Below are 57,671 nucleotides of genomic sequence, written 5' to 3'. Positions count from 1 at the left end.
TACGGGGTTCACCTTGCCGGGCATGATAGACGATCCGGGTGCCATGGGGGGCAAGTTAATCTCGTTCAGACCGCATCGTGGGCCTGATGCCATGAGGCGAAGGTCGTTGCAAATCTTGGATAGTTTGGCGGCCAGACGTTTCAGTGCGCCAGAATAGCCCACATAATCGCTTGTGTCTGGTGTGGCGGCAATCATGTCGTCGGCCTTCTTAAATTCGTCGCCAGTGTATTGGCAGAGAAGCTTTGTCACCAAGTCGGCATAGCCCGGAACGGCGTTCAGTCCTGTGCCGATGGCAGTGGCGCCCATGTTGATGGTGAGCAACAGCTTGGCGTTGTACTCGATATGGGCTATCTCATCTTGCAACGTGTTGGCGAATGCCGTAAACTCTTGGCCGGATGTCATGGGCACGGCGTCTTGCAGTTGGGTGCGCCCCATCTTCACGTCTTCCTTGAACTCCTCGCCTTTAGCACGGAAAGCGTCCGCGAGTTGTTTCAAGCTCTTCAGCAAGTCTTTGTTCATGCGATACACGGCGTAGCGCAATGCTGTGGGGTATGCGTCGTTGGTCGATTGTCCGCAGTTCACATGGTCGTTGGGATAGCAGTGTGGATAGTCGCCCTTCTCGTAGCCCATGAGTTCCAATGCCCTGTTGGCTATCACCTCATTGGCGTTCATGTTCACCGATGTACCGGCTCCTCCTTGCATCATATCCACTGGGAAGTTTTCCCAAAGTTTGCCGCCTATCACTTCGTCGGCAGCCTTGCAAATGCCTTCCGCGATATTTTTATCCAACGCGCCAAGCTCCGCGTTGGCGGCGGCTGCGGCTTTCTTGACGTAGGCTATCGAGATGACGAACTCTGGATAGTCGCACATCTTGGAGTTGGATATTTTATAATTGTTGATGGCGCGTTGTGTCTGCACGCCGTAATAGGCCTCGGCGGGTACTTGCAATTCGCCCAAGAGGTCAGACTCTACACGGAATTTTGCGTTTTTTTCCATAATAGCTTGATTTAAGTTTGAGATGTTGTGATGTTAAAAAGAGGTGAGGAGACGAGCGTGAGACCTACTGGTATTCAATGCCGTCTCCTTGTTAGGGTATGGGACTTAGAAAGCCTTTATTCTGTACATGAAGCCTAATTCGATGCGATTAGTGCTGTAATTGGCCAACTGGCTCTTTTCGTTGAACTTGTAGTTGCGGCCGATGTATGCCAAGAATATGCGGAAATCTTGTGCCTGCACGGGGTAATACTCCACGCTTGCGAAGTATCCCATTGACTTGCGGTAGTTTTTCAGCTCTTCTATCTTGTTAACGCTGGCGGTCTCATACATGCCTTTGAGCATCAGGTTCCACTGTGGTGCGAACTGCCAGTTAGCTTTGGTGATGAACGAGTTGTAGTGCACGTTGCCATAGCGCAAATTGCCGGCAGGGAGGAATTTTGCCAAGTCGTTGGTGGCAATGCCCAAGCGGTCTACGTCGTCAAAGGCTCCCATGTAGTCGAAATACCATTGGAATTTCGGCAAATTGAGTTTTTGTCCCAATACCACCATTTGGCTATGCTCGCCTTTGGCCTGTGTCTGAGAGCCCCAAGACCAGCGGGTTTGCAACTTGTTGTCAAAGAAGCTACCGTTCCACAAAATGATATAGGTAAGTGGATGATAGCTTGCCTCCACGGCGTTCAAGGTTCGGGTGTCTTTCAACACTTTGAGGTTGGGTCCGTAATCGTCGCTGAGCTTATTGTTATAAGCGTCAGTAATGTTGACGTTGATTTCTTGTGATGGGATTGGTTTGAACGCGAAATTTACGCCGGCCATGAAGTTGTCCATGTTGTCCACCATGTCAGAGTACTGATATATGTACATAGGGTTTTCGTCAAACTCAAATCCACCCCAGTTTTGACACATCTTACCACCCGTTACTCCAAACTTGTCGTTGAATTGGTAAGCCACGGACAAGATGTCGGTAGCTTTGGCGAAGTTGTCCTCGCTCTGTGCCTTGGTGCATCTGTTCAGGCGGTGGCGAAAGCGGTAGGAGAGCTTGTCGGTGATATTACCCTTGATCTCCAAGCGGGCTTGCTTGTTCTTGAACGAGGTGCCCCAGTTCTGGCCATCGTCGTTGGCTTGGAAACTCGATGCATAATTGAAGTACACGTTGAAGGCATCGCTCTTTTTTTCCAACTTGAAAACGCGGTTGGCTAACGACTCGTAGTTGCCGTCATTGCCACCCATGCCTGTGTTGTTGCCTTGTGCGCTTGCTCCCAATGTCATGGAGATCATGGCGCAAACCATCATAATTTTTTTCATACGAATGGATATTATGTTCTTAAATAAGATTTTAGAGAGGAGCCTCGCTATCCGCGCCTACTGCGTGTGGGCTGCCGATAGCGTGTGTGGCAGTTTGTCTTCACATTGTCGGCAGAAGCGTCAGCTCCTCAGTTTATGCAGCCTGTACAGGCTTTCGATTAATATTCCTGATAGTATTTTTGAATTTGTTGCCAGTCGTGTGTCTTGGTCAAAGCCAGCATCAGCAGCACGCGGGCCTTTTGTGGATTGAGGTTGAGCGATGCCACGAAGTGGTATTTGTTGTCGTCAACTTCAGCGTTAAGGTTTGTTGGACCTGTGGGCACGCGGCTTGAGCGCACGATCTGTATACCGCTGTTTTGTGCTTTGATGGCCTCGTCGAACACGTCTTTGTAGAAGTTGCCATCACCTACGCCTGCCAGCACGATACCATCGTATTTGGCGTCAGCAAAAGCCTTGATAGGAAGGGCTGAGCAATTGGAGTAACCATAGATGATACCCACCTGTGGCAGCTTGTCAAGATTGTCTACGCTAAATTCAGAGGCTGTGCCGCGCTTGCATGAAGGGGTCTGCAAATAGTATGCTTTACCATTGAACACGTTACCAATTTGGCCATAGATGCCGCCTTTGAAGGTAGCGCAGTCGGTGGTATGCGTCTTGATAACCGATTTGGCGTCAAACAGCTGATCGTTCATGCAAACCATCACGCCCTTGTCGCGAGATTCCGGTGTCACGATGGTGGCTACCGCGTTATAGAGGTTAGCAGGTCCATCTGCGGATATTGCAGTGGCCGAACGCATGGCCCCCACCAAAACCACGGGCTTATCGCTATGCACGGTAAGGCTCAAGAAGTAGGCCGTCTCTTCCATTGTGTCGGTGCCATGAGTCACGAGCACACCGTCATAGCCCTCCTCGTTGAGCAGCTGGTTGATACGTTTGGCAAGCTTCAACCACACTTGGTCGTTCATGTCTTGGCTGCCAATGTTGCAGATTTGCTCACCCGATACGTCTGCCAAGTCTTGAATTTGAGGTACGGCTGCAATCAGCGTTTGCACGCCAAGCTGGCCGGCGCTGTAAGCGGAGGATGTAGAACTGTTGGCCACACCCGCAATGGTGCCACCCGTTGCCAAGATGCGAACCTTGGGTTTGGCGTACATGCTCACGGTGACAAACAGAGCGACAATCATCAAGATGTTAATGCGTAAGTGTCTCATAATAATTTTTTTTAAATGGTTAATATTATTAATGTGTTTTAATAAAATAGCTGTGTGATAAGAAATGCCAATCCAATAGACACGAAAGTGGTGATAAATCCGGATAGTTGGAAACTGTGGTTCACCACAAATCGCCCTATCCTCGTGGTGCCCGTGCGGTCAAAATTGATGGCCGCTACCTCGGTGGGGTAGTTGGGTAGGAAGAAATACCCGTTGCAGGCCGGGAACATGGCCAGCAGGAATAGCGGGTTGATGCCTAACAGCACGCCGAGCGGATAGATGGTGCGCACGGTGGCTGCCTGCGAGAAGAGCATGATGCTCATGATGAAGAGAATGACCGCAAAGAGGAATGGGGCCGACTGCACCACGTCTGATAGGTGAGCCACGAAGAAATCTTTGTTGCTATTAAAGAATGTGTCGCCCATCCACGCTATACCGAAAATGCTCACCATTGCGTTCATGCCGGCGGCGAAGACGGTGCCTTTGGCAGCTGTTTTCACGCTGCCTTTGCCGATAATCAGGATGAGGGCTGCCGCCGACATCATCACGATCTCTATCATCTCTGATGTAGATATCATCGTCATCTCGCCATCTACCATGTAGTGAGGCCTAAGCTCGGGGAACAAACCGAACACCACCACCATGGCCACGCCTGCCAAGAATGCCCACACAGAGTGTTTGGCCTTTGGGTCGGGATGCTCCTCAAGCTGGTGCATGCGCTTGCGGTCCTCCTCTGGGTTTATTTCGCCCGATGCCACTTTAGCTTGGTATATGGGATCGTCTTCGAGTTCTTTGCCCACTCGGTTTTGCACGAATGCCGCCACTAAGATGGCGATGAGCGAGGCGGGTATGCACACCATCATCACGTCGGCCAGGTCTATGCCTTTGGTACCAAGTATGTCGGTGCTGATGATGGCTGCCGTAGCCGCGCTCACCGGACTGCCGGTGATGCCCAGCGATGCTGCTATCACGCTGACGCTCAGTGGGCGCTCGGGCCTTATCTTGTTGGCTTGGGCTATCTCGGAGATGATGGGGAGGAGCGAGTAGCTGGTGTGCGCCGTGCCAGCGAGCAGGCAAAACACCCAGCACGACAATGGGCCGAGGTAGGTGATCTGGCCTGGATGTTTGCGCAGGAACTTGGCCGTAAGCCCCACTAAATAATCAAGGCCTCCAGTGGCTTGTAGCGAGGCCGCAGCTACGATGACCGAAACAATGATCATCATCACGTCAATGGGTGCCTTGCCCGGTGCCAATCCGAAGACAAACACCAGCAGGAAGGTGCCCACCATGCCATAGATACCCATACCGATGCCACCCACTCGAGCACCGATGAAGATGAATCCGAATACGATGAGCAATTGTATGATAATCAGAGTGGTAGCCATAATGTTTTCTTATTGTTTTGTTTTATGTGTCGAAAGGTACTGATTATTCTTGTATGCTTATGATTTTACTATGTTAATAAATACAAACATTAATATTAATTAAGATTTATTTTTGAGACTATATTTTTGTCTGATACATTTTGTCAGGATGACTTTTGTAAAGATAAACAGGGCGTTAGTGAATTGTTTTGAGCAAAAAAAGATGCGATATATGTCTGTAAATCTCAATAAATATAACAGAATGTCAGAAAGTTGTAATTTATTATTTTTTGACTGGTTGCTTATTTGGAATATTTTGTTAACATTGGTTATTATAATATGATAAATATTTTAATAGTTTCTGTCTGGCTGCTTACGGTTTATAATCAACATGTGAAAGGCATGCTTTTTATGGTATGATAGCAAAAAATGTCGCCGTGTACAAAATGGTGGAATATACGAATTGCGTTTAATCATGTTTTTATTTCTTGGCTGATTCCATAAGCAAGTGTTATGCCGCTCCATATTGTATTATTCTTCATTAGTGCCTTTCTATGTAAAACTGTCTAATAAAACCAAAAGCTATTGTCAAAATCCTGTATGTGCAAATATAATTTATTTCGGTATTTTTAATATGCTTTCAGAAGTGCATTGTTTATAGACTTGTCTATATTTATTTCACCTTTCTCTGTTTTCTTGCCATAACCAATATTGTATGTTAATTTTAGATTTATACATCTTCCATTACTTTCGCTGTAACTCCAGTTATCTTGTTTGTAGCAGCCATAATTCATTGATGTATGTGATACATTGTAACGTTTGAAAGGATTTCGTATCATCCCTTCAACAGAAAGAGCCTTATGCTTCCAACTTACAGAGAGTTCGTACACGGACTTTCTATGTGTAAAACAAGGTTCACTCACAAACAGAGCGGTATATGGTGTCTTATAAGTAGCTTTAAGTAGTAGATTACCAATAAGGTAAGTGGCAGACAAATGAGCTCTCAGGGTGTTCTTTGAAATATCATAGTGCTTGCCTTTAAGAGTGTTGTATTCCTCTATAGCCGTAAGGTTCAGGCGCAACTTATCGTTAAAAACATTATATGAGTAGGATGCCGTAAGCATATTTCCATAAAGGGTGCCCTCATTAACTTTCATGTCGGATACAGTCTGCTCATCTGCGCTATACACATGGCAAATATTATCGAAGTATATGAAGTTGTTATAAGATACAGATATTTTCGTTTTCCCGAATTGTCCGTTATAAGATAAGGTGTTATCAAGCACACGCAGTGTGCCAAGGTCAGGATTTCCTTTTACCACTTCAAAGAAAGATTTCCTTATTGCCATTGTGTTTTTGTTTGAGGGATCAAAGAGAGTGTGAGTGTAGAGCCCATTCAACGATAGTGCGTGATGACCATTTATGATGTAATTTCCTCCATAAAAGGCAATAGGATGGCAATAGTCATAATGCTTCGTATTCAGATTTACTGCGGTATTGGAAATTCCGGCAGATAGGTAGAAGTAATATTTTTCTGAATTTTTGCTAACTTGAAACATTCCCGTAGTGGCATCTGTTATAAGCGTTTGGTTGCCATCCAAGTTCCCATTGTAGGTGTCCTTGTAACTGTTATGGTCGTGAGAGGCGACTGCTGTCAGAGTATAGTTGTTTCTTAATGTTTTGAAATATTGAACTCTTCCCGTTATGGCATGGTTGTTTTCATGACTTTTTGTAGAAACAACAGGATGTTCAGTCTCGTCATATAAACTCGAATATCTATTATGTCCATAAGAGAAAGAACCTGTAAAATCAATCGTCTGCTCTTTTGGAAGCCACAGTGTATAGTTTGCATAAACAGAGGGAGAGATATTTCTGCTCTGGGTAGTAACACTCTTCAGCGTAGAGCCCATGAACACTCCACTATATGCAACATCGCTAATTGAGACAGATTGCGGTACCGCTTGGCGGACAAAAGAAGCATATATATTGAGACGATGGTTGCTGCCGATAGATGTAAGTTTGAGCTTTCCTCCTTGATGGTTGTTCTTGCGGGATGACGATATTGGGGTATTGCTTCTTTCAAGCATATTACCATCAGAGAAAACATATTTGTCCACACCCTCGCTATAGCTATGGTCATGGTTCCAGTCAAACGAAGTTGTAAGCGAAAGGGTCAAGCCTTTATGAGTGTAGTCTATATAGCCAAGATAATTGCCTTGTTTGTAAGCAAATCCTTCCTCTGCTGAGAAATATACATTTCCCCCATATTTGTATTGTATTGTAATAAAATTTAGAACACCTGCCTTCCCGGCATATTTTCCTCCCGGTGTACGAATATACTCAATGGATTGCACGTTCTTTGCCCTGAGCATAGCCACTTCTTCATTCGACACTTCCATTCCATTAACGCATATCACGACACTTCCGCCATTTTTTGTGGTAATGTTATATGTGTGGGTATCAATTTCTAATTCGGGAGAGTTCATCACGTCCAGCAATTCAAATCCATTGGTAGCGTGCTTCCTTTCCAATGCTGTCGGACGCAAAATGGTTTTTCTTGGAGTCTCTATCTGATTGGCACCATCAACGATTACTTTTGGCAAGCTTTTCGCCTGCAACGTATCCTGACTCTGAGCTGAGGAACCAAAACTATAAATAAAGATAATTATTGCTGAAAATAAGTATTTCATATATACCATTGCTATTCCATCTCTGAGGTTAATATTTAATTGTATTTGGCATACTAAAGATGCCATGTACTTTTACTTCAAATTAAAGTACCAAACTTATGCCTTAAAGACACAGATAAACTCTAATGATAGAAGGCTTAGGGACTTTCGTGGATCTACAGGCTTAATTGGTTCTTCTGGTTTGGGTTTGGGATGTAAAATGGGGCATTGGCAGTTGCGCACGGCTGTACCGTCACAATCACTGTCGCTATCTGTTGAGCCACATGGGGTCGCTACAGAAATGGCATGCCCATTCCCGCCCATGACAAACAGATAGATTATAACCTAATCTTTTCTCCGCTTGAGATTTTGTTATAGTCAATTCCTTAAATATCAAAGGCGCGTCGTTTACGCACTCTTTATTTAGGCATTGACAATCTTTTAACGAGATCGAAATTAATTTGACTACTAATAAATATGACGCGCAAAAACATCTCTCATACATAGCAGAAAGTGTACAAGAAAGAGCGTTGTTGCCTAGGAGCAACTTGGTCATAAAAGTGTTATTTTCATCATTAAACATACCCGGCATTATATACGATTAATAATTACTTATATGTGGCGAATATAAATAAATTTTCTTGGTTTTGTAAATATTTACTTCTAAAAATTTCACACGGGACGATTTTTAACATTTCGATATGCCAAAATATTGCAGATTTCATCTTTTTTCTGATTTTTCTCACTTCATGTGCCGAGACATTCCTTGGAATTCTTGGATTGTTGGGAATAAATTACTTTCTTTATCCTTTCAATTAAAGTGTTCTTTGAGGCATTGCAGAATAAAGAAGGGGAAAGAAACTCGCTCGTTTCCAAATCGTAACCCTTTTCTTCTTTATTTGTTGTCATTTCATTGATTATCTGGAAGATACAAAATTTTTAAATTTTTTGTGGGGTTAGATCTGTTTTTGTTTTTTATGATGCAACGGAAAAAAAAGAGTGTTGAAATAGTGTGACAAAAGCGTGCTGAAAACAAGCGTATTTGTGAACGGGCAACGCTTTGTTTGCAAATATGCGCTTTTTGGCTGATGTATATAAATCGTTATCAATAAGGAAGATATGCGATTTGTGGATTTCTCGTGGCTCAATGGGTGGGTTGGGCAGCTGCCATTAGGCCTTATTGGGGACGCGATTAATGTTTAATGACGAGACGTGTACGGCCTAAACAGAGGGCGTTTAGTTACAAAATGTGGTTTGAATAAGTATCATTCATCTCTTGCGCTTATAGAAAATGCGTTCCTGTGCGCGTGTTTTTGCCTGAAAACGCAAAATAGATTTTCTAAAACGATGAGTTTTGACATCTCTTTTTTTGTGATTTATTTTTTACTGATTTGTTTTTGTCTCTATGCTGATTGAGCTATGTGGCGCATGGCATATATTTGCGATGGTGTATGGTCGCTGTTGGTAACAGGCCGCTGGATTTGGGTGGGTTTGTGCGTTGTGGTCGTGACGCGCAGTGTCGCGACGCGCGCCTTATTTGCGCGTAATCAAAAAGGCGGGCTCGCTGTTGATGTCGAACCCGCCTTTATACTAAAATATTTATAAGAAGTTTCAAAAAATAGCTTCGGCGAATTTTGCCTTTATTTTCAAGACAAAAATATAAGGGAAGTGATTTTTAGACTCTGTCTTATTTAATCTTATGAAAAGATTTCCCTGTCATGGCGCGCTTGACGTCGGGTCTTCGCATGCCGATGACGCCGCGTGGGCGGCCAGCCCATTAGTCTAATTGGGCCAATTTGTTGTCGCTGCCGAGCACGTCGGTAATCTTGCTCTTGTAGAGGTCGATCATGTAGCTGCGTGCCACCTTGCCGTATTGGCGAGGATCGAAATACTCTGGGTGCTCCGCCAATGTCTTGCGAACGCCGGCGGTGTAGGCCAAGCGAGAGTCTGAGTCGATGTTGATCTTGCACACGGCGCTCTTGGAAGCCCTGCGAAGCTGGTCCTCGGGGATGCCGACGGCGTTGGGCAGGTTGCCACCAAACTTGTTGATGATGTCAACATACTCTTGTGGTACGGAAGATGAGCCGTGGAGCACGATGGGGAATCCGGGGAGCTTCTTCTCGATCTCGGCCAGCACGTCGAACGCCAATGGTGGGGGAACCAGACGGCCTGTCTTCGGGTCGCGGGTGCACTGCTCTGGCGTGAACTTGTAGGCGCCGTGGCTGGTGCCAATGGAAATGGCGAGCGAGTCGCAACCGGTGCGCTGCGAGAAGTCTATCACCTCTTCAGGCTTGGTGTAGTGAGACTCTTCGGCCACCACGTCGTCCTCAACGCCTGCGAGCACGCCCAACTCTGCCTCGACGGTCACATCGTATTGGTGCGCGTAGTCCACCACTTTCTTGGCCAAAGCGATGTTCTCCTCGTAAGGAAGCGAGGATCCGTCTATCATTACCGATGAGAAACCCATGTCCACGCAGTCTTTGCACAGCTCGAAGGTGTCTCCGTGGTCCAAGTGGAGCACTATCTCTGGATGGGCGCAGCCCAATTCCTTGGCATATTCCACGGCACCCTCAGCCATGTAGCGCAGCAAGGTAGCGTTGGCATAGTTGCGCGCGCCCTTGGACACTTGGAGGATTACCGGCGATTTCAGCTCTGAGGAGGCTGTGATGATAGCCTGAAGCTGCTCGAGGTTGTTAAAGTTGAATGCCGGGATGGCGTAACCGCCACTTACGGCACGCTTAAACATGTCTCTCGTGTTGACGAGACCTAAATCTTTATAACTAACTGCCATTTTATAATAATTTAAAAATGAATGTTTGTGAATAACTATCTATTTGCAAAAATAACATTTTATTTCCTTACTTCAAAGCCGTTTGGCGTTTTTTAATGTTACACGAGGGTTAAAAAAGTTAATAATTGATTAGCATCAAAGCACGCTAAATGGTTTTGCCACATGCGTTTGACAAAATGGCGCGCGGTGGCCTGTTTTATCATGGTGACACGACGCGCGATACCTCATGCAGATGGCTGGAAGGTTTCTGCCGTGCCGCCAATATTTGTGTGGAGTGGGTCGATAGGGTGAGAATAACTGTTAAACCCTGTCAAATTATGCCAAGGGTGACGCAAAAAAATAGTATCTTTGTCAAGCGAGACGAAGTTTTGGTTTCGTTTTTAATTTTTTAATCGTGACCGCGCCGTGTCGCGGCAAGAAAGAAAGGAAACGCAAAATGACAACGAGAACATTTGCCGTGAGTGGTATGAAATGCGCCCACTGCGCGCAAGCCGTGGAGAATGTCGTCAAGGCCGTTGTGGGCGTGGAGGACACCCATGTGGATTTGGCGGCTGGAAGTGTGGCTGTGACGTATGACGAGACGACCGTGTCGCCGTCGGCCCTGAAAAGTGCGGTCGATGCTTTGGGCGGCTACGCCATGACCATTTGAAACCGATTTTTGTATAAAAATTATTTTTTATGAATGGCACCACGCATGTAACGGTGGTGTCAAGGACATGATATGACTATGAAACAGATTATACCCGTCATTGGCATGGCCTGCTCGGCCTGCTCGGCCAACGTGGAGCGCAAGCTGAACTCGCTCAAAGGCGTGAGCCATGCCACCGTGAGCCTGCCCGGGCGAAGTGCCGCGGTGGAATATGACCCTGCCCAAATATCGCTTGAGACCATGAAAGCCGAGATAGCCTCCATAGGCTATGACCTTGTGATAGAGCAAGACCGATCGGTCGAGGAGATAGAGCGGCGCGCCTTCGTGCTGCTCAGGCGCAAGGCCGTGGTGGCTTGGGTGGCTTCTGTCTTGGTGATGAGTGTGTCGATGGGATGGCTCTACGTGGGCACCCGAGACACGGCCAATCAGGTGAGTTTGCTGCTCTGCTTGGTGGTTATGGGCTATTGCGGCAGGACGTTTTACGTGTCGGCGGCGCGCTCTTTGGTTCATGGTGCGGTGGGCATGGACACGTTGGTGGCGCTGTCAACGGGCGTGAGCTTCGCCTTCAGCGTGTTCAATACGTTTTGGGGCGACCGCGTTTGGGGTGCCATGGGCATGGATTGGCATACCTATTATGACGCGTGCGTGATGATAATCACCTTTGTGCTGACGGGGCGCGTCATCGAGGAGCGAGCCAAGGATAGCATGGCAAGCAGCGTGAGGCATCTGATGGGCATGGCGCCTCGGACGGCCCGCCTTTGCCATAGTCCGGAGCCCATGGCCGAAGACACATGCGAGGTGCCCGTGTCCACCCTTGGCGAGGGCGATATTGTGGAGGTACGCGCGGGTGAGAAGGTCCCCGTGGACGGCGAGGTGACATGGGCCACCTCTTTTATGACACCAGACGCGGCCTACGTGGACGAGAGTATGGTGACGGGAGAGCCCACGCCGGCGGAGAAGAAGGTTGGCGCATCGGTGCTGGCGGGTACCATTCCTGCGCAGGGTAGGCTGCGCTTGCGCGCCGTGAAAGTGGGCGAGGGCACCGCGCTGGCGGGCATCGTGCGCGTGGTGAGAGCGGCGCAAGCCTCTAAGGCCCCTGTGCAACGCGTGGTGGACAAGGCTGCGATGGTGTTCGTGCCAACGGTGGCGGCGATGGCCCTTTTGACCTTGGTGGCATGGTGGGCGATTGGTGGCGCGGCGGCCATTCCGCAAGCCATCATGAGCGCCGTGGCCGTGCTTGTGGTGGCGTGCCCCTGTGCTATGGGGCTGGCCACGCCCACCGCGCTGATGGTGGGCATGGGCAAGGCCGCCGAGCGACATATCCTCATCAAGGACGCGGCTGCCTTGGAGGCTATGCGTAAGATAGACGCCGTGGTGATAGACAAGACGGGCACGCTGACCATCGCCAACCCGAACGTGGACTTCACACGAGTCGACACGCTGGCATTGGACGATAGGGAGACGCTCAAACCTCATGCGCGCGAGGCCGTCGAGACGTTGGGCGCGCAAGGGATAGACGTTTACATGATGAGCGGCGATAAGGAGGAAGCCGTGCGGCATTGGGCCAGCAAGGCCGGGATAGCGCACTGGCAAGGCAGGTGCATGCCCGATGATAAAGAGCGTTTGGTGCGACGCTTGCGCCATGAGGGCCATCGTGTGGCGATGGTGGGCGACGGCGTTAACGACACGCGAGCCTTGGCCCTGGCCGACGTGGGCATCGCTATGGGCAAGGGTACGGACGTGGCGATAGACGTGGCGCAAGTGACAATTATGACGGATGACCTTCGTGCCATTCCTTCCGCGGTGAGATTGAGCGCCAAGACCGTCGGGATGATATGGCAAAACCTTTTTTGGGCTTTTGTCTACAACGTGGTGAGTATACCGCTCGCGGCTGGCGCGCTCTATCTCTTCGGTGTTCATTTTCAGCTCACGCCTATGTGGGCAGCCGGATTGATGGCCTTGTCGAGCGTGAGCGTGGCGCTCAACAGCATGCGGCTTAAGTATGTGGCATAGGCGGTATGGAGACGCCTTGGCAGACGAAAAAACGGGGAACGCCACCTGCGCGCGCCCTATGGCTATGAAGAATGGGAATGGATAGCGTACGCGTGGCTCGTTGGTGGTCAGGGCAGAACTATTAGTCTGTTTGGAATGGGAGCCGTGACGGCGCAACGAACGAGAAAGAGGGTGTGGGCAAGCATGTTGGCTTGGCAGGTCGATTACTTCGTTTCCTCGTAATCGACATATTCGCCTTCGTCCTTGCCGAAAATCTTTTGCTGGGCTTTTTCAGGGTCTCGATGGTCTATGATGACATCGCCGGATGGGGTCTTGGCTGTGCGACGATGATGGCGGCCGCCATCATTGCGAGCGCGATCAGACGGAGATGCCCCGGTGGCTTGCCCACGGAGCGCGTCGAGTACCTTTTTCAACCCAGACCTATAGTATAGGCCACGCAGTACCATTACGGCCATCAAGACAAGGATGACGAGAAATAAGAGTATGAATAAGAGTAGTTGCAGGATCATTGTGGCGTACTTTACAATGTGTCGCGCCGTGCGCCGCGCGCCTTGTCTCGCATGCTCATGCCTATTGACAGCGCGACATACCACGCTACGATGATGGCGAATGCCGACATTTTGAAAATGAGAATGAGGGGCACGCAAGACACTACGAAGATGTACTTGACCTCATTGCCTTTCCATCCCCAGTGCTTGAATTTGAGCGCGAACATGGGTATCTCGGCCACGAGCAGCCAGCAACTCACGAAAATCATCAAGACAACCGCCACAGACATGATGGCGGACGACTCAAGGTAGGTGTGCGCTCCCACGACGAGCGAGCTCCAGAACAGGGCGTTGGCAGGCGTTGGCAGGCCAATAAAACCAAGGCTTTGTCGCTCGTCAAGGTTGAACTTGGCCAACCGCAGGGCCGAGAAGGCAGCCATGACAAAGGCCACGAACGGCAAGTAGTCTTGCATGGCGGGTGTGACAAAGCCGGGATAGTCCATCGCCGAGAGCTGCGAGAACACGATGGCCGATGGCGCGAGACCAAACGTGACAATGTCGGCGAGAGAGTCAAGCTCCTTGCCTATGGGCGACGACACGCCCAAGAGGCGCGCCGACATGCCATCAAAAAAATCAAAAACGGCTCCCATCACTATCCACGCGAAAGCGAGCTTGGGCTCTAAGTACAAGGCACAGGTGATGGCTATGCAACCAGAGAGGAGGTTGCAACAGGTAATGGTGTTGGGGATATGCTTCTTGATGCTCATGGGATGTGTGTTGGCTGTGTTAGGAAACGAGTAGCGCGGCGCCGACCGTGCCCATCTCTCAATGCTCCCGCCTGTGTCTTGGCGGGATTGTCGCGAGGGTTGCCAATGTGGCCTATGGCCTCGTCGGCGCTATTTCAAGCGCGCTATGATGGTTTGGTCGCCCACGGTTTTTTGCCCCATCTTGACAAGTATCTCCGTGCCCAACGGCAAGAATACGTCCACGCGCGAGCCGAGTTTGATGAAGCCCAAGTGCTCGTCGATGTAACAATCCTCGCCCTCCTTGGCGTAAGTGACGATGCGACGGGCCATGGCGCCGGCTATTTGGCGGCAGAGCACCTCCGTTCCGTCCTCCGTTTCGATCATGGTGTCGGCCCGTTCGTTCTCCTCGCTCGCCTTGGGCAGCCACGCTTTGTGGTAGTTGCCGTCTTGATGCCGCACGAACTTGACCCTCCCGTCTACCGGAAACCAGTTGGCATGCACGTTGAACAAACTCATGAAGATACTCACCATGATACGCTTGTCGTGAAAATACTCACGCTCTTCCACCTCTTCGATGACCACAATCTTGCCGTCGGCAGGCGCCACCACGATTTTGTTGGTGTTGTCAACTTTGAGGTATCTGATGGGGCATTGGTAAAAATTGAGGATGATAGCGTAAGCTATGCCAAAGATTGTGACAAACGACCAAAACGGCCATTTGGAGTCAAACCCAAACCAAAAGCACGTGGCGACAATGATTATAAAAATCAAACCAAGGAATAGGGTGTTGGTTCCCTCACGGTGAATGCGTATTTTTTTTATTTTTTTTATTCTCTTGCCCATATTAAGAAAAGGGTGTGGTAGAATTGTTGCAAAGGTAATTGTTTTTTATTTAAACGACAACCTTTTTTGTATTATTCTTTTGGTCATATCGCTATTAAGCCGTAACTTTACACCTATAAATTTTATTCGGACATGGAAGATTTTGTGCATCTGCACGTACATACGCATTACTCTGTGCTTGACGGCCAGTCTAAGGTGAGGTATCTTGTGGACAAGGCTATCAAGGACGGCATGAAAGGCATGGCCATCACGGATCACGGGGTGATGTATGGCATCAAGGAGCTTTTTGATTATTGTTCCGTCGTGAACAAAAAACGGGTCAAGGAGGGGCTTGAACCTTTCAAGCCCATTCTCGGATGCGAGATGTATGTGGCCCACCACAACAAGGAAGACAAGGTCAAGGAGAATGGCGACGCGTCCGGATACCACCTTATTGTATTGGCCAAGAATTACCAAGGATACAAGAATTTGATCAAGATAGTGAGCAGGTCTTGGGTGGACGGCTACTATTACAAGCCGCGCACAGACCGCGCCGACCTCGAGAAATACCATGAGGGGCTTATCGTTTGCTCGGCGTGCATTGCCGGTGAGGTGCCCGCCAAAGTGCTCGACGGTGACTTGGAGGGTGCCCGGGAGGCTTGCCAGTGGTATCACAGGGTGTTTGGCGACGACTACTATCTGGAGTTGCAGCGGCACGAGGTGAAAGACCCCGCCATCCGCGCCAACCGCGAGGTGTTCCCTTTGCAGCAGAAAGCTAACAAGGCGCTCATGGAGTTTGCCAAGGAATACGGCATCAAGGTGGTGTGCACCAACGACTGCCACTTTGAGGACCAAGACACCGCCGAGGCCCATGACCACCTGCTATGCCTGTCGACAAGCAAAGACTTGGACGACCCTTTCCGCCTGATGTACACCAAGCAAGAGTGGTTCAAGACAAGAAAGGAGATGAACGACGTCTTCGCCGACGTTCCCGAGGCCCTGAGCAACACGCTTGAGGTGCTCGGCAAGGTTGAGATGTACAGTATAGACAACGGCCCGATCATGCCCTATTTCCCCATTCCAGAGTCGTTTGGCACGGAGCGGTCGTGGCGCGAGAAATACACAGAGGCTGACTTGTACAGGGAGTTCACGACAGACGAGAACGGCCAAAATCCCCTGCCCGAGGACGAGGCGCGCAAGGTCATCGACCGTTTGGGTGGCTACGACAAGATTTACCGTATCAAGCTCGAGGCCGACTATTTGGCCAAGCTGGCCTATGATGGGGCGAGGAAAAACTATGGCGACCCACTGCCGGACAACGTCAAGGAGCATATCAATTTTGAGCTCCACGTGATGAAGACGATGGGTTTCCCGGGCTATTTCCTCATCGTGCAAGACTTCATCGCCGCCGCCCGTAACGAGCTTGGCGTGTGGGTGGGCCCCGGGCGCGGCTCCGCGGCAGGCTCCGTGGTGGCCTACTGCTTGGGCATCACGAGGATAGACCCGTTGAAATACGACCTGCTGTTTGAGCGCTTCCTAAACCCGGACCGCGTGAATTTGCCCGATATTGACACCGACTTTGACGACGATGGGCGCGGCAAGGTGCTCAGGTGGGTGATGGACAAGTATGGCGAGGAAAACTGCGCCCATATCATCACCTATGGCAGTATGGCCACCAAGAACTCTATTGCCGATGTGGCCCGCGTGGAACGGCTGCCCCTTGAGCGTGCCAACATGCTGAAAAAAGCCATACCAGACCGTCTTCCTGACAACAAGAAGATGAACTTGACAAATGCCATCGAGTATACACCCGAATTGCGAGAAGCCGAGGTGTCGACCGACCCGCGCGAGCGTAACACCATCAAATACGCCAAGCAGCTGGAGGGAACGGTGCGCGGAACGGGCATCCACGCGTGCGGATTTATCATCTGCCGGGACCCCATCAGCGAATGGGTGCCGGTGTCAACGGCCGACGACCCTGACTTCCCCGAGTTGAAATGCGCCGTCACCCAATACGATGGCCACGTCATAGAGTCGACCGGGCTCATCAAGATGGACTTCCTTGGGCTGAAGACTCTGTCAGAGTTGAAAGAGGCTTGCAAGGTCGTGGAGCGCACAAGGGGCGTGAAAGTCGACATAGACAACATTCCCATCGACGACGAGATGACCTACCAACTCTACCAGAAGGGGCGCACCATCGGCACGTTCCAGTTCGAGTCGCCGGGCATGCAGAAGTACCTTAGGGAGCTTCATCCCACCGTGTTTGAGGACCTCATTGCCATGAATGCGCTCTACAGGCCTGGGCCAATGGATTACATCCCCGATTTCATCAAGCGCAAAAACGACCCCACGCTCGTCACTTACGACATACCGTGCATGGAGAAATACCTCAAGGACACATACGGCATCACTGTGTATCAGGAGCAAGTGATGTTGCTGTCGCGACAGTTGGCCAATTTCACGCGAGGTGAGAGCGACGCCCTGCGCAAGGCTATGGGCAAGAAGAAAAAGGACATTGTGGACCGCATGAAGCCCAAATTCATCAAGCAGGGGTCGGCTAACGGCCACGACCCAAAGGTGCTTGAGAAGATATGGGGCGACTGGGAGAAATTTGCCTCCTACGCATTCAACAAGTCGCACGCCACGTGCTACTCGTGGGTGGCGTACCAGACGGCCTACCTTAAGGCCCATTACCCCGCCGAGTACATGGCCGCGCTGATGACGCGTCGGTTCTCTGACATAGGCGAGATAACCAAGCTCATGGAGGAGTGCAAGGTCATGGGCATTCCCACGCTCGGCCCAGATGTCAATGAGAGCTTCGTGGAGTTTGGCGTGAACGGCAAGGGCGAGATCAGGTTTGGGCTGTCTGCCATCAAGGGCATGGGCTCCGCGGCTGCCGAGGCCATCGTGAGGGAGCGACAAGACAATGGCGCGTACAAGGATGTTTACGACTTCGTGGAGCGTGTCAACCTGCGCGACGTTAATCGCAAGGCTCTCGAGAGCATGGCCCTCAGCGGCGGATTAGATTGTTTCGGACTGATGCGCGAGCAGTATCTTGGTGTCAACGCGCGGGGCGAGTCGTTTCTTGACAGCCTTGTCAGGTTCGGCCAACAGTACCAGCAAGAAAAGGCGGCGGCGGCAAACACGCTGTTTGGCGATTTTGCCTCTGATATCACCATCGTCACCCCGCCGGCTCCCAAGGCTGTGTCATGGAGCGCCATTGAGAAGCTTGGCAAGGAGAAACAGTTGGTGGGCATTTACCTATCGGCGCACCCGCTGGACGATTACACCCTCGTTCTTGAGAGCCTTTGCAACACCACCTGCGCCGAGGCTGGCAATCGAGAGAAATTCCCTGAGTTGGCCATGCGTAGTGAGATCACGTTTGGTGGCATTGTCACCAAGGTGACGCAGCGTTTCAACAAGCGCGGGGAGCCATTCGGCATCGTCACTATGGAGGATTTCGAGGGGCCGGGCGAGATAGCCCTCTTCGGCGAGGACTGGGGCAGATGGGGGGCGTGGCTCACCGAGGGCAGTGCCGTTTTCGTCACCGCCAAATGCGTCAAGCGTTTTGCCACAAGCCAATATTTCTCCATGGTGATACAAAAGATAGAGTATTTGCAGACGGTCAAGGACAATCGCTTGGAGCGTTTCACCATCCATCTCAAGAGCGCCCGCATAGACGATGACGTGGTGAACGACGTGCTGTCGATGGTGACGGACGCACCCGGCAAGACCGAGCTGTATTTCAACGTCAACGACGAGGAGACCAATACCAACGTGCTTTTGCGCGCCAAGGCCGGGCGCATAGAGGTGAGAAAGAGTTTGGTACGATACGTGAGCGAGCGCGAGGGCATGAGTTACACGGTTAATTAATTCAAAATTTATATTTTTTCAATTCACAATTCGGTGCGCGCGACGGCTGTAATAGGCGTACGTTCAGGATGGCCCTGACAAAAACTCGCTCGCCATTGCCCCTGCGGTTTTTCGGCGCTTGCGCCCATCCGTCTGCCTTTAGGGGCTTTTAATAGATATTAGGCAATTCGTAATCGTAAATTCGTAACAAAATTTTCATAACATGCAGATTAAAATTAAGTCATTGGAACAGATCCGCGAGGCGGCTCATGAGTTTGTCCAACACATCGGAGACAGCACGGTCTTCGCCTTTTACGGCAAGATGGGGGCTGGCAAGACCACGTTTATCAAGGCCGTATGCGAGGAGCTTGGCGTGGACGAAGTGATCACCTCGCCCACCTTCGCCATTGTCAACGAGTATCGGTCGGCCACGACAGACGAGCTCATTTATCACTTCGACTTTTATCGTATCAAGAAGCTCGAGGAGGTTTACGACATGGGGTACGAGGATTATTTCTACAGTGGCGCGCTCTGTTTCTTGGAGTGGCCCGAGCTTATCGAGGAGATCCTGCCCGGCAATGCCGTCAAGGTGACTATCACCGAGCTTGAGGATGGCAGCAGGGTGGTGGAATGTTAATATTTTCGGCCTATTATTTGTGAGGCTGGATGTATTTGCATATCTTTGCAGAAGTTACAATCATTAATAACGAAAGGTAAAACTATGGAAGTGGAAATCACGTCAGAGAATTTTGAGAATTATAAGAATGGAGACCTGCCATTGGTAATGGATTTGTGGGCCACGTGGTGCGGTCCATGCCGCATGGTAAGCCCAATCATGTCAGAGCTGGCCAAGGACTACGACGGCAAGGTGGTCATTGGCAAGTGCAACGTGGAGGACAATGATGACATAGCCATGCAGTTTGGCGTGCGAAACATTCCCACGGTGCTCTTTTTCAAGGGTGGCCAGCTGGTCGACAAGTTTGTCGGCGCGGCCGCCAAGGAGAAATACGCGGAGAAAATAGACGCCCTGCTGTAAGTGGGGAGCCCGATCATTACATGCTTGGGGTGTCACGCTTTTGGTTTGTGCGTGGCGCCCCAATTGTTTTGAGGCGCGCGGCGCCATTCGTCACCCCTTGCGCCGCGCATGTTCTTGTGGGCGGCTTCGTGTCGTTGGGAGAGGGGCGCAATGTCTAAAAGCGTCGGTGTTGGCTGCGCGGAGTGTAAAAAATGTTCATGTGTTTTCGCCATCTGTCGCGGTCTCTTTTTAGAGCGCGAAAACAAGATTTTTAGGCGTTCGCCTCCTTGTTTTGGCCCGACGCCGTTTCCGGGATTGTCCGATTGGGGCTTAATGGCACGGCGGTTCGCGCTTGATCGCGCGGAGAATGGTGACCAAACGCTCCGCCTTTAGGGTCTCTTCACGGTGCGAAGAATGCCTAAAGGCGGAGTGTTTGATTGATAAATTGGCTTGGGAATGTTGTTTTTCAACATAAAGACGTGACACATAGGTGGTTACAAAAGTGGCCCATTTTGGGTGTATTTGCGAGCCAGCCTTTGCCTGTTTGCGAATACGCCCAAAATGAGCCACATGTTGTCACGAAATTTCAACGTGTTTTTAGTTGTAGAAGTTCCAGCTCACGCCAAGGCGCAACACCCTTTCGTTGAGCGGGTAGTGTGGCGTGAGAAAATATCTTTTGTTGCCCGAGCCGGCGTTCAGGTGGCTCATCATCACGAAGAACCGGGTGTGCTTGAGGTGGAAGTTGGCGTAAACGTTCACGATGGGATAGTTTCCGGTAGCCACCTTCTCGGCGTTGGCCTGCGCGGCATACTGCCCTATGCCCGGCACGTACTCGGGCGCGTTGTATGAGGTGAAGTAGCGCGCGTCGGCCCCGAGATCGCAACTCAGCACGCGCGCCACCCTGAACCGCAGGTACAGGTTGGTGTAAGCGTTGAGCAGTGGCAGTGGCAAGGCGGTGTCGTCGCTCGATTTTTGGAGGGTCAGCGATGTCTCCCAGTTGAGTGGGCCGAGCGTAAACTCTTGTGTCAGCCCGGCTGTCAGCAGGCTGACAGGTTTCGCGCTCTGCCTCACGCTCACGTTGTTGAAGAGGCGGGCGTTGTTTTTCGTGGTGTAGCCTATGGCGAAATAAGTGTAGTTCCTTATCAGGTCGTAGGCCACCCTCAAGCGTGTCCTTGTCTTTTGGTAGCCCAACAGCCCTTGCGCCCGTATGTGGTCGTAGTGGGCGAGGCCCTCGTTGTCCCACCAGAAGTGCCTGCTTTGGTAGTGCCTGTAATAGAAAGAGGGCCGCTCGTGATGGTAAAAGCCAGACGCGGCCAGCGTCACGGTGTCTTTGAACAACGGGAAGTTGAGGTCCACTCCGCCATCCACCTTCACGCTTCCGATGTCGGCCCCCACCACGCCAAACTCTCCCACGGCGTTGTAGTGCAATGTCTTGCCTTGCGCCTTGACGATCTGGCCGCCCACGTACACGGAGTGCTCGTTCCATGAGCGCGTGGCGTCGGCGTCGGGCAGCGTGAAATGCCTGAGCTCGTGGGCGGCGAAAATTTTCAGTCCGGCCTTGGCCCATTTGTTGAAACCCTCGAGCATGGAGATGGCCAAGGTGTTGCGCAGGCTCCAGTGCTTGGTCTGGTCGTATATGGAGTCGCCGGCGCAAGTCTCGTTCACGGCGAAGTTGTCAAGGTAAAAATCCTTGGGCGTCTGGTATGCTTGGTATATGCGTCGGTAGTGGTGAAAATCCACGGTGTGTATGAAACTCGTCACGGGCACGTATTCGTTTTTCATCCACGTGGTGTCCTCGGCTCGCTTGTTCCCGGCGGCTATGAGGCTGTCGGCGACTGCCTTGCTGCCCACGGCCACTCGCCCCGCTCTGGCTGTCGGGTCGGCTGGCTGCCCGTTGGCCGGCCTCTTGCCGTCTTCCGCCACGGTCGCGTTGGCCGGCCGGCCGGCGAAAGTGGGGCTTTTGCCTGTCCGGTTCTCGTCTACGTCGCGTCCCTCTCGCTTGGCGTCTTTGATGGCTTTTTCCTTGGCGGCCTTTTCCTCCGCTTCTTTTTTGGAGGCCATGGCGAATTTCTTGGCCTCTATCTCGGCTTGGGTCATGGGCACCTTGCGGTTGTAGCCCAAGTTGTACCGGTGCGAGAGAAATACGTGCCGGTTGTCGTTGCGGTTCCAGTTTTGGCTCAGGGCCGTCGGTATCTCTGACGATTGGTAGTTCTCGTTGAATATCTCCGGGTGCGTGATGTAATCGTCATTGGTGATGCCGCCGTTCTCGGTCACTTTCTGATGGTTGGTGCTGGCCAGCAGGTGCGCCTCGTACCGGTCGCCGATGTACGAGCCGTATAGTGAGAAATTGAGGTGTGAGGTGGCTTGCTCGTTGTAGTATCCGCGTGCGTACAGGTAGTCGGCCTTGAAGCCCGCGCCCAGTTTCTTGCCTGCGTTCACGGCGAACGATGCGGTGAGATGGTCCTCGCCGTTGGTGCGGTTGCCGCAATTGTTGTAGCTCAGGTTGGTGAATGGGGAGAGCGTGTTGGTGAAACGGAAGTTTTCCACCGGCGTGACGATATAGTCGTAAGGCTGCGCGAAGATGAACTGCCCGCGCTCTTTCCGGTCCGTGAACACGCGCGCCATCCTTGGCGCCCCAAGGTTTCCGGTGGTGTTGTACTCGCCCCTGAGCCCCGTGGAGAATATGGAGTTCATGTACATGTAGGGCACGGTATCTGGCACGACGGTGTGGCGGTCGCCAAATCGTGGGTCCACGGTCCATGTGTACAGGCCTTTGGGTATCTCCTTGTCGGCGTTGGTGGAGTCGGTGGCGTTGCCGTTGTCGCCTTGTTGTCTCAACGTTCCGTCTTCGCGCGTCTCGTTGTGCCTGCCTTGTTGTCGCGGCGTCTGCGCCATGGTGGGCATGAGTGAGAGCGAGAGTATGAAAATAGAAAAGAGCGTTTTCATTTAGTGCAATAATCGCATGGCCGTTTCTACAATCTTGAAAACCATCGCTACCAATATGACGATGGTTCCAATGGCGTGATCGCCAAAGAAGTATATCAACACGCCGATCACGGCTCCGGCCATAAATATGGCGTTGAGCCAGTTGCGCAGCTTGAGGGTCGGGTCTTCTGGCGCGGGCCTTTTGTGGTGTCGCGGTTCCTGCATGTTTGGGTTTTCGTTGTCCATGGGTGATGGTGTGAGATGTGGGATGAATGTTATGGGGTTAATATTTCACGTTGAGCGCCTTGCGCGCGAGACCGAATATGTAATCCTCGCGTCCTATGGTCTCGCGCCTGGATTTGCCCGGGCGTTTGGTGGGCTTGTCGCCTTTTCGCGCAAGGGCCTGTCGGTCCCGTTGCCCATTGCTCGGCCGTCATGCCTGGCGCGTCTTCCTCGAGCTTGGACACCAACCTGCCGTCCACCTCGGGCGCGGCCCCGGCGAGGTATTTTTTGGGGGTCGCCCATCTTCGCCTTTTTCCCGGAGCCGTTGTCTCTCTCGCTTCCCGGGTTTTCTTGCGGCGGCTCCTCTTTTGGCGGCTCCCATGTGTTTAGAGCCATGGCCATGAGCGGAAGGCATGCCGGAAACGCCGTGAAAATCTTCTCCATGGTGGAGCGACTGCGTGTGTATAGGTGGCAAAATTACTAAAATATGTTGTATCGTGGGCTGCGCGCGCGCATTTTAACTTTTGTTACTAAGCGCGGGGCGGTGTTTTTTTTCGTGTCGCGCCACAATATGTCGTCACTTGCCGGTGTTATCATAATGAGGGACGGGCGGCCCTTCTCCATGGCTTGCCCCCTCCCGCGACAACAAAGACCATGACAATGATATTGGAAGTGAAAGGCAAACGCCCCTCTTGGGGGCGAGCGTGCTATATCGCCGGCAACGCCACGTTGGCAGGCGACATAGTGATGGGCGATGATTGCTCGGTGTGGTTCTCGGCCGTGCTGCGTGCCGATGTGGACGCCATACGCATAGGCGACAGGGTGAACATACAAGATGGCGCGTGTATCCACGAGTCGGGCGGCGCGCCCACGATACTTGAGGACGACGTGTCAGTGGGCCATTTGGCCAACGTGCACGGCTGCGTGGTGCGCCGCGGCGCGCTTGTGGGCATGGGCGCCACGGTGCTCGACCATGCCGAGGTGGGCGAGGGCGCCATCGTTGCGGCCAACGCGCTGGTGACGCAGGGCACCAAAATAGGTCCCGGCGAGATTTGGGCCGGCTGCCCGGCGAGGTTCGTCAAGAAAGCTAAGCCCGGGCAAGCCGAGGAGTACGCGCGCCACTACGTGGAGGCCAAGGCATGGTATCTCGCCAACGAATGAGCCTCGCGCGTGGCCTCGCGCGCCCGGGAGGCCGCCGGGCGACGGCCGCCAGGCAAACCTGTCATGATGGGGCGCGACATATAATATAAGTTAAATGACGGCGCGCCGCATGCCGTTCCGCGAGGTTTCGGCCTTTGTGGCATTATCTTTGTATGCTAAAGGTTAGTATAAACCCTAAAAATGATTAAGACATGACACACGGACACGAAGTCCTCCACATGATGGAGGGCCACAGTTACGCCACGCGCGAGGAGCTTATAGAGGCCATAGAGGAGAAGTTTGGATCAGACGAGCAATTTTGTACATGCTCCGCCGCTGGCATGAGCGCGGCCCAATTAGTAGAATTTCTTGAGGCGCGCGGCAAGTTCAAACCTGCCGATGGCGCTACGTTCACGGTGGACTCGTCGAAGATTTGCAAGCATTGACACACAAATTTTTAACCCTAAAACACGTGGAGGAATAACGATGATTAAAATTTATGGTATGAATACGTGTCCCGACTGTGTGGCGCTCGAAGCCCAAGTTAAGGACAACCCTCGCTACGAGGTGCACGAGATCGGCTCGCATGTGCGCGAGCTCAAGGCGTTTTTGCGCATGCGCGACACCGAGCCCGCGTTTGACGCGGTGAAGCGCAAGGGCACGGTGGGCATACCCTGCTTTGTCTTGGAGGACGGCACCGTGACGCTGTCGGCCAAGGCTGCCGGACTCACGCCGGCGCCTCGCGGCGAGACTCCGTCGTGCAACATTGATGGGTCTGGCTGCTAACCGCGCGCCCATGCGCCCATTTTTATCATTAAAGCCCTAACTTTCCGCCCACGATGCCATGTCAACGCAGGAGCGAAGTTAGGGTTTTTGTGTCGTTTTTCTCATCTTGTTTCATCCGGCCAAGGGCATGGCAGGCCAGTGCTTTTGAAGAATGGGCGTTGAGCCTGCGTGTCGCGCAGGTATTTTCCCAACATGGAGGAGAGCCGGCGCACCATCCGTGGATGTGTCGCCGCCATGTCGTTACGCTCGCCAATGTCTTGCTTGATGTCGTAAAGTTCCTTGCGGCCAGTCTTGTAGTTGTACACCATTTTCCACTCATTGTAGCGTATGGCGCAATTCAGGCTGATGCCCGGGCCCTCGTTTCCCCAAACGTTGGGATAGTTCCACACCAAGATCCTGTCTTTCGACGGATTGCCCGTGTTTGTCAAAAGGGGCACAAAACTGCGCCCGTCCACCACTTGTGGCACTTTGTACGCGTGTATGTGCGCCATTTCCAATATGGTGGGAAAGAAGTCCTCGATAATCAGGTAGTTGTCGCACCTGCTCCCGGGCTTCACCTTTCCTGGCCATTTCACAATCATAGGCTCCCTGATGCCGCCCTCGTACATAGAACCTTTGCCACTGGCCAACGGCGCGTTTTGGGTGAAGAGCGGCTCGTCTCGCCAAGCCTTTCCGGTGGCGTAACCGCCGTTGTCGCTCATGAAGAGAATGATGGTGTTGTCGGCCTCGCCGTTTTTCTCCAGCCAGTCCATGATGTCTCCCAAACTTTTGTCCATGCCCTCGATGAGCGACGCGTACGCCGCCTCCTTGTCTGACATGCCCTTGCGCGCGTACTTGGCGAAGTAGCGGTTGTCTCGCTCTATGGGTATGTGCACCGCGTAGTGCGCCATGTTCAGGTAGAATGGCTGTCCGTAGCGTTTCGCCTTGTCCAAAGCCTTCAAGGCCTCTTGGGTGAGAGCCTCCGTCAGGAAAGTGCCCGTGCCCCAGTATTGGTTCAGGCCGGGAATGGCAAAGGGCGACGTGGGTGTGCCGTCTGCCTTGTGCCCATAGTTTCGCTCGCTCAGATAGGTGGCTTGCCTGCCACCCGCGTGCCCGGCGATGTTCACGTCGAAGCCCCATGCGTTGGGGTTCTCGCCCGGCGTGTCGATGGCCCCCCAGTGGGCCTTGCCGCAGTGTATGGTGTGGTATCCGTTCGCTCGCAACAGTTGTACGTAAGACGTTGCCACGAAAGATTGTGGTATGCCCTGCACGGGGCTGATGCCGTTCACGTTCCAATTGGGCGTGGCCACCTCCGCGTCTTCGCAGTCGGTGGATTTCCCTCGCTCCAAGGTCCAGTTGGTGACACGGTGCCGCGCGGCGTTGGCGCCGGTCATCAGGCTGCACCTCGACGGCGAGCTGATGGGCGTGGCGTATGCCTGGGAGAACACCATGCCTTGCCGGGCGAGACGCTCCATGTTGGGAGTCTCGTACAGACGGTTGAGCCGTGTGGGTTGCGTCCAAAAGGGTACGGAGGTGTCTTGCCACCCCATGTCGTCCACCATGAACAGTATGATGTTTGGCTTTTTGTCTTGATGGTTGCTGTTCTCGTTCGTGTTGCTTGCGCGCTCGGCTCCGGCCGGCATGGGGAGCGCGGAGAGCAGGCATAATGAATAAAGGCTGCTGTGTTTCATCGTTTGATTGTTTTAGAGAAATATTTGTTGCAAAGATAAGCATTTGCAACTATACTATAATCCAAAATGTGCCATTATTTCCGCTTCGCGTGGGTTGTCGAGGCTTTTTCTATGTTATTGGATGCCCTAACAAGGATAAAATGGTTATCTTTGTAATTCATTTTGGAAATTGTGACATGGATAACAAAAGCATATTCCAACGCCCCGTGTGGGTGTCCCTGTTCGCGCTTACGGCGGCCGTGGCATGGGGCTGGGCATACCCCCTTATCAAGTTGGGTTTTGCCGAGTTTGGCATCTCTGCCTGCATGACGGGCGGCAAGATGGTGTTTGCCGGCGTCAGGTTTTTCTTGGCTGGGCTGCTTGTCTTGTCACTGGCGCGCGCCAAGGGCCTGAACTTTCGTGTCAGGCGAGGCGTCGACTGGTGGTTCATATTGCTGTTCTCGTTGGTCAACACCACGCTGCACTACGCTTTTTTCTATTTCGGGTTGTCGCGCGGCGAGGGCTCGCGCTCAGCCATTCTCAACTCGCTCAGTGTCTTCGCCGTGGTGGTCATGGCCTGCTTGTTTTTTAAGAGCGACAGGATGACCATGCGCAAGATAGTGGGCTGCGCGGTTGGCATGGCCGGCATCGTGTCGCTCAGCCTTGGCGGAGCCGACAGCGGCCGGTTCACGTGGGCCGGCGATGGCATGATCATCCTCAACGCGCTCTGTGGGGCTTCGGCCTCGTTGCTCATCCGCGGGCTGGGCCACCGGGTCGACGTGTTTGTCGGCACGGGCCTCTCGCTCACCATCGGCGGCGCGCTCCTTGTCGTGCCAGGCGCGCTCATGGGTGGCCGTTTGGCGTGCGTCACGTGGATGGGGTGCCTCTATTTGTTCTTGCTCATAACCATCAGCGTGGTGGGCTTCACCTTGTACAACAAGTTGCTCACGTGCAACCCCGTGGGCAAGGTGGCCATTTTCAACTCGCTCATACCCGTGGTGGGCGCCGTCACCTCGTGCCTGTGCCTTGGCGAGGCGTTTCATCCCAAATATGCCTTGGCCGGTTTCCTCGCGGCGTCGGGCATCTATATCATCAATCGCGGCAAGTGACGCGCGCCGCCGTCATGTTCAGAAATTCACCGCGAACGCCGTTCCCCACACCATCATGTGAATGTACTTGGCGCTCATCCTGCTGTGCGGTGGCAGCAACAAGTAGTCCGCGAAGAGCCTGATGCCATAGTGTGCGTTCTCGCGTAGCGTGAGCCATGCCCCCGTGTCATAGCACGCGCCGTCCTTGGTTGGTAACACATGACCGCCGATGGTCAGTTCAGGGTATCTCACATAGCCACCTAACAGTTTGCCGCCCAAGCGCACGCGGCTTGACAATGGGTACGAGAAATATCCGCCACCCATGAGTGTCAACGCGTGGAAAGTGTTGTCTTCCAAGTTGTTGTTCTCGTTGATGATGAAAGAGTTTGACACGGCCAGTCTTCCGCCAGCGCCGATATAAGGTGAGAAGTAATAGGCTCCCTCCACGCCTGCCGAGCAGCCTGACGTGGTGGTGAAAGCGTGCCGCTTGTCTATGTCATACTTGCTCAATGGCACGTTTAGCCCGAGGCAAACGCTGAAAAACGATGGGCGGTCAAATCGTCGTGGCGCCCTCGCGAGGCGTGTGTCGTTGTCTTGGCTCCTCCCCAGCAGCAGGTCGGCCAAGGCGTACCCCGCCTCGGTGGACAGTATGCCTACGCCGGCTCCCACCATCACGTCGCTCAGCCAGTGCCTGTTGTTGGCCATGCGCATCAGCCCGGTGGCCGTGGCCACGCCGTAAGCCCCCACGCCCACCCATGGGCTGACGTGGCCGTACTCCTTGTCGAGCATGGCGGCCGCCATGAACGCCGTGGCCGTGTGGCCGGACGGAAACGAGTTGTTGGTCGAGCCGTCGGGGCGCGGCGAGCGCACGGTGTACTTCAGCGCGTTCACCACGCCGCCCATCACCGCCCACGACATGGCGTGCGCGGTGAGCATGCGCCCCCACGAGTCGCGACTTTTCACGCCCATCGCTTTCATGCCGTACATGGCCACCGCCGGCGCGTATTGCAACAGGTTGTCGGCGCCGTGCTTGAAATGGGGCGCGTAGTCATCGCGCAGCTTCCTGAAGTGAGTGTCTTGCCTACGCATCAGCAATCCCTCCACCACCAATGGCGCGCTCAGCATGGTCGCGTTGGCCCATGACGGCAGTTGGCGCACGATGGCGCCGGCACGCCCGAGGGACTTTGCCACAGCCGTGTCCGCGCTTGGGCAGGTGGGCCGCGCCACGCTGTCGGCGGCCACGTGGATGGTGTCTTGCGCGCGAGCCGCGTCCACGCGACACCAACCTGACAGCGTGGCAGCGCACAGCGCGATGTTAACCAATTTGTGTCTTGTCCTGAAAATCATACTTGCTCGTTACTTTGTTTTAGTGTCGCCAATATGCCGCCCACCGCGACGCATGACATACGCACATGGTCAAATGTCTTTTTTTAGCTCGCTCGCCCATGCGCTCGCTCGCGTTGGCCCGCGAAAAAGACGCGGCTGTTGTTAGAGTCGCGCGAATCTTGTTTGTATATAACGGCGGAGGTGGCGTCATTATTTTGCCATGCCATAAAATGACGCGGCGCGAAAATAGCGGAGCGTCGTCCTGAGACGTCTCCAACGATAACTCGCGTCATGTCTTGCGGTCTTAGAAATCTATTCCGCAAGAAAGAGCGTAAGACAACCGCGCGCGCGTTCCCTTTATTTTATACACGCCCCCTTGTAAGTTCCAAAAATATTTTACGTTGCCCATGATGCCATTGCCCAGTATTCTCATGTCGGCAAAGGGAAACGAGCGTGTCTGCCGCGTGGCGTTACAATATACCATCTTCGCGATTGGCGTATCCTCATCCCCGGTTCCGGCCAACACCTTGCCGACATTGAGGCGGGCGCCGGCGGTTGTCTCCAAGGCCATTCTCCATAGCTCCCATCTTTTCTCCAGCCGTATGGTCCATGATGGGTACACGTTGTGGACGGTAAGTTTTTTCTCTTTTATGGCGTAGCTTTCTTTTTTGCCTTTCGCCGCGATGGCCAGCATGCAAGCGAGCGTGTATCTTCCGCGGCGCCATTGTCTCATAATAGATATTTGCGCGTGGTACGCGGTTTCATGATACCTTCGCTCCTCGCCCAATTTCGGGTAAGCCACGTCAACGCCCGCGCCAAATATCCCCTCGACGCCTTGTCTCGTTTGCGCTTTGCCGCCAAGGCATAACGTTGTGCCTCGGCGCGTTTGGTAAATGGCGCGGTGGCTTACGCTTAGCGTTCTCAAACGCGCCAGGGGCAGCGAGTTGATGTTCATCAATATCCATTGTGTGTTTCCGGCCATAACAAACGTTGAGGTGCGCAAGTTGTTTCTTGTCAGCGTTTCCACGCCCATGAGCCATGCCGTCCCTCTGAACGCGGCGTCCGTCTTGTTGCCCGAGAAACGTTGTGAGTATTCTCCCATGCCCAACATGTTGTATTCGAACAATCCCGTCTTTCTGTTTGCGAAGAGTACGTTGTTAGATTGGTGATACAGTTCCATGCCAGCGTCAACGCAAAACATTGTTTTCAGCGGCTTTGAGTATAGGGCTGCCGACGCCTCTATCTCTCCCTTTGAGCATATGTTCAATGGGCGCGGATCGGATTGCCGGTATTCGGCGCGCGCCTCGTAGCTTGCCGACAATCCGATGGTGGCGTTGCCGTTTTCCCTTGCCCATCCCCCCGAGAATCCGTAGCCGCGTTTTGTCAGGCTGCCCGTAAAATCGTCGGCGAGGCCGTATGGCCTTAGCCTGTCATAGTCGCTGGTTTCCCTCCATGCCACGTCAAGCAGACGGCCCGCCTCGTAACATGCCTTGCCGTATAGGGTCGTTCCTTTTCGAGGGTGCGAAAGCCCCTGCGCGCACAGCGACACGGAGCAATCGCCAGTTCCTCGTTGCACTTCGCCCACGCCCTCATATCTGATGTTTTGATACATCGCGGAGACGTTGGAAAAGGCCGCGCCGGCCTGTATGGATTGCATGGAAGGGCTGCGCCATATGTTTTTGCGCGCCATCTCCTGTTGCGCGTCCAGTGAAGAGACGGGCGCCCAGTCCGGCAGTCCACGTTGCGCGTGTGTCGCGTGTGGCATGCCGGCCAGGAGCGCGGCCAATCTCAAGGTGAGAGTGATTTTCAATTTCAGGAAATATTAATGCAGGGAGGCAGGTACGAGCATCTCAAAGTCATCTCCGGAGTTGTTGGTGTCTACCAACACCCTGTGCCCGGTTTTGGCCGTAAGTACCTTGTCTGTCTTTCGGATGACGCTCTTGCCATACCCGGGTTTCTTGTCCACGTTTGAGCAGTAAGCAAATCCCTTGTCCATCGATGCCGGGGTGACTTGGCGAGTGTAGTTGGATTTTACGGACAGCGTGACAACGTCTACCACGTTGGGCTCACCAAGTACGATGGGGTTGGATTTTATTGTCAGGCTGCGGCCATTGGGTAACACGCGGACATAAGAATAATTTTGCCTCATCTTGTCTAACGCCGCTTTCACGTCACCGCCTTCAACGCGCGCCAGCGCGATGGCGAACATCCCCAAATTGTTCATGCGCCATGGAATCATTTCGTTAGTGACGACAGGGACAAGGTTGGGGGCTTTGGTGTCAATGTCCTTGCCGGCGAAAGGACCGGATACGATATTGTCGTACCATTCGAAATCAGCTTTTGACAGGTCTACCGACTCTGGCAGGCTTTTTTTGAAATTATAGGCTTGGTCCGCCACCACAATGCTTTCTCCAGGTTTCACCATATGGTCTTTGCCGTGGCCCGGTATCATGTATACGCTGTTGACAGCCAACCCGCGCTCTATAAAATCGGCAGGTGTGAGTTTGTCGTTCTTTACGGTGTTCAGCTCGGATTGAACGATGAGCAACCCATCGGCGTATAATGGTTGGTCTCCGTTGTTGGTAATCTTGATGTATTGGTCGTGGGTATAGTCCAATGGCGAGGAGCTGCCATTGTCCGTGCTGGCAAAAAACACTTCCTCGATGACGAAACCGCGGGCCTGGCTTTGCGCGCTGAGCTTCACGTTGATTTTTTGCGCGTTTTCCGTCAGGTTGATGTTTTGTGTCAAGCCTGTGCAGACCATCCGCTTGACGCCAACCTTCATGACGCAAGAAACGCTGACCGAGTACATGCCGCGAGGCAAGACGATATCCTTTAAAGAGGTGAACTCGGTTTTCTTTTTTTGGTTTTCCTCAGTAAAGGTTATCTTCAATTCCGAAATGTCGTTCATGGAGCACCCTTGGGGTATCTCCAGCGCGAGACTAACGTTATGTTTGGGAACGCTCGTTTCCTCATCGTTCTTGCATCCTACATTCACCAGCGCCAGCAGCATGGCCAGCATACAAATTAAATTAGTTGTTTTTCTCATGTTTGTTTTGTTTAAAAAAATGAATAAATGTGATTTTCCATTATCCTGTCGCAAGGGTTAACGTTCGCTCTTGTTGCCAAGCTTGTAATTGATTTCCAACCCGAAATAAGGTTTCCTGACCCGTCTTATCGTTACGCCATTATGGTCATAGTCGGGCGAATAGCTCCATATTTTATTGACAAACAAGGCGACCATGACTTGTTTCCTGAAGAATGCCTTGGATGCCTTGAGGTTTATATCCGTGGAAAAAGGTATGTTTAGTCCAGGCTCGAAGTAAGGAGAGTCTTGCCTGATGAGCTGCGACAGCCTGCTGTCGCTCATGCACTCTTTGGTATAAGGCCTGACTTTGCCGGTTATGTCTATATAGGATTTTGGAACGCGGTCGGGATAGGTGTTGGTCTCAAGGAAGAGCCATTGCGTCTCCATGGCCAATGAGACGGACAGGTCTATGCTTGGTATCCATGCGTCGGCAAGGCATGTGGTGTTTAGGGAAGACACGCGGCTCTTTTCGTCGTGGGCGTATATGCCGATTTCTCCCACGGGCTTTCCGTTGACGATGCCCCCTGGCTGCTCTTTCACGTCCGCCGAGTTGCTGTACTCGGTTCTGAACCATCCGCCGTTCATGGTAAGCCTCACGCCCAAGGAAGAGAACCTGCGCGAAAGGGCGGTCAGCTCAATGCCCTGCTTTTGTGTGGCGCTGCCATTCTCCGTCGTCCGAATTAAGGCTAATGTTCGTGTTGGCTCCGCTCGGAGCGAGTTGGTTGTCCGGTCGTAGGTGTATCGATTGTAAGTGACCGGATGAACCGCGCTTGACGCTCGGAAACCATTTGTCATCAGTTCGTGGAAATAGGTTACCGACACGTTCCACCCATGCCATGAGGCGGAATACCTTATCTCCCACTTGCGGTTGCGCGCGGGTGAGAGCGCGTGGTTTGCGCTATCGAAAACGTATGTCTTGTATCGCGAGATCATCGTATGGTCGTCTTCACTTACGTATTGCAATTCGCTGATGTCGTAGTAGACGGGATCCGAGAACAGATACGCGCTTGGCGGCATCAAGGTGAGCAGGCCAGCCGAGAAAAACACGCTCGACCGGTATGTTTGTCTGCCGCTGCCCAAGTCGGGAAGGGCGAGTTGCAAGTTCATTCTGGGGTCTGTGTAGGGTTTGTTGTTTATGTCGTAGTTGCCGCCTATCCACATCATGCTCTGCACGCGAAGGCCGCAGGCCGCTTTCATTCTCATTCGGAAAGGAAGAGAGGCGGAATGGGTCACCTCAAGATAGGCCGACGCTAAGTTGAGCGATGGAAACTTGTGGAACGGCATGCCCTCGCGCCTTGGCTTGGTGCCTTGCGCGTCCACGCTCTCGATCCGCTCTCCTCTTCCCAAGTTCTTGTCGTATCTCATTTCGATCCCAGCCAACAATTCCGTGTTCCTCGATATGCCCCATGTGGATGACACGCTCGAACGAAGGGTTGTGGGCAAGCCGTCTACGCTTGTTTTCCACAGGAACTTTCTTGGCAAGAAAGTGCCTTGGCGCTCGCCGGGGAGCCTGTCCGTAACTACCGAGAGCGGAGACGAAGTGACGATGGTTTCCGTTTGTTTCAGTTGCTGTGGCGAAAGGCTGGCGTCAAGTCCTACCTCCAAATGCCTCAGAGCTTTTTTGCCGGATGTCAGGACAAGTCTTTGCGACAAAGACACGCTACTGTTTCTGCTATAAAAACAATCGTCCGGATTGATGTTGATCTCCGGGTCTTGCTTGATGTTGTCTATCGTTGTGGAAAAATCCAAATACTGTCGCAAGACCAAGGCGTAATCTTCTTTTCGCTTGAGCCATGCCTTGTGCCTGAAAGAAGCGTTCACGCGCCTGAACGACTGGAGTGGCACGCGCGGGTCGGCGTCGGACATGAGGTATCCCATCGATGTGCCATATTCGTGCCTGTTGTTGTTCCACCCCTTGCCCACCGCGAGCAGCGTGGTGCGCAGGTCGCTCTTTAGGCGGGCTGTAAGCGTTGGCTCGCCTATACACCGCTTGATGTTTACTACGCCCGAAACGATATTGCCATATTTTACGGATGGCACGCCCCTGATGATTTCTACTTGCTGTATGTCGTCTGTCGGCACGCCTCTCATGTCTATGCCGCGCGCGATGCCTTCAAGACCGTCTCGCTTCCATGTGTTTCCGGATACGGTTTGTCTGTTGGAGGATGTTGAAAGCACCGCGCCATCCATCACGAAGGCCGTGCCCAACGAGGAGGTAGCGTAGTCGTCTCCGCCATTTGCGGCGGAACGCAGTTGTATGGAGTTGATGGAGGAAAGATCCGGATCGGCCGACCTGTGCCCTGGAAGAAGCGAGAGAATGTCCGCGAATGACGAAGGCTGGATATGCGTCAGCGCCTCGCGGGTGATGACGGAAGTGGTTTGCAGCGTGTTGGTCTCACGGGCTGTCACATACACTTCCGGCAGAATGTGAGTCTCGGAAGGAAGGGCTATCCGCACCCTGTACTCGCCATGGCAGACGTGCGTCACCGCACGATAACCCACCATTGTCACTCTGAGACTGTCTAAAAGGGTGTGGTCGCCATGGTAGGTCGTCTCCCCTCTTTCGTTGGTGAAACAAGTGATGGCGCGGTCTTTGAAAAACAACTTGACTACAGCGTGGGAGAGGGGAGAGCGTGTGTCGCGGCAACTAACCGATACAACGAATGTGCTGTCTGCGGCGCCTGCCGCGGAAAGCGCGCAAAGCCATGCGAATAGGAGTGGCAAAAACAAACGGTGACCAAGCTTCATTTCTTCCGATGCTCAAAATGCAACATGTCTCCTGTAACAAGCGGCGCGCATCCTTGCGGCACGGAGAGGACATTGAGCGTTTCGCAGGGCCTTGCGCCACATGATGCCCATGACATCCATCATGACGAGCGGAAAAGAAACAAATCCAGCAAGGTGGCCGCCCGATGGTTGGTTGGGGAGCGGCAGCCAACGGTGAACGGTAACCAAAAACCTCATGGCCTCTGTGTAAAAAGAATCGATGCTCGAGCGCAAACGGCCGGGCTGGGTGCCCAAGGCTGCGCCGGCGCACAAGGTGAACATAAGAAATCCGGAAACGACCACAACGCATTTGTGGATGGAGCGGAAAGAAGTCCTGAGCATACGTGTTCTTTTTTTTTCGTGCAAAAGTAGTCAAACATGCTAAAGGTCACAATACCTAAAAATAGGTAAATAGCTCCGTGGTGAGGGCAGACAATCCACCGTAAAGGCGGCCGAAGAGGGGGAAATCCGGGAATGCCTCCATGACGGTATGGCCTGCCGCTCATCGCATGAGGCTCTGTTTTGTCAAATGTCGTATCCCGGAGTTCGGTCATTGGCGTTTGTGGACCGGTTTTTTGGCAGGCTCAAGTTTGGACGAAAAAACGCCAACCCCTTAAAGAAAGCGGCCTCGATGTGTTTTTCCATCACAGGCGCAACAGCTCGCGCGAGCGCATTCTTAAAGAGGCGTCTCCCTCCTAAGCGTCATGTAAACAATAGTCTGTTAAAAATGGAGGTGATGGCCATGCGGATTTCCGTATGTTGGCAGCGTGTTTCTGAGATCGTTTACTTGATGTCCTGCCACTATAAAGTTGCTGACAGTCTGCCAATGGACCAAATATTATTAGTTATATATAGTTGATTGGCGCACTCATTTTTAGGCGGTTATATTGGAATTGACGGAATGTTGATAAAAAGGACCAAGGCTTTTAAAATGAAAGGGCCGTGGTTTCGATATGTCTTTTTTGTCGGCAAACCGCCGCTGTCTACCAATATTGTTGTAACTTTGTGACGATTTCTGTGTTGGAGAGGTTGTTCTCACGTCAGTGACGTCATGGCTTTATGGTGGGTTGCGCTCGCTCTCGCACCTTGACGTGGATGGCGTAGGTCGTTGAGCCTGTTTCGTGAGGTAAGGACAACCATCCAGACGCGAGCCTCAACATAAAAAATGACAAAGCGATGATATACTGTATTTCAAAAAGAATGGAGGTGGCCGCGGCTCACAAGCTCGAGCTTTCGTACGAGAGCAAGTGTCGTCGGCTGCATGGTCACAACTATATCATAACCGTTTATATGGTCCGCCGGGACCAACTTAACAAGGATGGGATGGTCTACGACTTCAAGCATGTGAAAGACAGGGTGCACGATTATCTGGACCACGGCTACCTGAACGAGTTGTTGCCCTTCAACACCACCGCTGAGAACATGGCCCGATGGATAGTGGAACAGTTTGCTGAGTGCTACAAGGCGGTGGTGCAAGAGAGCGAAGGAAACGTGGCCCAAGCTGTTGACGAGACGAAGATAAAGGGCATTGAGAATTTGGTGATGTGATATAGAGTTCTTTTGGGGGCTTTCGCTCGAGGCTTGCTGGTGTCGACGCCAACAACCGCGTCAAGCCGACAGGTTGCCGAAGCCTCGTCTTGATGGCGTGGGCAGTTGGCCCATGTGGGCACTCTCCCATCCGTCTGGCAAACGGCAATAAGCTCTATTTTGAAAGCAAAGGACAAGGTGATGACAAGCTATAAGATTAACGAGATATTCTATTCGTTGCAAGGCGAGGGTCGCTGGGCAGGGCGCGCCGCCCTCTTCGTGCGTTTCTCTAAATGCAATTTGGCGTGTCCGTTCTGCGACACCGACTTCGCCGCCTATCGTGAGCTGTCTGGGGCTGACATCGTCGCGGCGTTGGGCCGGCATCCTCTGTGTCGCTTTGTGGTGCTCACCGGAGGCGAGCCAACGTTGCAAGTTGACCCCGAGCTGTTGCGACGGCTTCACGAGCGTGGCTATTACGTGGCCATGGAGACCAACGGCACCAACCCCATTCTGGAGGGTGTTGACTGGGTGACATGCTCCCCCAAGGCGGCGTTTGTCAAAGGTGGCTTGCCGCGCGTTGGGGCTGTGGATGAGCTGAAGGTGGTGTTTGACGGGCGGCACGAGGTGAGCGACTTCGGCATTGAGGCGGCCGCGCGTTATGTGCAGCCTTGCGACATGGGCGACGCGAGGCGCAACAAGGCCATATTGGCAGAGGCGGTCGCTTTCGTGAAAGACCATCCCGAGTGGCAACTCTCCCTGCAACAGCACAAGCTCATCGGCATAAGATGACACGCTGTCAGGCGCGGGGCGTGCTGGTTGACGCGTCATGCCCGGTCAATCTATCTCCAACCTGATAATGCGCTGGTTGAAGCGACGGTAAAAATAAGGTGTCTTGTAAAGCACGCGGGCAATCCACGGAAACCGTTTGTTGTCATGATCGCTCATATAATACTCTTGGCGCAGATGCAGTTTGGGATGCCAACTCTCCATTTCATTGGACCGCAAGACAGACCACAGAAACTCGGCCTTGTGCTCGGTGTTGCGCACGGCGTCGTGCTGTTTGGCATGCCCTACCAACGCAAACGCCAGCATGTCCATCAGAATGGTGGCCTTGTCGAAAGCTTCGCATAGGTGAATGAAGAATTTTTTGACGGTCTCTGGGCTAAAATACATAAGCACGCCCTCTATGATGATAAGGATGGGCTTTTGGTGGTTCTTGACCAATTGTATCCAGCCGTCATCAAACATGGATTGCTCTATATAGGTGTTTCTCTCGCTTTCGGGCAGAAAGCGTCTGCGTATATCCAACGCTTCTTTCAAGTCAAGGTCGTACCAATGTGTCACCGGCGGCATGCCTAAACGCTGGTAGCGGGCGTCCAAGCCGGCGCCCAACTGGATGACCACGGCATCCGGGTGGCGCGAGAGAAAGGAGCGGACCTCGTCGTCTATCAGGCTCGCTCGTATGCAGCATCCCACTTGTGACATTTTGCTGTGGGAAAACTTGTGGAAATCGTAGTCTATGGCTTTGAGTATCTTGATCGAATACTCATCATGCAGCATACCGTCGCCCCGCATAGTCTCCGTGGCCTTGGCCCAAAGGGGTATGAGCATTGTCTCAGGTATGCTCGAAAGAGATAGTTTTTTCATAATTGTTTCTTTGGTTGTCATTCGCGACGGAATGACCATTGGTGTCTTTTTGTGGCAAAGATAAAAATTGTCGGCCGGGGATGCAATAGCAATTTATGATGATTTCGCACTCTTCCGGATCGTGCTTCGTGCCCCAAATACTGACATGTGAGTATTGGCCATGGCAGGCTTTGTGCCTACCTTCCCTCTAAAAAAACATTCTTTTTATCCCACTGGATTATAAATCATAATTTAGAAGCGATGGCAAAACAGCTGTATGACTATTGGTTTGTGCAGTTCGACTTTCCAGATAAGAACGGAAAACCGTATAAAATTAGTGGTGGAAGGATTGTGTGGAATGATAAGTTGAAACGTGAAATTCATGAGGAAGGGAATGGTTGCGTATAAGCTGACTATATTGGACGTATGACTAACGGCCTAAATTCCAGAAAAAACTTTGTTTTTTAGAATTGCCCATAAGGCAACTCAAAGCCTGATGGGAGGGGTGGTGGGGGCCTGTTTGGAAACGCCCCACACATGGTTGGCTATATGGTTTTCATGTTTTTTACACGCTTACTTGCGTCTTGCGCAGCATGAGCATGTCTTTGGGCACGGCGGCCTGGATGCTGTCCACGAGCAATTGCAATAACGTTGTTCGCACGAAGTGTGGCGATGTCATCATCACAATCTCGCGCGTTGGTATTGGGAGGGCGAAAGGTTTTACCAATTGCCGTTGGTCGCTGTTGAGCTGGCATATGGCCAACTCTGGTATGAAGGTGATGCCCTTGCCGCTCTCCACGATGCGCATGAAAGTCTCTATGCTGCCAAGGTTGTAGCATTTCTTGGCCCTGTTGGCCGCTTTGAGTTGGCAAAACTTAACCAATTGATCGCGGAAGCAATGTCCCTCGTCCAACAGCCAAAGGTATTCGCCCGTGAGGTCAGACGTCTTGACGGAACTGTTGGTGTATAACTGGTTGCTTTTTGCCACATAAGCGAAAAACCGCTCGTGGAACAAGAAGTGGCAACGCATGTCTTCCAGTCCGTCCACCCTCGCCAATATGCCAGCGTCAAGCTCGCCTCGCTCGATGGCCGTTTTCATCTGCTTGGTTTGCATCTCCGTGATCCTGATGTCCATTTCGGGATGCGCGCTCATGAGTTGTGGGAAGAAACGAGGCACCAAATATGGGGCTATCGTTGGCAGCACGCCTATGTTGAAAGTTCCGCCAAGCGATTTTCTCTCCTCTTCCGCGGTGTCTTTCAGCTGGCGCGCGCAAGCCAACACGTGCGCCGCTTGCTCCACTATGGCTTTTCCCTCCTTGGTGGGCGCGATAGGTTGGCGTTTCCGGTCGAAAATCTTGACGCCCAACTCGTCTTCCAGCTTTTGTATCATAGAGCTGAGTGTGGGTTGCGTCACGTCGCACGATTCGGCCGCCTTGGCAAAATGGCGGTGGTTGTACACTGCCATGACATATTCTAATTGTTGTAGAGTCATAGCTCCCTCCTTGTATATTTCTGTGGCCGCGTTTGCTGTGCCCGGCCGCGTTTGCTGTGCCAAAGATACGAATAATATTGTACATGTAGTGCGATGGTGAATGGAATTTTGCGCTTAAGACGTCAAAATCATTACAACTTGGTAAGCCATTGTATATGGGGATTTCGGGGCGCGTTATAGATTATCTCTATTGGATAATAAATAATGTCATTTGCAAATTATGCAAAAAGGGGCTATCTTTGTAAAAAAATAAAGCGTGACAACGCCGAATAATCATTAATAACAATTATAAAAGAAAATTGAATATGGAAGCAATTATCAATGCGAGAGTTCCTGAGTTCAAGGTTCAGGGTTTTCAGAACGGTAGTTTCAAGGAAGTGAGCAACAAGGATATTGAGGGCAAGTGGGCTTTGTTCTTTTTCTATCCAGCTGATTTCACGTTTGTTTGCCCCACAGAGTTGGGCGACTTGCAGAGCAAGTATGAGGAATTGAAGAAAATGGGCGTGGAGGTTTTCTCCGTGAGTTGCGACACGCATTTTGTGCACAAGGCTTGGCATGACGCTTCCGAGACCATCAAACAGATACAATACACCATGCTCGGCGACCCTTGCGCTGTGTTGGCAAAAGGTTTCGGCGTGTACAAGGAAGACGAGGGTGTCGCTTATCGCGGCACGTTCTTGGTGAACCCGGAGGGATTGGTAAAAGTGGCCGAGGTGCAGGACAACAGCATCGGGCGCAATGCCGACGAACTTGTTCGTAAGGTGGAGGCCGCGCAGTTCGTGGCCACGCACGCCGGCGAGGTATGCCCGGCCAAATGGAAGAAAGGTGGCGAGACGTTGAAACCAAGCATCGACTTGGTTGGTAAAATTTAAGCGGTCACCCTTTTTGAAATGACTATACAAGGTTGCTTGACAAGGTGTTGCGCCATCAAGTAACCTTTTTTCTTACTCCCTGACACCCCTTTTCGATATTGAAAGGCATGACTTGGGACTATAATTTTAATCGTAATAAAACAAGAAAATGCTACAATCTGATATAAAAGAACAGCTAAAGAGCGTGTTCGCCAACCTTAAATCATCCTTTGTTTTGCGCGTGGAGCGCGACCAATCCTATGCCCACGCGGACGAATACACCGCGTTTGTGGAGGATTTTGTCGCCACGTCTGGCAAGTTGTCGGTAGAGTATGTTGCCGGCTCCGATTTCCGTTTCAATATCGTTCGTGACGGCAGCGACACCGGCGTGCGTTTCTGTGGCATACCCAACGGCCATGAGTTTACCTCGCTGTTGTTGGCCATCCTCAACGCTGACGGGCAAGGCAAAAATCTCCCCGACGAGGCTATCGCCGCCAGAATAAAGGCTCTCAAGGGAGAGGTGAGATTGAAAACTTACGTCTCGCTTACCTGTACCAACTGCCCCGATGTGGTTCAAGCGCTCAACGTAATGGCACTCGTCAATCCAAACGTGACCAGCGAGACCATTGATGGTGCGCTATACCAAGACGAGGTGACGGCGCTCAACATCCAAGGCGTGCCCTCGGTCTACGTGAATGGCCAGTTGTTGCATGTGGGGCGCGGCGACTTGGGCACGTTATTGCAAGAGCTTGAGGACACCGTGGGCACCACTCGCGACGAGTCCGCCGCCAAGGTGGAGCGCCAATGCGACGTCGTGGTCCTTGGCGGTGGCCCGGCTGGAGCCACCGCTGCTATCTACTCGGCTCGCAAAGGGCTGAAAGTGGCCATCGTGGCTGGCCGTATAGGTGGACAAATCAACGATACCACGGGCATCGAGAACATTACCTCGGTGCCTGAGATCACGGGCGTGCAGCTCAGTGCCAACCTGCGTTCTCATGTCGAGCGCTATGACGTGGACATATATGATAACAGGAAAATAGTGGGAGTGGATTTTGGCGGCAAACTCAAACGGGTGCTCGTCCGCGGTGGCGAGGAGTTCGCCGCGCCTGCCGTCATCATAGCCACGGGTGCCGGTTGGCGTCGGTTGGGGCTGCCCGACGAGGCCCTGTACCTTGGGCATGGCATACATTTTTGTCCCCATTGTGACGGACCTTTCTACCAAGGCAAGAAAGTGGCTGTCATAGGTGGAGGAAACTCTGGCGTGGAAGCTGCTATCGACTTGGCTGGGATATGTAGCCATGTCACCCTGATAGAGTATGGCGATGCCATGCGCGCGGACGGCGTGCTGCAAGAGAAGGTTCGCTCGCTGGGCAATGTGGACATTCGCATGATGTCGCAAACCACCGCTGTCGTGGGTGACGGCAAGCAATTGAAGGGGCTGGTGATTAAGGACCGGAAAACCGGGAAAGAGCGGGAGGAGGCTTTTGACGGCGTGTTTGTGCAGATAGGGCTTTCGCCCAATACGGAGCCTTTCGAGGGCAATCTGCCATTGTCAGCTCGGAAAGAAATCGTTGTGGACTCGTTCAACCGCACGGCGGTGCCCGGCGTTTACGCTGCCGGCGACGTCACCACGGTGCCATATAAGCAAATCATGATAGCCATGGGCGAGGGCGCCAAGGCTGCGCTCTCGGCTTTTGACGACCGGGTGCGTGGTATCGTTTAACGCATGAGGTGGGGTGGCGGAAACCCTGCGACCTTTTAAGAACATTATGAATTTTTCCGTATCACTTTGTGGACAGCGAGTGGAGGTGTAGTGATGGTGTGGCGCGCGCATGCCAAGATAGCCTCAACTCCATGCCCACAGAGTGTTTTTTTGGTAGGCTCGCCATGCCGTCATTCCTGCGCGCGCTTGCTTTTGATACGGCTTTTGATGGAGCGCACGCTGCTGGGGCCAATGGCCAAGATGTCTCCCACTTCTTGCTCTGTCTTGCCCATGCGCTCGGTGGCCGTGAGATACAGGTACTGTTTGGGCGATAGGTTGCTGTATTTTTGGTTCAGTTGTTCCACGTATGGCATGTCGATGAGCTTGATGTATTCCAAGAAGTCGAGAAAATCTTGGTTGCTCCAATGTATGGTGTTTCGGTTGCACAGCACGCTCTCGTACAGCATTTTGCCGTTGCTGAGCCTTTGCACCTCTGTGTCTTTGAGCGTGCTCACTTTCTTTTTCAGCTCGCTCAGCTCCTTGTTGGTGATGTGTTGGGTGGCTTTCAGCTCGTGCAGCTGGTCGCTGTACTCGTTGAGCAGCAAGTGTTTTTGTAACAGGTCTCGCCTGTCTCGTGCCTGTTTGTACTTGTGGTAGAGCACCATTGTCACCACCGACAGCGCCAATATGACGAGTAGTCCGGTGGAGTATGTACGATAAGTGTCTATTTGTTTCTCGCGCTCTTCACGCTCATATTTGTTCTGTATGTCGTAAATGTTATTTTGGCTGCGTATGTGTTCTTGTCTCTCTTGAAAGGCGAGCAGCGTGTCGGCTATACGCGTGGCTCCTTGATAGTCGCGCATAGTTTTTCTCAACGTGAAGAGGCTGTGCAGCGCTTTCTCGTAGGTGTATACGTCGGTGGTGTCCGCTGCCTTGAGCAAGCAGTCGTGGGCACGTTCCAGTTCGCCCCGCTGTATGTAGAAATCGGCCAGTACGGCGTAGGTGTAGCTGCTTGGTCGCTCTCTCAAGGCCCGCTGTATGTACTCTTCGGCCTTGGCTGAATCGTTGTTGCGATGATAGGCGTCGCTGATGTTTGAGAGTAGCACCGACTGGTTTTCGCGGCTCAGGTATGGGTAGTAGTTGAGGCTTTGGCGCAGGTATTCCAAGTTGCTGTCGGGTTTCTCCAATCCACTGTACGCGTTGGCTATGTAGGTGAGGCTGTAGCCTATCCACTCTTTGTTGTTGAGCTTGCGCGCCAGCTCGCCCGCTTTGCGCGCGTATCTGATGGCGGTGGCGTAGTTCTTGTTAATCAGGTTGATATAAGAGATGGACGAGTAGACCTTGTGTTTCAAGGTGAGGTTCTTGGATTGCTTGACCAAGTTTTCGGCCCGTTTGAGCAGCAGGATGGCTCGTCGGGTGTTGCCACGGTAAAAAAAATGTATCACGCCTTTGTAGTAGCATGCTCTTGCGAGTTGCTCTTGGTCGCCGTTCTGCTCGTAGTAGAAGATAGCATAGTCGATGGAGTCGTTGTCCACGGGCAGTTGCTTGCGGAATAGCGTCTCTGTCTTGAGCAGTGTGTAGCGCGCCATGTCGTCGTGACTGTCAAGCCCCTCGGTCGGCATTTCGCTCAGATAGGTGTAGGCCGCGTCCACATTGCCTTGGGCGAGCAATGTGTCCACCCTGTCGAGGCTGGCTTGTTGGTCGGAGAATTGGTGGCATGCGGTCGTCATAGCTATGGCTGTGGCGAGCATGGTCAAGATGGATATGAGGTTGAGAGAATGGGCGGTAAAATAAAGTTTATGAAGTTCTTTGCGCATGTGTTACATGAAATGTTTTAGGAAATTAGACTTCATTCATGTCGCAAAGATAAGCTAAAATTATGAATTTATGCATAAAAGGGTCACAAAAGTGACAATTTTGAAAGAAAAATAAGTATTGTTTTGTAATTGAATGTTAACTTCCGGTCGGTTTTTTGTTGCAAAAACCGTATGTCCTTCGTTGTGCCAATGTTGCCACAGTGTCAATAAGCATTGGGATGTTGCACTGCAACACTCTTTTTTACGATGATTTTTTAGATTTTGCGTTTAAGCCTAAATAACATATATTTGCGGTGGGCGTGTTGAAGCCACATGGTTTTAACTCGCTTGTTTGAGAGATTTATTCATTATTAATCAAAATTTGTTATACCTATGCGAAAAACCTTTTTTAGCCAATCCCTCATCGTTGGGGTCATAGCGCTGTTTTCGCTAAGTGGACCTGCCTTGGCCCAACAGCCTGCCGGGGGCGACAAGTTCACCATTGAGGGAACCGTGATTGACAACACCAACAACGAGCCAATTGCTGGCGCCACGGTGCGCCTGAAAAATGGGTTGCGAGGCACCGCCACCAACGTGGAGGGAAAATTTGTTGTCAAGGGCTGTTCTGTCCAAGACGTGTTCCAAGTGAGTTACATCGGCTTCAAGCCCAAGTGTTTCACCGTTGGCAAGCATCGCAAGTTTACCGTCTATTTGGAAGAGAACTCCACGCGGATAGGACAAGTGGTGGTGACGGGTTTCCAGAAACTCAAGAAAAACAGCTTTACTGGTTCGGCCACCATCGTGACAAGCGAGGACCTCAAGAAGGTGAACTCCAAAGACGCTGTGAAAGCCTTGCAGGTTTTTGACCCATCGTTCCGCATTATGGACAACCTTGGGTTTGGCGCTGACCCCAACCAGATGCATGAGATTAATATTCGGGGAGCGTCGAGCATATCGCAGAATAGAGGTTTGGACGTCGAGAACCAACGCCTCACTCAGCGTACCAACCTGCGCGACAACCCCAACATGCCTATTTTCATGCTCGACGGATTTGAGGTGGACGTGCAAAAGATATATGACATGGACATCAACCGCATAGAGAGCATGACCATCTTGAAAGACGCCGCGGCTACGGCACTCTATGGTTCGCGTGCGGCCAATGGTGTCGTGATAGTCACCACAGTGCCCCCTAAGGCCGGCGAGATACGCATAGACTACAATACCACCTTGGAACTGTCTTTCCCCGACCTTTCAGACTATAACCTGACCAACGCCACCGAGAAGTTGCAGGTGGAGAAAGATGCCGGGCTGTACGTGGGTACTTTTGGTGTGGCCACGATAGACAAGGAGCGGGAGTACAACGACAAGCTCAACGAGGTGAGGCGCGGCGTGAACACCGACTGGCTGGCGCAACCTCTGCGCAACGCCTATAACTGGCGTAACGACGTGTCGCTCTCGGGTGGTGTCAACGAGGTAAGGTACATGCTGAACCTGAACTATGACAAGAACGCCGGCGTTATGAAAGGCTCCAAGCGCGACAGGTACGGCGCGGGGATGATGATAGACTATCGATTGAGAGACTGGTTGCAAATCCAAAACAAGGTGACGCTTAACAGAACATCCTATGAGGACTCGCCTTACGGCTATTTCAACGACTATTCACAGCAGCTGCCTTACGACGCCATCTATGACGTTGCCGGCGAATTGCTGCGTGAGCTGCCCATGTCGCACCGCGCCAACCCACTGTGGCGGGAGCACTATTTGCAAAGCTACAGTGGTCGCGGTGGTATCACCGACGTGACCGACAACCTGAGCGTGAACATCCATTTCACCCCCAACTTGTATCTTCGGGGCACGTTTAGCGTTAGCCAAGTGAAGACAGACGGCAAGACTTTCAAAGACCCCAAGGACTCTTTCTTGTTTCGCTCTGTGGCCAATAACCGCAAAGGCTCGCTTGACGTGTCGGGCGACACTCGCCTGAAATGGAATGCCAACGCCATGCTCCACTTCAATAAGCGTTTCAAGCGTCATTTCTTGAACCTCACGGCGGGTGTGGATGCGCAGGAGACCAACGATCGCCGCCTGTCGTATAGGCAAGAAGGTTTCAACATTGGCAGCTTGAATGATCCCATTTACGCGGCCACGCAGCCCGACAAAACCATCGACACCAAATCTACGACAAGGCTCTTTGGCGTGTTGGGAGCTCTCAACTATACCTTCGACGAGATCTACTTGTTGGACGCCTCGTTCCGTATGGATGGCTCGTCGCAGTTTGGCGAGGACAAACGTTTTGCGCCATTCGCCTCTGTAGGCGTGGGCTTAAACATACACAACTATCCGTTCGTCAAGAAACTGCCGTGGATTAACACGCTTCGAATGCGTGGCACTTATGGCAGCACCGGAAAGGTTAACTTCTCTCGTTTTGACGTGATCAGCAGTTACAAGGCCGACACAAAGGCGTGGTATTACACAGGGCCAGCAGTCAGGCTCTTCACCATGGGCAACTCAGCGTTGTCGTGGGAAATCACCAAGTCGCTCGACGTGGGTTTCACCGCGGAGCTTTTCAAAAACCGATTGTATATCGAGGCCGCCTATTACAAGAAAACCACGGATGGCATGATAGACCGTATTGGCATAAGGCCATCATCGGGTTTCACCTCTTATAGTGGCAACGTGGGCTCTATCGAGAACAAGGGTTTTGAGCTAAAGACCAATGTCACGCTCTTCCGTAACCGCGACTGGTCGGTGGTGGCCAACGCCAATTTGGGCACAAACAAGAACAGAATATCCAAGTTGGACGATGCCATCGAGGAGTACAACAAGAAAATCAGGGATAATTACGACGCTGAGCATCCACAATACCAAAACTTGCAGAACCGCCCTCTTATCCAATATTACGTGGGCGCGTCCACCACAGCCATCTACGCCATGCCCTCGTTGGGCATTGACCCGGCCAGCGGCAAGGAACTTTTCAGGAAGAAAGACGGTACCATCACCAAGGAATGGAATGCCAGTGACATGGTGGTGTGTGGAGATACTAATCCCGACGCGCAAGGCTCGTTTGGCATCAACGTAGCCTACAAGGGCATCTACGTGAACGCCTCGTTCCTCTATGCTTTTGGTGGGCAAGTGTATAACCAGACCCTTCTTGAGAAAGTGGAGAACGCGCGGATAAAAGATCAGAACGTGGACCGTCGTGTCATCACGGACAGATGGCGCAAGGTGGGTGATATAGCGCCATTCTATGGATTGGGCGAGAAGAACTCCACAAAGCCCACGTCAAGATTTGTGCAAAATGACAATTACGTGCATTTCAACAGCTTGGCCATAGGCTATGACTTCAGTCGGAAACTCATCTCCAAGCTCAAGCTAAGCGCGCTGTCCATCACGCTCAACGCATCCGACTTGGCTCGATGGAACACCGTGAGGGTGGAACGCGGACTCTCATATCCTTATGCCCACACGTACAGCATAAGCTTGCGAGCAAGTTATTGACCTAAAAAAATCAACGACAACGATTATGAAACAAAAAACATATTCCATCATCATAGCCTGCATGGCACTTTTGGGGCTGAGTGGCTGCAACGACTGGCTCGACGTGCCCGTGGAGGGACAGTCTACGGCCAACGAACTCTTCGAGACCGGCGACGGCTATCGCTCCGCCCTGCATGGCATTTACAAAAGCATGGCCTCGCCCACGCTCTACGGACGAGAGTTGCAATTTGGCGTTATAGATTTCTTCTCAGGTCAGTACGACATTAATGTCAATTCCAATGACCTGAGCAACCCCACCTATATTGCGGCTGGCAAGCGCGACTACAAGGATGCCAAGCTACAGCCATTGATAGATAATATCTGGTTGGCAGCCTTCAACGCTATTGCCGCCGACAACGATTTAATCAAGCATTTGGAGGGAGAGAGTGGCAATAAGTTCAGCGAGGGCAAAATGGAGAGAGACGATATCCTCGGCGAGGCCAAGGCTATCAGGGCTTTCATCCACCTCGATATGCTACGCCTCTTCGCCCCAGCGCCCATTGACGACGATGGCGGCAATTACATTCCCTACGTGACGGAGTTCCCGAACAAGAGAGCCACGCACTTGCCCGTCAAGGAGGTGATGGGTAAAATCATCGAGGACCTTGAGCAAGCGCGCGAGCTTGTCAAGCCTTTTGACCTCTCACCCTTGGGATATAGTGCCAGTGTATCGGGCGAGGCGCGCTTCTATAACTCCTTGATGTATGGCATGGAGGGTGCCGCCAACCCCACGAGCGTGGACCCTTTCTTCTTGGGCAGGGGTTACAGATTCTCCTATTGGGCCATCACGGCCCTGTTGGCACGTGCCCATCAGTATAACGCCACGTTCGATCCCTCTTCTTTGGACAAGGCCAAAGCGTATGCGTTGGAGGTGTTGGATGCCACTTTCGAGGGTGCCAATGCCACCAAATTTGAGCCTTTCAAGAACGAGCAGTTCAATTTCGCGTGGGTGGACCAGCCCGAGGAGATGAGCGACATACGCATGGTGGGCACGCTTGTCATGGGTTTGTACAACGAGAAGCAAGTGGACGAGGCAGGTTTGGAACGCCTCTTTCCACGAGAGAAAAACCAGCATAGCAGCGACTTGTTTATCGTGAACAAAGACGGCCAAGACATCTTCAAGACCATCTCGGGCATGGATGAGAGCACCACCGACATTCGATCCACTCGCCTTATCTACGAGCCGAAAGGATCTTACCGAAACTTCCTCTCTACCAAATGGTATGTCAAAGAGAGAAACACGATGGAGCGCGACCGCACTGTCACCATCCTGCCCCTGTTGCGCACGTCTGAACTGAGATACATCGTGGCCGAGTGCATGGCTCGAAAGGGTGATTTCGAGGGTGCTTACGGCTTGCTCAACACTATGCGCGAGCACCGTGGGCTGAACGATTATAAGTTGCCCACGCGAACTACATGGGGTGATTTTGTCAAGGACCTTGTGCGAGAGGGACAGCGCGAGTGGATTAGCGAGGGACAACTGTTCTATCTCTACAAGCGACTTAACGCGGGCGTGAAACGCGACAACGGCACCGTCAAGCCATTGACCAAGCAAGAGAGCGTGTTGCCTATACCCGCGGAGGAAACCAAGTAAAACTGTAAAAAGATGAAACGCATGAAAAAATACATCTATACACTGCCACTCGCGGCGTTGATAGCCTGTGTCTCTTGTCAGGAAGAAGGACTGATGACCTTCGGGCAGGAGCACCATATATATTTTGAGAAGTTCTACAAGGATGCCGCGGCGCCGGGCAAGGAAAAGGCCGACTCGACCATAGCGTCTTTCTTCTTTGAGAACGACGACGTGTCAGAGATAGACGCCAAGGTTGTGGTTAACATGACTGGCCGGCTGCTTGAGCAAGACGCCACGTTCAAACTCAAGGTTGTGCCAGACATGACAACGGCCCTGCCCGACGAGTACAAACTGCAAGACGCTTACACGTTCAGGGCGCACAATGTACCAGAAGGAGCCAAAAATCAAAGCGACACCATCGCCATCAGGATGTTTAGGTCGTCCAGGCTCAAAAGCATGCCGCACGGCGTGAAGCTCACGGTAGAACTGATTCCCATGGGTGAGATACAGTTGGGGCAGACCGAGCGCACGCGGGCCGTCATAGTGCTCACGCGCGATGCTGTTAAACCCGAGTGGTGGGACACCGACGTGACCAACAATCTCTTCGGCGAATACTCCAGTCGTAAGTACAAACTATTCTTGCTCAACATCGACAAGCAAGCCACGCTCAACGAGGATATGTTGCGCAAGGCGCCATACAAGGCCATCAAACTTGTCAGGCAGTTCAAGCAATGGCTCGTGGAGCATCCGGAACAAGCCAAGGAAGAAGACGGAAGTGCGATGACCGTCAATGTTTAACCATGCTAACAACGAAAGGAACGCATTATGAAAACAATGAGAAACGCCATCGCGTGCGCACTTGTATGCACCACGCTGAGTGCGTGTTTTAGCGACGAGGGAAATTACACTTACGAATCGCTTAAGCCGCCAACGTGGCTCATCAACGTAAACAACGACCCTATATACGTGTATGGACGGGGTGGCGAGAAAACATATATCGACGCGTCGAGATACTTCAATTGGGGAAAACTCGACTCGCTTGAGAGAAGCAAGGAGGTGCGCTATGAGTGGCGCCTTAATGGCAAGGTGTTTTCTACCGAGCTGAAAGAGACCATCCCCACCGATGAGTTCATGAAACGTTTGGGGCTGACCGACTATCCCACTGGGAGCTTTGACGGTGACTTTGCCATCATAGAGAAAGCCACGGGCATTTCTTTCAAGGCACGAACCTATATCACCATCGAGCCTCCCATCGCGGAGTGCGACTTCATCGTCTACTCTGCCAAGAGCAACGGCGATCCGCATACAGGTTCCATGTCGGCGTTGAGCCTCAAATACGGGCGCGCCGCCAACGGCACTTTCAGCGTGCCAAAGTTTATCTTCAAGAAGCACTTGTCAGACGATATACCGGGAACGCCCAAACGCATGGATGTCTCGCTGTCGCTCAATGTCAGTCCGACGGGGTCGGTGACGGCCATCACGCAGGAGGGAGACGCGGTGGTTCTCAACGCCTCTACGCTCAAAAAGGCCTGGGAACTTGGTTCGCGGTTTGCCGACGGAACGCCTGCCAACTTCAAGGTTAGCGCTCGCAGAGACCAAGAAATAGACGCGGACAACCCTGCGTTCACGTGGGTGGCCACCCAAGACGGTCGCATTTTCACGCGCCAGACGGGCAAGCACTACCTCGGCGGAAAGTTTCTTACCGAGCCGTATTATCTCGACAAAAAAGGTTACAAGGTGACCAATTTTGGACATACGCTGTGGGGACACACCAACATCCCATGCTACGACGAGAAAAACAGGCGCGTGCTCATCGCGACATCGTTGGAGGGAAACTATCACAGTTACCGTGTCTTTATGACAGATTTGTCAATGCCGGGATGGGCAGGAGCCCCCATCATGAAAATGCCAGCGGACGCGGAGGTGCTCTATCTGACCGCCATCAATGGCCAGATGTATTGGGACCGAAACAACAGTTGGTATCAAATATGGTACAACACGGGCGGAAAATCCATGGTTGGAACCTTTGCCGTGGACAATCGGACGCGCAGGCTCAACGTGCCGATGGCCAACACCTATTACTTCCCATATGAGGTGACAGGTCACCAACTCAACAAAGAGACCGTGTTCCTTACCGCGGCCACAACCCGTTTGAGCAATTTGAAGAGCCGTTGCGACCTTTTTTCAGAGGGCAACAAAGTGTTTGTGGTCGTCAGGAGTGGCACATGGGGTTCCACATCCATAGACCAGATAGGCCAACTGCCGCTCAAGGGCATCACCTCCAAAGTTACGGCCATGACCTATGACCGCAACGACCAGTACACGCAGGGGCGTGATTACAAGCACTTGCTCGTGGGATGCGAGAACGGCGATGTCTTAATCTATGAGGTGACAAACCTGCCGGCGCCTGTCCTTGTGGGCAAATACAACGCTGGCGGGCGGGTGGCCGCCATCAAACAGCTGCGCGCGGAGCGCACCACGCTTGACATGTATTGATAAAAATAAGCTAACAATCATAATTCTTTTATCGTGAAGAGAGCCGGGCGTCGCATGGTCGGCGCCTGGATTTCTTTACAATTCCTCGCGCATGAACAATCAAAAACAACTATAAATGAACAATAGAAAAACATTCAAAACATTGCTCTGCCTTCTCGCCATTACAGTGGCGACGCAGGTGGCAGCCCAAAACGATACGAAGGCGACTGCCGATGTAACCGTAAATTGCGACACCAATGGCCCGATAACGCTATCGGTCTCGAAAGGTGCCACGTGTGCCTCGTACAGCATGCAGCTTTTCACGTCTGACATAGCCACGCGCATCGGTGACGCCGTGTTGGCCAATTATTTCAGTAACCAGAAAATAGAAAAGCGCACGCCCAACCTCAAAAACGCGAAATTTATGGACATGGGGTTTTGTGTCTTGCCCGAGAAGGAATACACATTGCTCACCCTCGCCTACGACAAGGATGGCGCGGCAGGTAGCGTCACGCGCACCTCTTTCACCACGCCCAAGCACAAGCCAGCTGGCAATCCGCGGCTCACGTGCACTGTGACGGCCCTTGGCCCCGACAGCGTTACGGTGAAGTTCAGTCCCAACGCTGACGTGGCAGGTTACGCTATTTGCCAATTCGAGGCTGGAAGCATAGATAGTCTCGTTTCGCGTCACGGTCCGATGATGGGCTTCTCAAATTCTTCCGACATGATTAGACGGTTCAGTGGGCAGTCGGCTTACACCAAGGAGATGAGCCACACGTGGGACGATATGATACCCAACTATGACTATGAGATATGCGCGTTGCCTTGGGACAAGGACGGCGTGTACCTCGACATTGTCACCACGCCCGTCAAAACCGCCTTGTTGGGTGGCGAGGGTGTGGCTGCCGTGAGCATCGAGATAGGGCAATTTGGCGGTAGCGACGACACGGGCTATTTCCAAGAAATAGTCTATACGCCCAACGACCAAGCGGCCGTACACCGAGATATCATCATCACCGAGGAGGCTTTCAACGCCAAAGACATGGGCGAGCGCGGCGTTATCGACATGCTGCAAAAGGAAATTCCGCAAGATCCCTATTGGAACCAGTATCGCGTGGATCGCGCCAAATGGAACGCGCAACCTGCCACCGCGTACGTGGCGTGCTCCATGGCACGTAACGTCAAGGGCGAGTGGGGCAAGTTGCACACCAAGAAATTTACCACGCCAGCCAAATAGTAACCATATTGCGTAAGTCACACACGCGCGGCGCCTCGGTCGGGGAGCCGCGCGGCTAACACTATCACAACTATGAAACATTTTCTCAGGAGGGCATTGCTCGGCCTCGCCATGCTGCCCGCCATGACACAAGCGGTCGATTTGCCGCAGGCGTTACCCATAGACACGGCTGTAAGAATAGGCACTTTGGACAATGGCCTTAAGTATTACATCCGCCATAACAACTGGCCCGAGAAACGTGCCAACTTCTATATTGTACAGCGCGTTGGCTCCATACAGGAGGAAGAGAACCAACGCGGTTTGGCGCACTTCCTCGAGCACATGTGCTTCAATGGCACCAAAAACTTCCCCGGAAACAATGTCATCAGATATTGCGAGTCTTTGGGCGTGAAGTTTGGTGGCGACCTCAACGCATACACGTCCATAGACCAGACGGTTTACAACATCTCCAACGTGCCCACCAAGCGACAGAGCGCGCTCGACTCGTGCCTGCTCATCCTGCGCGACTGGGCCGGCGGCCTGACATTGGACCCTCAAGAGATAGACAAAGAACGAGGCGTGATACACGAAGAGTGGAGAGAGCGCACCAGTGCCAACTCGCGCATGTTGGAGCGTAACTTGCCTACACTCTACTCTGGATCTAAGTATGGCTCGCGCTTTCCCATCGGGCTGATGAGTGTCGTGGACAATTTCAAACCAGCGGAGCTGCGTGCCTACTATGAGAAATGGTACCACCCATCCAACCAGTGTATCATCGTCGTGGGAGATATTGATGTGGATCACACCGAGCGCATGATACGGCAGATATTCGGGCCTGTGACCAATCCGGCCGACATCGCTCCCATCGTCGCCGAGCAAGTGCCCGACAACGATACCCCCATTGTCGTGATAGACAAGGACAAGGAACAATCCAACACCGCCGTGGAGGCAATCTTCAAGCATGACCCGTGGCCCGACTCGCTCAAAAACTCCATGGACTACGTCATGGCCAACTATGTCAGAAATGTGGCCATAGGCATGCTCAATGACCGGTATGCCGAGGCGGCGCAAAAGAGTGGATGCCCATACTTTGGCGCAGAGGCGGCTGATGGAACGTTCATTTTTGCCAAAACAAAAAACGCCTTCAGGGTGTCGACGGCGCCAAGGAGCATCGAACTAACGGCCAAAGCCTTGAAAACAGCTCTTGCCGAGGCTCATCGCGCGGCCGACCATGGATTTACGCAGGTGGAATATGACAGGGCCAAGAAAAACCTTCTCAACGGTTTGGAACGCGCGTACAACAACAAGGACAAGCGCGGTAACGCCTCGTTCGCAGACGACTACAAGGGTAACTATCTCTCCAACGAGCCAATTCCGTCTTTTGAGGAGTATTATTATATGATGCGACAGGCCATTCCGCAAATATCTTTGGAGGAGATTAACAGGGTGTTGCCAAGCCTTTTGCCCAAGTCTGACCATAACTTGGTGATTATCAACTTTAACAATGAGAAGGAGGGAAATGTCTATCCCAAGCGAGAGGAATTGCTTGAGGCTGTGAGAGAGGCTCGTCAAGCCAATCTTGAGGCCTACGTGGACACCTTGCAACAACAGCCGTTGATGAAAAAAATACCACGACCCGGCAAAATTGTGAAAGAAAAAAAGAACGCCAAGTTTGGTTTCACCGAGCTGAAACTGTCCAATGGCGTGACCGTGGTGCTTAAGAAAACCGACTTCAAGAAAGGGCAAGTGGGTCTGTCGGCGATGGGCCCCGGTGGAAAGTCGCTCTACGGAGAGAAAGACTTTGCTAACTTGGCTGCTTTTGATGATATCGTGGGCAACAGCGCGTTAGGTGGATTCACGGGTATGCAACTGCCTAAAATTCTTGCCGGCAAGACCGTCAACGCCCATCTTTCCATCGGTGACAAGTATATGGGTGTGGGCGGATCGGCCACCAAGCAAGACGTGGAGACCATGCTGCAACTTGTCTATTTGTATTTTACTGATATTGGCAAGGATGAGAAAGCTGTGGCCAACCTCGTGGATGGATGGCGCACATCGCTCAAAAATAGGAATTTGTCGCATGAGACAATCTACTCAGATTCGCTCACGGCCACGCTCTATGGGCATAATCCAAGACTCAGACCTTTTCTTGAGGAACACCTCAAGGATATAAATTATGACCGCGTGCTACAGATAGCGCGCGAGCGCACGGCCAACGCGTCGGCATGGACGTTCACCTTTGTGGGCGATTATGACGAGTCCACCATTCGTCCGCTCGTATGCCGTTACCTTGGCTCGCTGCCCACCAAGGGCAAGGTGAGACACGGCCATCTGCTCACATCTTATCAAAAGGGTGTGGTTGAAAACGTGTTCCACCGTAAGATGCAGACTCCCAAGGCTATGGCTTGCATGGTGTGGCACAACACCGACATGCCCTATACTATGGATGGCGCCATGAAGATGAATATGATAGGGCAAATACTTAGCATGGTGTATCTCAAGAAGATACGCGAGGATGCGGGCGCTGCCTATTCGTGCGGAGCTGACGGTTCGGCTGAGATAGAGGGCGACTTCCACGCTTACTCACTCGTGGTGACGTGCCCCGTGAAACCGGAGAAAAGCGACATAGCGCTTAAAATAATGCGCGATGAGGCCGAGCGCATGGCCACACATTGCGACGAGGCCATGTTGGACAAAGTGAAAGCCTATATGCTCAAAAACGTCGATTTGGCTGTAAAAACAAACACCTACTGGCGAAACGTCATCGGTATGTACCGCCGTTATGGCATAGACACGCACACTCGATACAAAGAGGTCATCAAGGAGCAAACCGCGCGGGGACTGTGTGATTTTATGAAAAAATTCTTGCAGGCCGACAATCGTGTCACCGTGGTGATGTTGCCGCAAGAATGACAACGGCCCTTGACGTTGCCATTAACAAAATCTCCCGTCAGCCAAATAGGCTGACGGGAGATTTTATAATGCCCCTACACGTCATGAGTGCTTCTTTTATGCTTCAGCATGGTGTCTTTTACGCTTAGGCATGATATTCTTCGCGCCGTGACACAATGTTTTTTACACTTTGAAATAATCTTCCAATGCTTTCCGCGCGCTGCCGTTGTCGTTTGGCAAGTCCTCGATGACGCGCCCTCGCTCAAGTAGCGCTATGCGAGTGCTTATGTCCACTGTGTGCTGCAAATTGTGGCTGCTAACGAGGATGGTGGCGCCAGTCTCGGCATGATATTCGGTCAGGAGGTTTTTCAAGATGTTCTGGCCCGATGGATCGAGATAGTTAAACGGTTCGTCGAGTACCACCAATTCTGGTCTTGTGAACAGTATGGAGATGATGCCAACTTTCTGTTTGTTGCCCGCGCTGAGATTGCGAATGTATTTTTTTTGACCGAAAATCTCACCGTTTGTAAAAGGCAAGAAGCGTCCAATGGCACTGCTCTCGATGTTCGCCCAGTCGATGGGTGGCGCGCCGTTGGCTTTGGCTATAAAGTCGACATATTCCTCGGGCGTGAGAAAATCGATGAGAAATCCTTCGTCTATATATGCCCCTGTTATATTTTTCCAATCTTCAGAGTGGGCTGGGTTGATGGGCGTGGGTGCGCCCTCGCTGTCCGTGGGTCGGGGCGTTAGCAGCACCTCGCCTTGGTCGGCGAGCAGCAAGTCGAGCATCAGCCTGAACAGAGTGGTCTTGCCCGCTCCGTTATTGCCTACCAATCCGAGAATGTCTCCGTTGTTAATGGTGAAGTGGTCTATATTTACGGCTGTTTTCTCCCCAAAGGTTTTGACTAATTGATGAATGTCTATTTGCATATGATAGCGTCGTTGTTTGTTAGTGTGCGGTCTTCTCGTATGCAAAGTTAATAATAATAATGACGCGCGCCCACTTTTTTATAGGCGTGTTTTGCTTAAGGGGTCGGGTCGCCCTGTGGCTTGGGAGCGGCGCGCGGCGGTGGATGGCCAAACGCGTGCCATGGGCGTACAAAACAATTGACGCCTCTCGTCACGATGCGAGAGGCAACGGTTGGCAGGATGGCCCTTGGACTGTATTTGCTGTTTATCCTAAATATTTCATCAATATTTTGATGTTGCCACTTGCGCGCAATTTGGTGATGCTCTTCTCCCTGATCTGCCTCACGCGCTCTCGTGTCAGTCCCAGTTGGTCTCCAATCTCCTCCAAGCCGAGCTCGTGGCAACCTATTCCGAAACATTCGCGGATGATGGTTATCTCCCTTTCTTTGAGCACGCTCTCAAGCACCGTGTTCAGTTCTTGCGCCATACTCTCGTGGTCCACGCTCCTGTCGGTGCGACTTTCATCGCCGCTGGCCATAATGTCGGCCATCGAGTTGGTCTCGTCTTCTTGGAATGGCGCGTCTATGCTCACGTGGTGGCCATCTGCCATCATGCTTTGCTGCACCTTGTTCACTTCCACGTCCACCGCGTCGGCTATCTCTTGCGTGCTTGGCCGGCGCTCGTGCTTCTGCTCAAACTTGTTTATTTCTTGATTAATCTTGCTCAGTGTGCCCACCTGATTGAGCGGCAACCTAACGATACGGCTCTGCTCGGCGATGGCTTGCAAGATACTTTGGCGTATCCACCACACCGCATAGGATATGAATTTGAAACCTCGCGTCTCATCAAATTTCTCCGATGCCTTGATCAACCCGATATTGCCCTCGTTGATCAGGTCGGTCAGTGACAGCCCTTGGTGTTGGTATTGCTTGGCTACTGACACCACGAAGCGCAGATTAGAGGTGATGAGTTTCTCCTTGGCGCGTTCTCCCTCCTTTCCGCCTTTTTTGATTTTTTGTGAAAGTTCAATTTCTTCGTCAATAGAGATAAGTGGAGCGCGCCCAATTTCCACCAAGTATTTATCCAATGCCTCACTAGCGCGATTGGTGATACTTTTCTGTATTTTTAATTGTCTCATGTTCTATTATACCCCCCCCCCCTAATGAAAGC

The 57,671-nt window shown here is 52.3% G+C and carries 42 protein-coding genes and 1 pseudogene (1 of these 43 running past the window's edge); 21 read left to right on the top strand and 22 right to left on the bottom strand.

Features of this window, described 5'->3' with window-relative positions; translation table 11 throughout:
- From aspA to HMPREF1640_RS00210, 6 genes are all read right to left on the bottom strand, one after another.
- Window positions 1-996: the 5' portion of an aspartate ammonia-lyase gene (aspA, locus tag HMPREF1640_RS00240; protein ID WP_036891394.1), read on the bottom strand. Its footprint begins 417 nt before the window's first position; 996 of the gene's 1,413 nt are visible here — the first part of the coding sequence; the start codon lies at window positions 994-996; its stop codon lies beyond the left edge, outside the window.
- 105 nt (window positions 997-1,101) lie between these two features.
- Window positions 1,102-2,298 (bottom strand): porin, encoded by a 1,197-nt coding sequence (locus HMPREF1640_RS00235; protein ID WP_036891393.1) that lies wholly within the window; start codon window positions 2,296-2,298, stop codon window positions 1,102-1,104.
- A 158-nt stretch (window positions 2,299-2,456) separates the two neighbouring features.
- Window positions 2,457-3,509, bottom strand: a complete 1,053-nt coding sequence (gene ansB / locus HMPREF1640_RS00230) for an L-asparaginase 2 (RefSeq protein ID WP_036891392.1) — start codon at window positions 3,507-3,509, stop codon at window positions 2,457-2,459.
- A 38-nt stretch (window positions 3,510-3,547) separates the two neighbouring features.
- Window positions 3,548-4,894 carry an anaerobic C4-dicarboxylate transporter family protein gene (locus HMPREF1640_RS00225; protein ID WP_036891391.1) on the bottom strand — a complete coding sequence of 449 codons (1,347 nt, stop codon included), beginning with the start codon at window positions 4,892-4,894 and terminating at the stop codon, window positions 3,548-3,550.
- Between the two features lie 608 nt (window positions 4,895-5,502).
- The gene (locus HMPREF1640_RS00220) at window positions 5,503-7,563 is read right to left on the bottom strand and encodes a hypothetical protein (RefSeq protein ID WP_036891419.1); all 2,061 of its coding nucleotides are present in this window, start codon (window positions 7,561-7,563) and stop codon (window positions 5,503-5,505) included.
- A gap of 1,756 nt (window positions 7,564-9,319) precedes the next feature.
- Window positions 9,320-10,333 (bottom strand): class II fructose-bisphosphate aldolase, encoded by a 1,014-nt coding sequence (locus HMPREF1640_RS00210; protein ID WP_036891389.1) that lies wholly within the window; start codon window positions 10,331-10,333, stop codon window positions 9,320-9,322.
- A 436-nt stretch (window positions 10,334-10,769) separates the two neighbouring features.
- Between HMPREF1640_RS00210 and HMPREF1640_RS00200 the strand changes: the two genes are divergently transcribed.
- Both HMPREF1640_RS00200 and HMPREF1640_RS00195 read left to right on the top strand, forming a co-directional pair.
- The gene (locus tag HMPREF1640_RS00200) at window positions 10,770-10,982 is read left to right on the top strand and encodes a heavy-metal-associated domain-containing protein (RefSeq protein WP_036891418.1); all 213 of its coding nucleotides are present in this window, start codon (window positions 10,770-10,772) and stop codon (window positions 10,980-10,982) included.
- A gap of 78 nt (window positions 10,983-11,060) precedes the next feature.
- Window positions 11,061-12,995: a cation-translocating P-type ATPase gene (locus tag HMPREF1640_RS00195; RefSeq protein ID WP_036891417.1), complete on the top strand. Its 1,935-nt coding sequence runs from the start codon at window positions 11,061-11,063 to the stop codon at window positions 12,993-12,995.
- 203 nt (window positions 12,996-13,198) lie between these two features.
- On the opposite strand, the gene HMPREF1640_RS00190 is transcribed toward HMPREF1640_RS00195, so the two are convergent.
- From HMPREF1640_RS00190 to HMPREF1640_RS00180, 3 genes are all read right to left on the bottom strand, one after another.
- Complete coding sequence (locus HMPREF1640_RS00190; RefSeq protein ID WP_036891387.1) at window positions 13,199-13,504, bottom strand: DUF4834 family protein; 306 nt, start codon at window positions 13,502-13,504, stop codon at window positions 13,199-13,201.
- Between the two features lie 11 nt (window positions 13,505-13,515).
- Window positions 13,516-14,250: a CDP-diacylglycerol--serine O-phosphatidyltransferase gene (gene pssA / locus HMPREF1640_RS00185; protein WP_052051626.1), complete on the bottom strand. Its 735-nt coding sequence runs from the start codon at window positions 14,248-14,250 to the stop codon at window positions 13,516-13,518.
- A 129-nt stretch (window positions 14,251-14,379) separates the two neighbouring features.
- The gene (locus HMPREF1640_RS00180; protein WP_036891386.1) at window positions 14,380-15,072 is read right to left on the bottom strand and encodes a phosphatidylserine decarboxylase family protein; all 693 of its coding nucleotides are present in this window, start codon (window positions 15,070-15,072) and stop codon (window positions 14,380-14,382) included.
- Window positions 15,073-15,204: 132 nt separating this feature from the next.
- Here HMPREF1640_RS00180 and dnaE point away from each other — a divergent pair, with 132 nt between their 5' ends.
- The 3 genes from dnaE (at window position 15,205) to trxA (ending at window position 19,939) form a co-directional block, all read left to right on the top strand.
- Entirely contained in the window at window positions 15,205-18,924 is a 3,720-nt protein-coding gene (dnaE, locus tag HMPREF1640_RS00175; protein ID WP_036891385.1) for a DNA polymerase III subunit alpha, read from the top strand.
- A 202-nt stretch (window positions 18,925-19,126) separates the two neighbouring features.
- Window positions 19,127-19,540, top strand: a complete 414-nt coding sequence (gene tsaE, locus HMPREF1640_RS00170) for a tRNA (adenosine(37)-N6)-threonylcarbamoyltransferase complex ATPase subunit type 1 TsaE (protein WP_036891384.1) — start codon at window positions 19,127-19,129, stop codon at window positions 19,538-19,540.
- An 84-nt stretch (window positions 19,541-19,624) separates the two neighbouring features.
- Entirely contained in the window at window positions 19,625-19,939 is a 315-nt protein-coding gene (trxA, locus tag HMPREF1640_RS00165) for a thioredoxin (RefSeq protein ID WP_036891383.1), read from the top strand.
- Window positions 19,940-20,515: 576 nt separating this feature from the next.
- On the opposite strand, the gene HMPREF1640_RS00160 is transcribed toward trxA, so the two are convergent.
- The 3 genes from HMPREF1640_RS00160 to HMPREF1640_RS00150 all read right to left on the bottom strand — a co-directional run bounded on the left by HMPREF1640_RS00160 (window position 20,516) and on the right by HMPREF1640_RS00150 (window position 23,509).
- Complete coding sequence (locus HMPREF1640_RS00160) at window positions 20,516-22,864, bottom strand: putative porin (protein WP_036891382.1); 2,349 nt, start codon at window positions 22,862-22,864, stop codon at window positions 20,516-20,518.
- Window positions 22,865-23,089, bottom strand: coding sequence for a hypothetical protein (locus HMPREF1640_RS00155; protein ID WP_036891381.1), 225 nt, complete (start codon window positions 23,087-23,089; stop codon window positions 22,865-22,867). It lies immediately after the preceding gene.
- 93 nt (window positions 23,090-23,182) lie between these two features.
- Entirely contained in the window at window positions 23,183-23,509 is a 327-nt protein-coding gene (locus HMPREF1640_RS00150; RefSeq protein WP_036891380.1) for a hypothetical protein, read from the bottom strand.
- A 210-nt stretch (window positions 23,510-23,719) separates the two neighbouring features.
- On the opposite strand from HMPREF1640_RS00150, the gene HMPREF1640_RS00145 reads away from it, so the two are divergent.
- The 3 genes from HMPREF1640_RS00145 to HMPREF1640_RS00135 all read left to right on the top strand — a co-directional run bounded on the left by HMPREF1640_RS00145 (window position 23,720) and on the right by HMPREF1640_RS00135 (window position 24,991).
- Window positions 23,720-24,226: a gamma carbonic anhydrase family protein gene (locus HMPREF1640_RS00145; RefSeq protein ID WP_036891379.1), complete on the top strand. Its 507-nt coding sequence runs from the start codon at window positions 23,720-23,722 to the stop codon at window positions 24,224-24,226.
- Between the two features lie 191 nt (window positions 24,227-24,417).
- Complete coding sequence (locus HMPREF1640_RS00140; protein WP_036891378.1) at window positions 24,418-24,651, top strand: YecH family metal-binding protein; 234 nt, start codon at window positions 24,418-24,420, stop codon at window positions 24,649-24,651.
- A gap of 40 nt (window positions 24,652-24,691) precedes the next feature.
- Window positions 24,692-24,991, top strand: a complete 300-nt coding sequence (locus tag HMPREF1640_RS00135) for a thioredoxin fold domain-containing protein (RefSeq protein WP_036891377.1) — start codon at window positions 24,692-24,694, stop codon at window positions 24,989-24,991.
- Window positions 24,992-25,092: 101 nt separating this feature from the next.
- Here HMPREF1640_RS00135 and HMPREF1640_RS00130 read toward each other — a convergent pair whose 3' ends face one another.
- Entirely contained in the window at window positions 25,093-26,613 is a 1,521-nt protein-coding gene (locus HMPREF1640_RS00130; protein WP_231565804.1) for a sulfatase, read from the bottom strand.
- 224 nt (window positions 26,614-26,837) lie between these two features.
- Here HMPREF1640_RS00130 and HMPREF1640_RS00125 point away from each other — a divergent pair, with 224 nt between their 5' ends.
- A complete protein-coding gene (locus HMPREF1640_RS00125; protein ID WP_036891375.1) occupies window positions 26,838-27,749 on the top strand; it encodes a DMT family transporter in 912 nt (303 codons plus the stop codon).
- Between the two features lie 18 nt (window positions 27,750-27,767).
- On the opposite strand, the gene HMPREF1640_RS00120 is transcribed toward HMPREF1640_RS00125, so the two are convergent.
- From HMPREF1640_RS00120 to HMPREF1640_RS00100, 4 genes are all read right to left on the bottom strand, one after another.
- On the bottom strand, window positions 27,768-29,075 hold the full coding sequence (locus HMPREF1640_RS00120; RefSeq protein ID WP_036891374.1) for a phosphatase PAP2 family protein: 1,308 nt from the start codon (window positions 29,073-29,075) through the stop codon (window positions 27,768-27,770).
- A gap of 283 nt (window positions 29,076-29,358) precedes the next feature.
- Window positions 29,359-30,864, bottom strand: a complete 1,506-nt coding sequence (locus HMPREF1640_RS00110) for a DUF6850 family outer membrane beta-barrel protein (RefSeq protein ID WP_036891372.1) — start codon at window positions 30,862-30,864, stop codon at window positions 29,359-29,361.
- A 12-nt stretch (window positions 30,865-30,876) separates the two neighbouring features.
- On the bottom strand, window positions 30,877-32,103 hold the full coding sequence (locus HMPREF1640_RS00105) for a DUF4876 domain-containing protein (protein ID WP_081935217.1): 1,227 nt from the start codon (window positions 32,101-32,103) through the stop codon (window positions 30,877-30,879).
- Window positions 32,104-32,160: 57 nt separating this feature from the next.
- Entirely contained in the window at window positions 32,161-34,746 is a 2,586-nt protein-coding gene (locus HMPREF1640_RS00100) for a TonB-dependent receptor plug domain-containing protein (RefSeq protein WP_197051461.1), read from the bottom strand.
- A gap of 168 nt (window positions 34,747-34,914) precedes the next feature.
- Here HMPREF1640_RS00100 and HMPREF1640_RS00095 point away from each other — a divergent pair, with 168 nt between their 5' ends.
- The 3 genes from HMPREF1640_RS00095 (at window position 34,915) to HMPREF1640_RS00085 (ending at window position 37,224) form a co-directional block, all read left to right on the top strand.
- Window positions 34,915-35,280, top strand: coding sequence for a hypothetical protein (locus HMPREF1640_RS00095; protein ID WP_036891369.1), 366 nt, complete (start codon window positions 34,915-34,917; stop codon window positions 35,278-35,280).
- Window positions 35,281-36,087: 807 nt separating this feature from the next.
- Complete coding sequence (locus HMPREF1640_RS00090) at window positions 36,088-36,456, top strand: 6-carboxytetrahydropterin synthase (protein WP_036891415.1); 369 nt, start codon at window positions 36,088-36,090, stop codon at window positions 36,454-36,456.
- Window positions 36,457-36,636: 180 nt separating this feature from the next.
- The gene (locus HMPREF1640_RS00085; RefSeq protein WP_036891368.1) at window positions 36,637-37,224 is read left to right on the top strand and encodes a 7-carboxy-7-deazaguanine synthase QueE; all 588 of its coding nucleotides are present in this window, start codon (window positions 36,637-36,639) and stop codon (window positions 37,222-37,224) included.
- Window positions 37,225-37,269: 45 nt separating this feature from the next.
- On the opposite strand, the gene HMPREF1640_RS00080 is transcribed toward HMPREF1640_RS00085, so the two are convergent.
- The gene (locus HMPREF1640_RS00080) at window positions 37,270-38,082 is read right to left on the bottom strand and encodes a class I SAM-dependent methyltransferase (RefSeq protein ID WP_036891414.1); all 813 of its coding nucleotides are present in this window, start codon (window positions 38,080-38,082) and stop codon (window positions 37,270-37,272) included.
- Window positions 38,083-38,301: 219 nt separating this feature from the next.
- Between HMPREF1640_RS00080 and HMPREF1640_RS13580 the strand changes: the two are divergent.
- Window positions 38,302-38,448: pseudogene (locus tag HMPREF1640_RS13580) on the top strand (restriction endonuclease subunit S); the annotation flags it as partial.
- A gap of 178 nt (window positions 38,449-38,626) precedes the next feature.
- Here the strand turns inward: HMPREF1640_RS13580 and HMPREF1640_RS00075 are convergent.
- The gene (locus HMPREF1640_RS00075) at window positions 38,627-39,553 is read right to left on the bottom strand and encodes a hydrogen peroxide-inducible genes activator (RefSeq protein WP_036891413.1); all 927 of its coding nucleotides are present in this window, start codon (window positions 39,551-39,553) and stop codon (window positions 38,627-38,629) included.
- Window positions 39,554-39,858: 305 nt separating this feature from the next.
- Here HMPREF1640_RS00075 and ahpC point away from each other — a divergent pair, with 305 nt between their 5' ends.
- Both ahpC and ahpF read left to right on the top strand, forming a co-directional pair.
- A complete protein-coding gene (gene ahpC / locus HMPREF1640_RS00070; RefSeq protein ID WP_036891367.1) occupies window positions 39,859-40,425 on the top strand; it encodes an alkyl hydroperoxide reductase subunit C in 567 nt (188 codons plus the stop codon).
- Between the two features lie 148 nt (window positions 40,426-40,573).
- Window positions 40,574-42,127 (top strand): alkyl hydroperoxide reductase subunit F, encoded by a 1,554-nt coding sequence (gene ahpF, locus HMPREF1640_RS00065; protein WP_036891366.1) that lies wholly within the window; start codon window positions 40,574-40,576, stop codon window positions 42,125-42,127.
- 170 nt (window positions 42,128-42,297) lie between these two features.
- Here ahpF and HMPREF1640_RS00060 read toward each other — a convergent pair whose 3' ends face one another.
- Window positions 42,298-43,923 carry a hypothetical protein gene (locus tag HMPREF1640_RS00060; RefSeq protein ID WP_231565801.1) on the bottom strand — a complete coding sequence of 542 codons (1,626 nt, stop codon included), beginning with the start codon at window positions 43,921-43,923 and terminating at the stop codon, window positions 42,298-42,300.
- 372 nt (window positions 43,924-44,295) lie between these two features.
- Here HMPREF1640_RS00060 and HMPREF1640_RS00055 point away from each other — a divergent pair, with 372 nt between their 5' ends.
- From HMPREF1640_RS00055 to HMPREF1640_RS00030, 6 genes are all read left to right on the top strand, one after another.
- On the top strand, window positions 44,296-47,397 hold the full coding sequence (locus HMPREF1640_RS00055) for a SusC/RagA family TonB-linked outer membrane protein (RefSeq protein ID WP_036891365.1): 3,102 nt from the start codon (window positions 44,296-44,298) through the stop codon (window positions 47,395-47,397).
- A 25-nt stretch (window positions 47,398-47,422) separates the two neighbouring features.
- Window positions 47,423-49,030 carry a RagB/SusD family nutrient uptake outer membrane protein gene (locus HMPREF1640_RS00050; protein WP_036891364.1) on the top strand — a complete coding sequence of 536 codons (1,608 nt, stop codon included), beginning with the start codon at window positions 47,423-47,425 and terminating at the stop codon, window positions 49,028-49,030.
- A gap of 21 nt (window positions 49,031-49,051) precedes the next feature.
- Window positions 49,052-49,807: a DUF4843 domain-containing protein gene (locus HMPREF1640_RS00045; protein ID WP_036891411.1), complete on the top strand. Its 756-nt coding sequence runs from the start codon at window positions 49,052-49,054 to the stop codon at window positions 49,805-49,807.
- Between the two features lie 27 nt (window positions 49,808-49,834).
- Window positions 49,835-51,505 carry a PKD-like family lipoprotein gene (locus HMPREF1640_RS00040; protein ID WP_036891363.1) on the top strand — a complete coding sequence of 557 codons (1,671 nt, stop codon included), beginning with the start codon at window positions 49,835-49,837 and terminating at the stop codon, window positions 51,503-51,505.
- Between the two features lie 115 nt (window positions 51,506-51,620).
- Window positions 51,621-52,721 carry a hypothetical protein gene (locus tag HMPREF1640_RS00035; RefSeq protein WP_036891362.1) on the top strand — a complete coding sequence of 367 codons (1,101 nt, stop codon included), beginning with the start codon at window positions 51,621-51,623 and terminating at the stop codon, window positions 52,719-52,721.
- Window positions 52,722-52,793: 72 nt separating this feature from the next.
- Complete coding sequence (locus HMPREF1640_RS00030; protein ID WP_036891361.1) at window positions 52,794-55,613, top strand: pitrilysin family protein; 2,820 nt, start codon at window positions 52,794-52,796, stop codon at window positions 55,611-55,613.
- Between the two features lie 162 nt (window positions 55,614-55,775).
- Here the strand turns inward: HMPREF1640_RS00030 and HMPREF1640_RS00025 are convergent, their stop codons facing one another.
- Complete coding sequence (locus HMPREF1640_RS00025) at window positions 55,776-56,522, bottom strand: ATP-binding cassette domain-containing protein (RefSeq protein WP_036891360.1); 747 nt, start codon at window positions 56,520-56,522, stop codon at window positions 55,776-55,778.
- Window positions 56,523-56,766: 244 nt separating this feature from the next.
- A complete protein-coding gene (locus tag HMPREF1640_RS00020; protein ID WP_036891359.1) occupies window positions 56,767-57,639 on the bottom strand; it encodes an RNA polymerase sigma factor RpoD/SigA in 873 nt (290 codons plus the stop codon).
- Window positions 57,640-57,671: the final 32 nt, after the last annotated feature.

This window comes from Prevotella sp. S7-1-8, assembly GCF_000758925.1.
Classification (GTDB): domain Bacteria; phylum Bacteroidota; class Bacteroidia; order Bacteroidales; family Bacteroidaceae; genus Prevotella.
Note: the sequence above shows the minus strand (reverse complement) of the source record. Positions and strands in the feature narration are given on the sequence as shown.

Coding starts and splice junctions, on each gene's coding strand:
- HMPREF1640_RS00045 (WP_036891411.1), top strand. CDS start 49,052: ATGAAAAAATACATCTATACACTGCCACTCGCGGCGTTGATAGCCTGT.
- HMPREF1640_RS00020 (WP_036891359.1), bottom strand. CDS start 57,639: ATGAGACAATTAAAAATACAGAAAAGTATCACCAATCGCGCTAGTGAG.
- HMPREF1640_RS00150 (WP_036891380.1), bottom strand. CDS start 23,509: ATGGAGAAGATTTTCACGGCGTTTCCGGCATGCCTTCCGCTCATGGCC.
- HMPREF1640_RS00130 (WP_231565804.1), bottom strand. CDS start 26,613: ATGCCGGCCGGAGCCGAGCGCGCAAGCAACACGAACGAGAACAGCAAC.
- HMPREF1640_RS00060 (WP_231565801.1), bottom strand. CDS start 43,923: ATGCGCAAAGAACTTCATAAACTTTATTTTACCGCCCATTCTCTCAAC.
- HMPREF1640_RS00155 (WP_036891381.1), bottom strand. CDS start 23,089: ATGGACAACGAAAACCCAAACATGCAGGAACCGCGACACCACAAAAGG.
- HMPREF1640_RS00190 (WP_036891387.1), bottom strand. CDS start 13,504: ATGATCCTGCAACTACTCTTATTCATACTCTTATTTCTCGTCATCCTT.
- HMPREF1640_RS00055 (WP_036891365.1), top strand. CDS start 44,296: ATGCGAAAAACCTTTTTTAGCCAATCCCTCATCGTTGGGGTCATAGCG.
- HMPREF1640_RS00040 (WP_036891363.1), top strand. CDS start 49,835: ATGAAAACAATGAGAAACGCCATCGCGTGCGCACTTGTATGCACCACG.
- HMPREF1640_RS00195 (WP_036891417.1), top strand. CDS start 11,061: ATGAAACAGATTATACCCGTCATTGGCATGGCCTGCTCGGCCTGCTCG.
- HMPREF1640_RS00025 (WP_036891360.1), bottom strand. CDS start 56,522: ATGCAAATAGACATTCATCAATTAGTCAAAACCTTTGGGGAGAAAACA.
- HMPREF1640_RS00050 (WP_036891364.1), top strand. CDS start 47,423: ATGAAACAAAAAACATATTCCATCATCATAGCCTGCATGGCACTTTTG.
- HMPREF1640_RS00125 (WP_036891375.1), top strand. CDS start 26,838: ATGGATAACAAAAGCATATTCCAACGCCCCGTGTGGGTGTCCCTGTTC.
- HMPREF1640_RS00085 (WP_036891368.1), top strand. CDS start 36,637: ATGACAAGCTATAAGATTAACGAGATATTCTATTCGTTGCAAGGCGAG.
- HMPREF1640_RS00095 (WP_036891369.1), top strand. CDS start 34,915: ATGTCTCCTGTAACAAGCGGCGCGCATCCTTGCGGCACGGAGAGGACA.
- HMPREF1640_RS00235 (WP_036891393.1), bottom strand. CDS start 2,298: ATGAAAAAAATTATGATGGTTTGCGCCATGATCTCCATGACATTGGGA.
- tsaE (WP_036891384.1), top strand. CDS start 19,127: ATGCAGATTAAAATTAAGTCATTGGAACAGATCCGCGAGGCGGCTCAT.
- HMPREF1640_RS00210 (WP_036891389.1), bottom strand. CDS start 10,333: ATGGCAGTTAGTTATAAAGATTTAGGTCTCGTCAACACGAGAGACATG.
- HMPREF1640_RS00030 (WP_036891361.1), top strand. CDS start 52,794: ATGAAACATTTTCTCAGGAGGGCATTGCTCGGCCTCGCCATGCTGCCC.
- HMPREF1640_RS00225 (WP_036891391.1), bottom strand. CDS start 4,894: ATGGCTACCACTCTGATTATCATACAATTGCTCATCGTATTCGGATTC.
- HMPREF1640_RS00220 (WP_036891419.1), bottom strand. CDS start 7,563: ATGAAATACTTATTTTCAGCAATAATTATCTTTATTTATAGTTTTGGT.
- HMPREF1640_RS00160 (WP_036891382.1), bottom strand. CDS start 22,864: ATGAAAACGCTCTTTTCTATTTTCATACTCTCGCTCTCACTCATGCCC.
- HMPREF1640_RS00180 (WP_036891386.1), bottom strand. CDS start 15,072: ATGGGCAAGAGAATAAAAAAAATAAAAAAAATACGCATTCACCGTGAG.
- HMPREF1640_RS00075 (WP_036891413.1), bottom strand. CDS start 39,553: ATGACTCTACAACAATTAGAATATGTCATGGCAGTGTACAACCACCGC.
- HMPREF1640_RS00145 (WP_036891379.1), top strand. CDS start 23,720: ATGACAATGATATTGGAAGTGAAAGGCAAACGCCCCTCTTGGGGGCGA.
- HMPREF1640_RS00135 (WP_036891377.1), top strand. CDS start 24,692: ATGATTAAAATTTATGGTATGAATACGTGTCCCGACTGTGTGGCGCTC.
- ahpF (WP_036891366.1), top strand. CDS start 40,574: ATGCTACAATCTGATATAAAAGAACAGCTAAAGAGCGTGTTCGCCAAC.
- ahpC (WP_036891367.1), top strand. CDS start 39,859: ATGGAAGCAATTATCAATGCGAGAGTTCCTGAGTTCAAGGTTCAGGGT.
- HMPREF1640_RS00080 (WP_036891414.1), bottom strand. CDS start 38,082: ATGAAAAAACTATCTCTTTCGAGCATACCTGAGACAATGCTCATACCC.
- HMPREF1640_RS00035 (WP_036891362.1), top strand. CDS start 51,621: ATGAACAATAGAAAAACATTCAAAACATTGCTCTGCCTTCTCGCCATT.
- ansB (WP_036891392.1), bottom strand. CDS start 3,509: ATGAGACACTTACGCATTAACATCTTGATGATTGTCGCTCTGTTTGTC.
- dnaE (WP_036891385.1), top strand. CDS start 15,205: ATGGAAGATTTTGTGCATCTGCACGTACATACGCATTACTCTGTGCTT.
- HMPREF1640_RS00120 (WP_036891374.1), bottom strand. CDS start 29,075: ATGATTTTCAGGACAAGACACAAATTGGTTAACATCGCGCTGTGCGCT.
- HMPREF1640_RS00105 (WP_081935217.1), bottom strand. CDS start 32,103: ATGAGAAAAACAACTAATTTAATTTGTATGCTGGCCATGCTGCTGGCG.
- HMPREF1640_RS00140 (WP_036891378.1), top strand. CDS start 24,418: ATGACACACGGACACGAAGTCCTCCACATGATGGAGGGCCACAGTTAC.
- trxA (WP_036891383.1), top strand. CDS start 19,625: ATGGAAGTGGAAATCACGTCAGAGAATTTTGAGAATTATAAGAATGGA.
- HMPREF1640_RS00200 (WP_036891418.1), top strand. CDS start 10,770: ATGACAACGAGAACATTTGCCGTGAGTGGTATGAAATGCGCCCACTGC.
- pssA (WP_052051626.1), bottom strand. CDS start 14,250: ATGAGCATCAAGAAGCATATCCCCAACACCATTACCTGTTGCAACCTC.